This window comes from Enterococcus sp. AZ120 (assembly GCF_050546165.1).
GTDB classification, from domain to species: Bacteria; Bacillota; Bacilli; order Lactobacillales; family Enterococcaceae; genus Enterococcus; species Enterococcus faecalis.
On record NZ_CP172950.1, the window covers coordinates 337,843 to 395,513 of the forward strand.

Here is a 57,671-nt window from a genome sequence, read left to right on the forward strand (position 1 = left end):
AAAAAGTTTTTGAACTATAATTTAAAATAGAACAGTTTGTTATAGTGAATCGTATGATTGTACACAAAACAACTTACTTGAGTAGAGTTGATTTCAAGGGATTGTTCTAGAACTTACAAAGAAAGCCTTTGTGGTAACGGCTGTTCCAGAAAGAAATAAATTGTACCAACATTAGCTGTAACTGTTTATTCAAAAAATAGTTAACTTCTAAAAAAAGAGGTGAATCTTGTTGAAGAGTGTAAAAGAAATCCGGAAATCACAAGTAAATAGTATGATTTCAGATCAATATGAGATCTTTCATGTAAAAGATATGGTTAGTCCAGAAAAAACCATCTATCATTACCACGATTTTTATGAAGTCCATTGTACGTTAAAAGGGGTAGCAACGTTCTTTTTAGATGGACATCAATTTGATGTTGAAGCAGGGACCGTTTTACTCATTCATTATCATGATTTACATCGAATTATTAAGCAGAGTACTGATGATTTTGAACGGATGTATATTTTTTTAACACCTGATTTTTTACAACAACGATCTAGTAAACGGACAAACTTGTCTGCTTGTTTTCAACATTTTGGTCAGCGTCGTAGTAAAGTTATCAAAGTGGATGTAGCAAAATTAGCAAACTACTTGACCCCGTTAGATCATTCTCCTTTGCCAGAAGAATATGGTGCGGATGTTCGTTATGAACAACAACTGTTAGACTTTTTAATTTACTTAAATCAATTAGTTCTGAAAGAAGAGAATGAGAGCCAACCAAAACAAATGATTGAAAATGAACGAATTGAAGCAATGATTACCTACATTTCTCAAAATTTGGATCAACCATTAACCTTAGAACAGATGGAAAAAAATTTTTTTGTGACTAAGTATTATGTAACGCGGGAATTTAAGAAACATACAGGATTTACTTTCCATCAATTTGTGCTGAAAAAGAAACTACTTTACGCTAAACAGTTATTAAAAGAATATCGCAGTGCTAGTGATGTTTACCTGAAATGTGGATTTAAATCATATCCACACTTTTTGAAGTCCTTTAAAAAAGAGTTTAATATGACACCAAAAGAATTTTTGGTGCAACATAAGAATAATCAGATCATTCATTTTGATCATTACGAAGAATCTATCAAGAAAGTGAGGCTTGAATAAAATGTTGACACTTGCAGTACGTGCCCATGATGTTGGCACCAAAATATCTCCTGTGGAATTGGCTAAAAAAATTGCTGAAACGAACATAACTTCAATTCAATTTGCCTTAGGTATTTCTTATCCAGAATATGCAAGTGCTGCTGTTCTATCTCCAGGACTAGGAAGTCAATTGAAGAATATTTTCGAAGATGAAAAGATTACGATTAGTGTCCTAAGTTGTTATATTAATCTGATTCATCCAGATTTAGAAGAGCGAGAAAAACGACTGCATCAATTTGAAACATACATTCGTTACGCTTCAATGTTTGGGGCAAAAATCGTTGCAACTGAAACAGGCAGTATATATGAAACGATTTATTACACTGAAGATAATTATACAGAAGAAGCCTACGAAGAAGTTTTATTTTCTGTTAGAAGATTATGTCGAGAAGCTGAAAAGTATGGGATAATTGTTGGGATTGAACCAGGAATCAATCATCCAATTCATACAATTGAAAAAATGCAACGATTGATTGACGAGGTTGCTTCAACTAATTTAGGCATTATTTTGGATCCTACCAACTTAATTCGAGTGGATATAGATAAAACGTATTTGGAAATAGTAGAAGAAGCGTTTGAGTGTTTTGGTGAAAAAATCGTTGCTTTTCATTTGAAAGATTTCATTATAAGAAATCAGCAGATATTTCCGGTAGCCATTGGCGAAGGGCAGGTACCTCTTAAAGAAACCATTCAATTTTTGAATAAACATAAGCCCGGACTGTTCACTATTTTTGAGGAAACACCATTTGAAAAAATAGCAAGTGCCTATCAAAAAGTTTCGCAATATCATTCCATTTAGATAAAAATGTGCAACAAAAAACATCTCGATTTTTTGAGATGTTTTTCGTTGCTTAATAAGACAAAATATAAAATATACTTGCCTTAAAAACTCACATAAAAGAAAGAAGCAATCGCCACAGCAAATGAAATAATAGCAAACACTAAACTACTCCATAGTCCTAACAGAATAAATGGTGAGGTTCTTTTGCCGCCCTCTTTCTTTAAGTAGGAAAATGTCCGTCCAGTAACAATGAATTGCCAGATACTAATCAATAAAAAAATACCGCCAATTAAGTAACGCATGTCCTCGTCCTCCTTCTATTTAGTATACCACTTGATGAAAACGTTATCAAAACGCTGTATAAAAAAGTTGCCTTTCAAAAAAGAGAAAGGCAACTTTTTTGACGGTTTAACGGACGTCACCCATTAAGTTTTGGATTGGTTTTTTCACAATGAATAAGAGAATCCCAGCAACGACAGCTACAAGTCCGACAATCCCAAAATATGCTGACTCTGTTCCAGGTGTATAGAAACGAGCAATTTGAGCGTTAATGGCTTGTGAAGCGGCATCTGCTAATAACCAAATAGCAACGGTTTGAGCTTCGAAAGCTTTCGGTGCTAATTTTGTAGTAATCGATAAGCCAACGGGAGATAAACACATTTCTCCGACAATCATAATGAAGAAACTAAAGAATAACCAAAGTGGACTAACCCGTCCTTCGGTACCATAAAGTAGACCTGGCAACATTAATAAGACGAAGGAAAGACCAGCAAAGACTAGCCCTAGTGAAAACTTCACAACGGTTGATGGTTGACGTTTACCTAGTTTTGTCCATAATGTAACAAAAATAGGGGTCAAAATAACTACGAATACAGGATTTAATGATTGGAACCAGCTAGCGGCAATCGGGAAGCCAAACAAACTCGTTTGCGTCCGTTCATTTGCAAATAGAGCAAGAATAGACGAACCTTGTTCTTCCAATGACCAGAAAACAATTGCTGCTAAGAATAATGGCAAGTAAGCCAGAACTTTTGGTTTTTCTTCAGCAGTGACATCTTTAGACGTTAACATTTTGCTGAAATAATAAACAGGTAACAGGATTCCTAACACGCTGATGGTATTAATAAAGAAATCAATTGTTAAATGTCCTGTGACATAGGCGCCACCAAAAATAAGTAAAGCAACGACAATTGCCAACATAAATGCTTTAGCAAATTTCTTTTGCTCTTCTTTAGACATTGGATTAGTTGGGGCTTGACCAATCCCAGCAAGAGATTTACGTCCTTGGAAATAATATTGTAGTAGCCCGAAGAACATCCCTACTGCGGCAACGGAAAAGCCTAAATGATAATTATATTCTTGTCCTAAAGTTCCGACAACAAGGGGAGCGATTAAGGCTCCGATATTAATCCCCATGTAAAAAATGGAGAAGCCTGCATCTCTACGTAAGTCAGTTTTTGAATAAAGATGGCCAACCATCCCTGAAACGTTTGGTTTTAACATCCCAGTCCCAAATACAATTAACATAATAGAAACGAATAAGGCGGGGACACCAAATGGGGTAGCTAGAACAATATGTCCAGCAATGATTAACAAACCACCAATAAAAACAGTTTTCCTTGAACCTAAGACACGGTCAGAGACCCAACCGCCAATGATACTGGACATGAAAACCATTGATCCATAAATGGACATGATGGCTAAGGCAGTTGCTTTGGGGAGACCTAAACCGCCATTGGCTACGGTATCGTAAATGTAATACATTAGAATAGCACGCATGCCGTAGTAACTGAAACGTTCCCACATTTCTGTGAAGAACAGTGTTGCTAGTCCTTTCGGTTGTCCCAGAAAGGATTTGTCTAATTTCTCAAGTTGTTCTTTGTCACTCATAGATAAAACTCCAATTCTTATAATATTCAGAATATTTGATAATAAAATGACTTAAATGTAGATTCATATATTTTATTACTCATAGATTGGAAAATAGAAAGAGAAAAAACTGATTATGTTTTTAAATAACAAGCGTTCGAGCGATTGTTTGTTTTTTATTCGTGAATTATGATAAAAATGAATATTTATTCTGCTTTATTTTCAATACTTTGTTTTCATAGTTGCTTTAGCTGTTCCTTTTTTGAATAAGATTAAAATGAATAAATAACAAGCAAAATATAAGATTTTTTTGTTTAACTCTTTTTGTTTCAATAGGAAGTGCTTAGTGTTTTTTCAGAATTGAAAAATGAATACGACAAAAAAATTATCTATATAATAGAAGGAAAAATAAAAATAGTGAATGATAAAAAAATTCAAAGAAAACACCTGTTCTTTTTAGGCGTGAGTTTTTGAAAAAAACATTCTCATGTCTAGTATATTTAACATTTTGTTACTTTTTGACTGAAACGAATGTAAAAAAACCGACATTTAAGGGCTAATCAAGGGTTAGAAAACGGTTTCTCGAAAATAAAATCCTGTTTTTTTAACTTTTTTTCGCAAAATATAAACAGGATAATATCAAGCTTCCAGCAGCTTTTTATTACAAAATGTAACAAAACCGACATTCTAGTAATAAATTGTCACGAGATATTCACCTACGGCCGGCCATTCGATGATAAAGTATGTGAAGTCGTTTCGATAAAGCGAAGCAGACGTGGTTGTTGCCGAGTGCTAAGAGCAACAATCAAATATTTTTAATTACAAAGGAGAAACATACATGAAATCAATCAAAACGATTTTACTTGGAACAACTTTGGCCGCAGGTTTAGGATTATTCTTAGGAACAGACGCAAACGCAGAAAGCTTATATACAGTTAAAGCAGGAGATACTTTATCAACAATTTCTCATCAATTTGCAGGAGACAATAGCTTAATTCAAAAAATTGCTTCTGATAACAAATTGCCAAACCTTGATTTAATTTTTGAAGGAGAACAATTAGTTATTCGTTCAGAAAAAGAAGTTGCTAATACTCCAGCACCAGCTGTAGAAGTTGCACCAGTTCAACAAGTAGTTGAACAACCTGTTGCACAACCAGTACAACAAGAAGTACAACAACCTGTTGCTCAAGAAGTAGCGCAACCAGCAGCACCTGCCGCAAGCAGTGATGCAAAAGAGTGGATCGCACAACGTGAATCTAGTGGTTCTTACGATGCAACAAACGGTCAGTATATCGGTCGTTACCAATTATCTGCCTCTTATTTAAATGGTGACTATTCACCTGCCAACCAAGAACGCGTGGCAGATCAGTACGTAGCAGGTCGCTATGGTTCATGGGATGCAGCTAAATCATTCTGGTTAGCAAATGGTTGGTACTAAAATTAAATAAACGAAGTAATCTAATTACTTATTAAAAACCATAAACAAAAAAACAGTAACCTGTAAAGATTACTGTTTTTTTTGTCGATTTGTTAAGGTACAACGCCCAACGCTCGTCAATTGGTGGTCTGCGTTATAAATTTTTGCTTCCCAAACTTGAAGGGTCTTTCCCGAGTGATCGGGCGTCGCAATCACGGTAAGGCTACCATCATGGACACTACGAAGATGATTTACTTGTAAGTCTATGCCGACAGCAAAAGTGTTTTCAGGAACGTTTTCGTTCGCACCTAAACTACAGGCAGTTTCAATTAAGACGCCGTTTAAGCCCCCGTGGACAAGGCCATAGGGTTGTTTATGCACGTCTTTTACCGTTAAAGTAAGCTGACATTTCTCAGCAGAAACCTGTTGAATCGTGATGCCTAAATACTCTAAAAGATGAATAGTAATCAGTCCTTTCTAATAAAAGAGAGAATAAAAGGTTTTTTATTTATTATACAGGAATGAAGAAAATTTGAAATAGCCATGTTTTTTCTTAAAATTCAAGCGACTTTTTCTCTAAAGTGCCGATTCTTGTGTATAATAGAAAAGATGAGATTAATGAAGGAGGTTTCCTAATGAGAAACTGGACAACAATTAAAGAATATGATGAAATTTTATTTGAGCAAGCAGGCAAAGTAGCAAAAATTACTATCAACCGCCCGCATGTTCACAACGCATTCACACCAAAAACAGTCATGGAAATGATTGATGCATTCAACATTAGTCGTGATAAAGAAGATGTCGGGGTTATTATTTTAACAGGCGCAGGTGACCAAGCATTCTGTTCTGGTGGCGATCAAAAAGTTCGAGGTAATGGTGGGTACGTTGGCGAAGACAACATTCCACGTTTAAATGTGTTAGATTTACAACGGTTAATCCGTGTCATTCCCAAACCAGTCATCGCAATGGTGAAAGGCTGGTCCATTGGCGGCGGCAATGTTTTACAATTAGTTTGTGATTTAACAATTGCGGCTGAAAATGCTAAGTTTGGGCAAACAGGACCAAATGTCGGTAGCTTTGATGGTGGATACGGCTCAGGTTACTTGGCGCGCGTTATCGGCCATAAAAAAGCGAAAGAAGTTTGGTTTATGTGTAAACAGTATTCTGCTCAAGAAGCTTTAGATATGGGCTGGATTAATACAGTTGTTCCATTGGATCAAGTAGAAGATGTGACAATGGAGTGGGCAGAAGAAATGTTAACCAAAAGCCCGATTGCTTTACGGATGATTAAAGCCTCTTTAAATGCCGATACAGATGGCTTGGCTGGTGTGCAACAATTAGCTGGTGATGCGACACTTCTTTACTATACAATGGCTGAAGCACAAGAAGGCCGAGATGCATTTAAAGAAAAACGGACACCAGATTTCGATCAATTCCCTAAATTCCCATAAACCAATGACTTGGTTAAATAAACAAGTACAAAAACGTCCCGATCATCCTGCTTTTTATTTTCAGGATGAATCTTGGACGTTTTTAGAAGTGCAACAAGAAGTCAGCCATTGGGTAGCCACATATCAACAGGTGCTTGCACCAGAAGAAAAACGTGTGGCTTTATTCAGTAAGAACAGCAAAGAGTTGTATTTTTCAATTCTAGCCTTATGGGAATTGGGGAAAGAGTTATTATTTTTAAATACGCATTTGACACTTGCTGAACTGACTTTTCAGTTAAAAGATGCGCAAGTTAAAACGATTATTGGTGCGCCTGAAACGCAGGCTTTGTTAGAAGAAATTTCTTTTGTCGACGTTCAGCCAATGATTAAAAAACAGCATAGTCTTTCACATCAGGAGTTTCAACAGCCAAGTGACTTAGAGTCGGTGGCTTCTATTATGTATACATCTGGAACTACAGGACAGCCTAAAGGGGTCTTGCAACGGTTTAAAAATCATTTGGCCAGTGCTAGAGGCACTCAAGAAAATATGGGGATTACTGCTGAAGATTGTTGGTTGTGTGCAGTCCCATTATTTCACATTAGCGGATTGTCGATTGTTGTTCGACAACTCGTCTTAGGTTGTAGTATTCGCCTTTACGATAAATTTGATGAACAGCAAGTGACACAAGATTTACAAGAAGGCCGTGGAACCGTCATTTCAGTGGTTGCGACAATGTTGCAACAATTATTGTCTGTCTATCCTGAAGCTGGCTACAGCGCCAGCTTTAAAGGAATGCTATTAGGCGGCGGACCGATTGCTCCGGATAAATTAGCGCAGTGTGAGGAAAAAGGGATTCCAGTCATTCAATCTTACGGGATGACGGAAACGTGTTCGCAAGTTGTTGCCTTGAAATTTGAAGATGCGGCACTGAAAATCGGCTCTGCTGGACAACCGTTAAAAGATATGCAAATCAAAATTGTTGATGAACTAGGACAAGAACAGCCAGAAAAGCAAGTCGGGGAAATTTTACTTAAGGGACCAAACGTTGTTTCAGGTTACCTTAACCAGCGTCAACCTGAAAAATGGACAGCAGATGGTTGGTTTAAAACAGGCGACATGGGCTATTTAGATGCACAAGGTTACCTGTATTTGGTTAGTCGTTTAAGTGAACTCATTATCTCTGGTGGTGAAAATATTTACCCCACTGAGGTTGAACAGGTGTTACAGGCGATAACAGGAATTAAAGCAGCGGCAGTTGTAGGAGAACCAGATGCGCAATGGGGAGCCGTCCCAGTTGCATATGTGATTAGTGACCAAGAAATCACCTTAGCGCAAATTCAAGACCAGTGTTCACGAAAACTGGCAAAATATAAACGACCGAAACGCATTTATTTTTGTCATTCTTTCCCGCAAACAGCAAGTGGAAAGATTGCCAAACATCGTTTCATGACAGAAGAAAGAGAGGCGTTTTTAATCAGATGAAATTGCCTGATGAATTACGACAAGCCTATCAGAAGAATGCCCGTCAGTTCAGTTGGGTTTTTCCATTAGAAACAGAACAAACAGCCTTGGCAATTTTTGCCGCTGGTGAAAAGGCATACCAAGGAGAACGTTTTTTTTGGCAAACGCCGAAAAAAGATTTTGCTTTGGTTGGCTTCGGATATGAAACTATCTTAAAAGGCGCAGAAACAGAAACGCATCAATTGAACAACTTTTTAAAAAAAGAGGCGGCAACTCGTTTTCAAAATATGTCTATTTCTGGTACGGGGGCTCTTCTGTTTGGTGGTTTGCCTTTTGATACAGAACAGACGCCTACTGAGGCCTGGGGAGAGTTAGGGGAAGGTTGGTTTTATCTACCAAGTATTCTATTTACTTTTTCAGGTTCACGTATTTATGGAACGCTGAACTTTTCAGGTTCTAGTGAACAAGAAGTCGAGGAACGTTGGTCGACTTTGGTGGCTCAGTTTGATCGCTTGTTAGCTACCTGTGAGGAGTTGCCAGCTGTAGCGGAAACAAAGATTGACAAGGAAGAAGTTGCCGTGACTGAATGGCTACAAGCTGTCAACGAAACAGTAGCAGTCTTAAGAGAAGATGGCCCTTTAAAAAAAGTGGTTTTGGCTCGACAACTTGCTGTGAGCAGTCCTGAAAAAATTCGAAGTAACCAAGTGCTCGTTAATTTAATGGCACAACAACAAAATACGTATTTGTTTGCTTTAGAAGCCAAAGACACAAGTTTCATTGGTGCAACACCAGAACGACTTCTGTTGGGTACTAAAGAAACGTTTGCGACCGCTTGTATTGCAGGAACCATTAAAACGGGTCAAACACCAGAAGAAACGAAAACTTTAGGAGCACAACTTTTACAAGACCGCAAAAATACCGGAGAACACCAAATTGTGGTGGAACGTTTAGCGAAAGAGTTGGCGAAGATGACGACTTCTGAAAACAGTATTCAAGCACCCATTATTTTGGAAAATCGAGATGTACAACATCTTTATGTGCCAATCTCGGGTCAACGTAAGCCGGGAATTTCGTTCTTGGAAAGTGTGATGCAACTACACCCAACGCCAGCTTTAGGTGGTGAGCCCAAAGAGTTGGCAGTCGAATGGATTCGACAATATGAGCCAGGGAGTCGTGGGTTATATGGTGCGCCAATCGGTTGGATTTCAGGGAATGATGATAGTGGCGAGTTTGCTGTGGCCTTGCGTTCAGGTGTCTTTGCTGGTCAGCAAGGCGTTCTTTATGCAGGTTGTGGTATTGTTGCGGATTCCCAAGCAGAGCTAGAAAGAGAAGAAACGAAAATAAAATTTCAACCGATGTTACGAGGAATTGGAGGGCAGGTTTAATGAATCATCAAGAAACAATGACCGATTATTTAACGGCCTTTATTGAAGGCTTAAAAAATAGTGGGGTTGAACAAGCAGTCATTAGTCCAGGGTCCCGTTCCACACCACTGGCTTTATTACTTCATCGGGAAACCGCAATCCAAACTTTTGTCGATGTCGATGAACGTTCCGCTGCTTTTTTTGCTTTAGGATTAAGTAAAGCGAGTCAAAAACCAGTGGTCTTACTTTGTACCTCTGGAACAGCAGCTGCAAACTATTATCCAGCAATTTGTGAAGCCAATATTAGCCATGTGCCTTTAGTCGTTTTAACAACGGATCGGCCGCATGAGTTACGTCAAGTTGGTGCTCCTCAAGCCATGGACCAATTACAAATGTATCAAAATCACGTGAAATTATTTGTTGAAATGGCTTTGCCAGAAGCAACAGAAGAGATGTTGAATTACGCCTATTGGCAAGGCGCTAAAGGAGCAGCTTTCGCGCAACAAACGCCTGCAGCACCTGTTCATTTGAATTTTCCTTTGCGGGAACCATTATTACCTGACTTAGAGAGAAAAACAAAGAGTTCTCAACAAACGGCTTTATTCGCTGGTCAATCAATCCTTTCTACAGAACAAGTGCAACAGTTAGCGGATCAATGGTACCAGAAAAACGGCGTTTTGGTTGTCGGTGGCAGTCATACAGAGGAAGAAGCGGCGTTATTTATTCAATTAGCCGAAGCTTTGCAATGGCCGTTACTAGCGGATCCTTTAGCAAACATTGTGACACATGGGCAAAATAGTGAAGTTGTTATTGCACACAGTGATCTGTTTCTAAATGTGGCGACCTTGCCACAAGAACCAGAAGTGGTAGTGCGTTTTGGTTCGCTGCCAATTTCTAAAAACATCATGTTATGGTTGAAACGCTTAGCAACGACAGAGACTGCTTTTTATTTTGTGGACGAAAATGGGCAATGGCAAGAGCAATTGAAAAAATCACAAACCGTTATTCAGGCAAAGGAAACCACGTTTGTAGAACAACTACTAACGGTTGTCAAACCAACAGAAGCGACTTGGTTAGCACAATGGCTCCTGCTGGAAAAAACGGTCTCTGAAGTTCTTCTAGAAACGCTGAACGCGACAGAATTAAATGAAACAACAGCCAGCTTAGCTGTTCACCAAACGATGAAAGAGAACGGTCAGTTATTTGTATCTAATAGTATGGCTATCCGCTACTTAGATCGATTTATGGATAGTCGCCCTTATCGGATGTTTGGAAATCGCGGCATCAACGGGATTGATGGGATTATTTCAACTGCTTTAGGAATGAGTGCCGTAGCACCGACACAGCAAAACGTTCTACTGATTGGTGATTTAGCGCTATATCATGATATGAATGGTTTATTTTTGGCTAAACGTTATCAGTTGCCGTTAACAATTGTTTTATTAAATAACAATGGTGGCGGGATTTTCTCTTTTCTATCTCAACGAACTTTACGTGAGGACGATTTCGAGCCTTTATTTGGAACACCGCTTGATTTAGATTTTTCGTTAGTTGCTGAACTTTACGGTGCTTCGTATCAAGAAGTCAAAACAATCGCGGAGCTCAAGCAAATTTTACAAGCAGCGGCTGAAGAACCACAATTTCAAGTGATAGAAGTCAAAGGAAATCGCCAAGAGAATGTTCATTTGTACGAATCAATTTTAGCTGAAATTGGTAGACGAGTAGAAAGACAGGGGATTTCATGGAACGGTTAATTCGGGGGATGCAGTACCATTATCAATGGTTAACACCTTTTGATGCAAAGCGAACGACAGTAGTCTGTTTACACGGTTTCACAGGAACGTTAGCCACGTTTGCAGCCGTTTTTCCCAGTCAAACACCTTATAACGTTTTAGGCATTGATTTACCTGGGCATGGCGCGACTGCTAGTTTGGTAGCACCAGAGCGTTATACCATGAAACAGGTTTGCCATGATCTTGCTGAACTAACCGAATCGCTAAATTTGCCTTGCTTTTGTTTATTAGGCTATTCAATGGGCGCTCGAACAGCTTTAGGTTTTGCATTACATTATCCACAAAAGGTACAGCATCTTTTATTGGAAAGTGGGTCACCAGGTTTGGCCACCGTCGCAGAACGTCAGACTCGTATCTGTCAAGATCATCGTTTGGCGGAACGTCTCTTAGAGGAACCGCTGGTGGATTTTATTGATTTTTGGCAAGAATTACCGTTATTTCAAACGCAAAAAGCCTTGTCTGTGGCACAGCAAATGGCCATTCGTCAGGAACGTTTGAGCCAATCGGCCTTTGGATTGGCTAGTAGTTTGTGGTATATGGGCACAGGAGCGCAAGAGAGTTACTGGGAACGTCTAGCAGAATTGCAGCCGATTCCTACCGATTTATTGGTAGGCGGCGAAGATCAAAAATTTATTGGAATTGCGAAAAAAATGCAGGTACGTCAACCGTTGTTGAGGCTGACAATTTTTCCTGAAGCAGGACATTGTATCCATTTAGAACAACCAACGATTTTCTATGAAAAGGTGACAGCGTTATTGGAAGGAGCTATCTGAATGAACATTCAATCAATTGAAACCTATCAGGTTCGTTTGCCTTTAAAAACGCCGTTTGTCACGAGCTATGGTCGCCTGGAAGAAAAAGCGTTTGATCTATTTGTAATAACAGATGAGCAAGGAAATCAAGGGTTTGGCGAATTAGTGGCTTTTGAGCAACCTGATTATGTGCAAGAAACGTTGGTAACCGAACGCTTCATCATCCAACAGCATTTAATTCCGTTACTTTTAACAGAAGCGATTGAACAGCCGCAAGAGGTTTCAACAATTTTTGAAGAAGTTAAAGGACATTGGATGGGAAAAGCTGCGTTAGAAACTGCCATCTGGGATTTATATGCCAAACGGCAACAGAAGAGTTTAACTGAATTTTTTGGACCAACGCGGAGGAAAATTCCTGTAGGGATTAGTTTAGGGATTCAAGAAGACTTACCTCAATTGCTTAAACAAGTTCAGTTAGCTGTAGAAAAAGGGTATCAACGAGTGAAGCTGAAAATTCGTCCCGGTTATGATGTGGAACCTGTTGCTTTGATTCGTCAGCATTTTCCTAACTTGCCTTTAATGGTCGATGCAAATTCAGCGTATACATTGGCAGATTTGCCTCAATTGCAACGTTTAGATCACTATCAATTAGCGATGATTGAACAGCCTTTTGCTGCAGATGATTTTTTAGACCACGCACAATTACAAAGAGAACTGAAGACAAGAATTTGTTTGGATGAAAATATTCGTAGTCTCAAAGACTGCCAAGTGGCGTTAGCATTGGGCAGTTGCCGTAGTATCAATTTGAAGATTCCTCGTGTAGGTGGGATTCACGAGGCGTTGAAGATTGCCACATTTTGCCAAGAAAATGATTTATTGGTTTGGTTAGGTGGCATGTTTGAGTCTGGTGTTGGTCGCGCATTGAATTTGCAATTTGCGTCACAGCCTACCTTTTCCTTTCCAGGTGATATTTCAGCAACGGAACGCTATTTTTATGAAGATATCATCACGGAACCTTTTATTTTAGAGCAAGGGACAATGACCGTGCCTCAGGGACTTGGTATTGGTGTTACACTTTCCCAGACGAATTTGCTAAAATACAGTCAGTATCAAAAAATCATGTAATGATAACAAAATTGCGCCTATGACTATGCAGAGAAGCATAATCTAGGCGCAATTTTTTATTTTTCTAATTGACTCGCTGCGGCTTCATCCAAGAGAACCGTTAAATTTGGATGGAGTTGAAGAATAGAGGCAGGATACGTTTCTGTGACAGGTCCTTGGAGCACTTGTTTGACCATCTGAGCTTTTTGTTCACCATTTACAATTAGGACAAGATGCTTAACTTTCATGATGCTGGCTGGCCCCATCGTAACAAAGGTCATGCCTGGCTGCATCATTTCAGGAACAAACCAAGGCTCTGAACCAGTGACGGTCACTTGATAGGTTTCGTTTTTAAAATGAGTGGTAGTGGGCATGTTCCCACAAAAATGACCATCTGCTCCTAAGCCAATTAACATCAAATCTAAGCCGCCTGCGTCAGCAATCCGTTGTTCTTGTTGTTGAAAGTTTTCAACAGTTAATGGATGGATGTTTTGCTCGGATATTTCCGCAGGTGTCAAATACAGCGTCCGCAAATCTGTCAGAGTAATGCCTTCCTTTTGATGAGGAACAGGGATTTCATCAAAGTTATAATAATGAACATTATCAAAGTCAGATGAATTTTTCACAATCGAGGCTAATTTTTGGTAAACAAGTGCTGGTGTTTTGCCAGCGGTAATTGATAAATTCACTCGTTTATCTTGGCTCATCGTGCTTAGAAGTAACATTTTTGCCCATTCGCTCATCGTGTCGAAATCTTGTTTAATTAAAATTTTCATACTTGCTCACTCCATTCTTTGAATAAGCTAAGTATAATTTGTGGGAACCATCCCATGTCAAGCTCTTCACAAAAAGGATTTAATTAACGGTAGGCAAAAGAAAGAGGAGCAGCCGTCAAAACGATGGCTGCCCCTCTTTTTAAAACTTAAGATAACCTACAACGAGTTAACTTTTTAGCTTTCTGTTCCACTTGCTCCAACGCTGGTCTAAACGTTCTTTTGACCAACACTGTTTAACAAAGAATTTTATTTTATTGTTCTTTTAACCATTTTTCTAGTTGTAAACGTTGCACTTTCATAGTAGCTGTGTGAGGGATTTCATCAAAAGCCATAATGATAGGTTCGTTTAAATGTGGTAAATCGGCTACTTGTGTCCACCAAGCATCCCAATCCATTTCTTCCCCAGGGACAACCGCTAAAATTGGCTGAGGTTCATTTTCTTTGCCACGGACAATAATCACTTCTTCTAAGAAATCTAATGCATCCAATAAATGATCTTCAATAGCTAAATTACTGTCGATGTTTTCAATTAGATCTACTTGGCGATCTTTCAAGAATAAGTGGCCGCGTTCATCTAACATCCCGTAATCGCCGCTGTCCCACCATTCGCCGTAGACATTTTCTGCAAAGCGGGCATCTTCTTTGTAATATGTTAAGGCCCGTCCTTTTGATAAGAATTGGATATGGCCGTCCGTCATCGCAGGTAAAACTTGTCCTTTTTCATCGGTAATTCGAGCTTGTGTTAAATCCTCTAAACCAACGCCCATGTCACGAGCATCTGAATCTTTTAGGGATTCTAAAGTATGCGCTCGTAAGATCATTGGCCCGCATTCACTTTGTCCATAAACTTGTAGGAAAATTGGTTCATTGGCAGCAGATGCTTTTAAGAAAGCCACCATTGTAGCGTTGTTAATTGCATCAAAAGTAGAATGATAATAATGGACACTAGCGAAAGCTTCAGGTTTTTCTTTGGCCAAACGAACCCATTGAACGAAGTTATTGGGGTGTGTTTCTACAGCGATTGGTTGATAGGTGCTGAACATTTCAGCGACTTTTTCGCTCGAAGCATTTGCTAAAGGCATCATAGGGAAGCCCATGGCCATTAAAGAAGACACGCCAATGTTAAAACGAGAATGAACTGGCGAAATATGAAAGCCAACTAATTTCTTTTCAGCAATTTTTGTAAAAATGGTTTTTTGCCATTTTGTACGCCAACCCATAGAGTGATTGGAATGACAGATAAGTTTAGGAATACCTGTTGTTCCAGAGGTGTGGGTCATGTAGGCAATTTCGTCTTTAGTCAGTTCGTCTTGAGGAACTTCCGTGGCATCAGCTTCTAAAAGAGAAGCAACCGAAAGTTTTTTATTGGCAGAGCTGTTACGAACAGCTTGAACTTTTTCAGCAGTCACATCATCAAATAAAATATAAGGATCTTCTAAACGATCAACGAATACTTCAATTGTTTCAAAAGGTAAATGGTATGAAACCATTACAGGAACGGCTGCTAGATATGAGGCTGCAACAGCTAGTAAATACGTGTCGAATTTAGGACTTTTATAAATAATAATTTTGTCGCCTTTTTTTACACCTAAAGCGGCTAATTGATATGCCCGTTTCAAAATTTCTTGATGGCTTTCACCATAAGTTGTTTCTAAGCCAAGTGCAGGAAAAGCAGGCAAAGATTCATCAAAAATAATTGGAACAGTTGGTGTTTTTTCTGCGGCTTCTTGATAGTTTGTGTAGAGGTTTAATGGTTGATAATCAAGTAAGTGTGTCAAGGGAAAGTCTCCTTTGTAAAATAGTTTGTGTACAAATGTACAAGTTCACTTTATCCTATCATAGAATGGGTTCTTTTTCTACGTCAAAAATACAACGTTAAATGTTATTTTTTATTATTCACAAGCACAACGTTTGCTGTATCTGGCAAAGTTTCCTACAATAATTATGTAAGTAACAAGTTCTCAGAAGTGTAAAACTTTACAAAGGAGAGGAATTTACATGAAAAAAATCTATGAAACAACTATCATTAATACGGGCGGACGTGCAGGAGAAGTTCACTCACCGGATAAATCATTTTCTTATGCAGTTGCTTCGCCAGGTGTCAAGAAAGAAAATACAACAAATCCAGAACAATTATTCGCAGCGGCTTACAGTGCTTGCTTTAACGGTGCATTAGAATTAGTGATGGATCAAGAAAAAGTCGAAGGTAAAAGTACAGTAACTGCACGTGTATCCTTATTCCAAGGAGAAGATGGGTTTAGCGTTGGTGCTGAATTAGAAGTTCATATTGATGGGGTAGATCAAGCTAAAGCAGAAGAACTTGTTAAAAAAGCCCACGAAATTTGCCCATATTCTAAAGCAACAAGAAATAATATAGATGTTAAATTAACAGTGATTTAATTAAAAAAGAAGCGCTTTGTCTATACGACAAAGCGCTTCTTTTTTAGATAACAGTCCACAAATTATACATATTTAACAAAATAACTAAAAAAACAACTAAACTATAAATTTGGGCGACCCGTTGTTGGGATAATTTTTTACTGAAAAGACCGCCGACATAACCACCGAATAAAGCGGCAGGAATAATAGCCCAAAGCATTGTCAAATCAAAAACCGCAAACCCTGTGGTCAAGCCGATATTGCCAAGTTTGGCGAGTTGGGAGAAAAAAATAGTAATGATGGAATAGACAGTTGCTGATTTGATATCCATTCCAAAAAAGAGAATAAGGCAAGCTACATTAATGGGACCGCCACCGATGCCTAAAAAGGTTGATAGAATCCCTAAGCCTAATCCGACAATCAGAAAAATGCTCAATCCGTTGAGGTGTAAGTGCCAGTTGGAAAATTGATTGTAGAGAAGAACCAAAACCAAGGTCAGCAACATGATGATATATTGGATTAGTTGTACTTTTTCTTCATTTGGCGCTAGTGCAATCGCCTGATTAAGAAGTAAATCACCTAACATGCCGCCGACTAAGGAACCAAACGAAATACTCGCGGCTTTTTTCCATTCAATTTGGACACCATTTTGATACTGTTTATAAGTCGAAGAAATGGACATGATAAAAACAGCGACACTTGAATAGAACGCAATACTATTTAACGAATGGAACCCAAGAAAATCCAAAACAGGCTTAATAATGACGCCTCCACCCATCCCAGAGAGCGCCCCAACTGTATTGGATAGAAAAATAGTTATGAAATAAATCAGCAAAACCCGCACATAATCACTCCTAAACCGTTTTCTTTTAGTATAGCACAAAAATTATATAAGAAATGTAATTTCATTTAAAAATATTTTTAAAAAGAACTTGAAATGATATTTCTTTAATGGTATTCTACAAATACAAAAAAGAAAACGCATTCAAGGAGGATGAGAAAGCATGACAGTATCGATTGGTATTATTTTGATTTTATGTCTTTACACAGTTGTTGGTGTACTTGACCAAATTTCTATTCAGATTGGTCCATATACACCATTGTTTGCTGCAACGTTTACTGGCCTAGTCTTAGGAGATGTTCAAACAGGTTTGATGATTGGGGCAACGCTTCAATTGATGACATTAGGCGTAGCGACTTATGGAGGAGCAACAGTCCCAGACTTTCTTTCAGGGGCCATTATGGGAACGGCTTATGCAATCATTTCAGGGAAAGGGGCAGAGTATGGTATCGGAGTTGCGGTTCCAATTGGGTTATTATTAACACAACTAGATATTTTAGGCAGAATGGCTAATACGTTTTTCCAACACAAAGCAGATCGCTATGCGGAAGAAGGCAATTATAAAGGGGTCGAGCGCTGCAATGTTTTAGGAATTTTTCCTTGGACGATTTCTCGTGTCATCCCAGTTTTTATTGGCCTAGCTTTTGGTGAACAAGTTGTAAACGCTATCAATAATTGGATTCCTATTTGGGTGATGAATGGGTTAAAAGCAGCAGGCGCTATTTTACCAGCGATGGGGATTGCTATTTTAATGCGTTACTTACCAATTAAAACATACTGGCCCTATTTTATTATTGGGTTCGTGTTACTTGCTTATGGGGCCCAATTCTTCTCAGTTTTAGGTGTCGCACTGGTTGGCTTGGCTTTAGCAGCGATTTATGTGATGAATCATAACAAAGGCGGCGCAGCTACAACAAGTGGCACGGTTATTTACGAAGATGATGAGGAGGTTGAGATTGATGACTAACAAATTAACAAAAAAGGATATTAATAAAGTTTACGTCCGTAATCTTTTTGGCTATCAGTGGGGCTGGAACTATGAAAAAATGCAAGGACTTGGTTACGCTTGGGTGATGATGCCTGCATTAAAGCGACTATACAGTGAAGATCCAGTAGCTATGAAGAAAGCCTTGAAGACACATCTTGGCTTTATGAATACAACGCCAGCCATGTCGCACTTAATTGTCGGAGCTGATATGGCTTTGGAAGAAGAAGTCGGCATTGAAGATGAAACGGCCATTACTGGTTTGAAAACAGGTCTAATGGGTCCGTTTGCTGGTGTTGGTGATACCATTTTTATCGCGATTTATCGTGCGATTGTTTTTTCGATTGCAGCTTACATGGCGCAAGGGGGCCAGGTTGTTGGGTTACTGATCCCGTTAATTGCCGGAGCAGTGGTCCTATGGGTTCGCTATAAATTCACTTGGATTGGTTACCATCAAGGGAAAAAAATTGCGACAGAATTTGCGGATAAAATGAAATTGTTTACGCAAGGTGCAGCTATTTTAGGGTTAACGGTGGTCGGCGGTTTGATTCCTTCGGTAATTACTTACAAATTAGATTTAACTTATAAAATGGGAGATGTAACATTATCTGTTCAAGAAATGTTGGATAAAATTTTACCCGCATTAATTCCTTTAGGGATTGTTCTTTTATCCTATTGGTTACTAGGGAAAAAGAAAATGAATTCAACACGGCTAATCTTTGTTTTAATTTTAATTGGCATGGTTTTAGGTAATTTACAACCAATGTTGGCTTGGGTTGGCGGTTTATTTTAAAAAAATAGTATATAATAGGAGAGATTTATTATGACAATTGTACATGCAAGAGTAGATGAGCGTTTAATTCACGGACAAGTTGCAACCGTTTGGACGAATACGGTTGGCGCACAAAGAATCATGGTAGTAAATGATGCCGCTGTCAAAGATCAATTACAAATTGGTGCCTTAAAAATGGCTAAGCCTGCAGGAGTTAAATTATCCATTTTATCAAAACGTAAAGCGATTGAAAAAATTTTAGCAGGCAATTATGATGAAGAAAAAGTCTTTTTAATTACGAAAGACATTGCAGACATGGCGGCTTTAATTGATGGCGGTGTCCCATTACAGAGCTTCAATGTCGGCAATATTTCTCAAAAAGAAGGCAGTCGAGCAATTAAAAAATCTGTTGCATTAACCGATGAAGATATTCAAACCGTTCGTCGTTTAACAGATAATGGGGTGACTATTACCGCACAGATGATCCCTTCTGAACCAAACGAAGCAATTTTAACTTTCATAAAATAGAAATGGAGATGAGAAGATGGAGCCAATCCGTTCAATCAGACAAAAATATAAGGACTTTTCCAAAGTAAATAAGAGAATCGCAGACTATATACTGAAGGATCCGACCCGTCTTCTCTCATTAACAGCAAACGAAATTGCTAGCAATAGCGAAACTTCTCCAGCGTCAGTTACCCGTTTTTCTAAACAATTAGGGTTTGACAGCTGGGAAGAGTTAAAACTATCCATTGCAGCGGTACAAGCTGCCAGTAACGGTAAAAAAGATATTGATCCAATTGTAGCGGCGGATGATTCGGTGGATACTATTTGTATGAAAGTGGAATCTTTATTAAATGCTACGATTGAGGATTTATTTTATACAGTGGATAAACAAGCCTTGGAACGAGCAATCGCGCATGTTAAAAAAGCGGAAAAAATTCATTTGGTTGGAATTGGTGCCTCTTCTTTAACGACTTATAATCTTTATCACAAGTTTAACCGCGCTGGTCGCCAAGCGATTTTTAATTATGATAGTCACATGATGTTGGAGTTTTTAAATTATGCAACGGCACAAGACATTTTGATCACGGTCTCCTATAGTGGTTTGACAAAAGAAGCCTTAATCGCCTGTGAAATTGCCAAAAATAGAGGTGCAACGGTTATTTTTATTACCAGTAACGATGGAGAAAACGTGCGATCATTGAGCGATGAAGTTCTTTTAGTCCCCAATAATGAGCACCTCATTCGAGTTGGGGCTATTTCATCGATTGCTTCGTCAATGGCAATTGGCGATGTTCTGTATTTAGGTTCAATTCAAGATGATTTAGACACAGAAATTGAACGCAATATGATTGAAACGAGTCAACTTGTCAGCCGTCTAAAAGAGAAGTAGGGGTGTGCAAGCAAATGAACTTAGAAGGATTAACGACAGAAGCCAGAAATGAAGCGACTAAAAAGATTGACCAAGTGTCAACATTAGAAATGGTAACTTTAATAAATCAAGAAGACCAAAAGGTAGCACAAGCAATTGAAAAGGTGCTTCCGCAGATCGCTGCAGCAATTGATGCAGCGGCAGAACGATTTAAAAAAGGGGGCCGTTTAATCTATTGTGGTGCAGGAACGTCTGGACGTTTAGGTGCTTTGGATGCGATTGAATTAACGCCCACATATAGTGTGTCGCCAGAACGCGCATTTGGTATTTTAGCTGGTGGTGAAAAAGCAATGTATCAAGCAATTGAAGGCGCTGAAGACTCGAAAGAATTAGCTATCGAAGATTTAACGCAACATCAATTGACCGCCCGAGATGTCGTAATTGCGATTGCTGCTAGTGGTCGGACACCATATGCTGTTTCCGCAATTGAATACGGAAAAAAAGTGGGCGCTCTAACCATTTCAGTTACCTGTAATAATCAAAGTCCGATGAATCAATTGGCGGAAATTGGGATTGCGCCAATTGTAGGACCGGAAGTCATTACAGGGTCAACTAGAATGAAAGCGGGTTCAGCACAGAAAATGGTGTTAAATATGTTTTCAACAGGAATTATGGTTAAAGTAGGGAATATCTATCAAAATTTGATGGTCAATGTACAACCAACGAACGAAAAATTAATTCAACGTGCCACGAATATCATTAAAGAAGCAGCAGAAATCGAGGAATCGCAAGCCAAAGAATACTTGGAGGCAGCACAGCTAGAAGTGGCACCAGCCATTGTAATGGCGAAAGCCCACGTTGATTTTCAAAAAGCCAAACAACTATTAGCAGAACATGACGGACGGATTTCAGAAGTTTTAGCATAGAAGTGGTGAACAATGAATCAAATCGCAATTCAAGAAACAATTCAGAGACTGATTAATCAGCAAGTCGTTCCGGGTGTCGCTTGGGGGACGATCACAGAAGATAGCTTATCAGAACAGTATACGGGCTTTTTAGGTAATACTGGTCCATTTGCAAGACAAAAGATTTCATCAGCTAGCCTGTATGATTTAGCGTCCTTAACGAAAGTTATTGGGACAACAAATCGAATGTTACAATTAATCGATACAAATCAGCTTACTTTTTCAACCACTGTGGGGGAAATCCTACCTGATTATCAAGGACTATCTTGTTCGATTGGGGAGCTTCTACTGCATCAGAGCGGACTGCCAGCTGATGTTGTCGATAAGAAAAATGTCACAAAAAAAAGCTTGCAAGAAATCATTTTAACGCATTCGTTATCTGAACGAGGGAAAACCACTTATTCTGATTTAGGGTATTACTTATTGGGAGAAATTATTCAAGTATTGGATCGCTGCTCATTAGAAGAGAGCTTTCAAACATACTTATTTCAACCAATGAACCTACAGCATACAAGTTTTACGGTCAGCGATTTTGCCCAGGCAGTGCCCACAGAGATTACAAAACAACGCGGCGTTATTCAGGGGGTGGTCCACGATTCGAAAGCCTATCAACTGAAAGCGCCAATTGGCAGTGCAGGGTTATTTGCAACTTTACCAGATTTACTCACTTTTGTTCAGTGTTTTATGAACGATCGCTACCCGTCTGGCAAACCATTATTTTCTGAAAAAATGTTCACTGCTCTCTGGTCTATGAATCAAGGGGGACGTACATTTGGTTGGGAAGTGAAAAAGACGCAAGCAGGGGCAGACTATTTGTATCATACTGGCTTTACTGGAACGGCGATTGGTATGAAAAAAGAGACCAAAGAAGCCCTGATTTTGCTGACGAATCGGATTCATCCCACTCGTGAAGAACGTGGCTTTCTGAAAGCACGAACAAAAATTTATCAGCAGTATTTTTAGGAGGATATGATGAAACCAAAATTAATTTTAATGAGCCATGGACGGATGGCAGAAGAAACCTTAGCTTCTACTCAAATGATTGTCGGGAAATTAGCAGATGCTGCGATTGTGTCAATGACCGCAGAAGATGGCTTGAGCGGCACGCAAGCAAAACTGGCAGCAATCTTAAAAGAAGCTGGCAATGTCCCGACGCTTGTATTAGCTGATTTAAAAGGAGGAACACCTTGTAATGTGGCTATGATGGCCATGGGCACTTATCCGCAATTGCGAGTAGTCGCTGGACTTAATTTAGCAATGGCAATTGAAGCAGCCGTCTCACCTGTGGAAAATGTGGATGAATTAGCTGCATATTTAACGCAAATTGGCCAATCTGCGGTGACCACGATTGACTTACCTGAATTAACAGATGAAGAAGAATTTGAAGAATAGAAAGAGGTCGGGACGGAACCGTTTAGCTCCGAGAAATAAGAAGGAATTTCCGAAAATTGCTTTTTAATTTTTGGAGAATTTCGGCTTATTTCCGAAGGAGTTGGTTCTGTTCCCGCCGTTTATCAGGTTTTGAGCCTGGAACAAAAATCCAAAGTGATTTTTGTCCCAGGCTCTTTTTTTAAGAACCAGAGATATTCCGTGGTTCGTTTTTGGTTGTGACAAAGAAAAAGAATAGACTCAGTAAAATAACTAGGATGCCATCGTTAAACATCGGATTTACGAAATTTAAAATAGCACTTAAGATGACTGGCACGGTAGCACAATACGTAATAATTTTTAAACAATCAATCAAACGTAAAGAATAAAAACGTAATTTTGAATAGAGAGATGCACCGATAGCGGCAATCAGTAAGTCTAAAACTAAACCGATTAGAACAGGGTAGATAGCCACTAAAAAGACAATAAGTTTTGTCCACCAGGGGATCGCTGCTTCACTTAGCGCAGTCTTGATACTCTGAGCGTTAACGCCATCTAAGGTTCCTTTACTATAGGGGAAGATAAATTGGTCGGTGCCTAGAATTGATTCAGTTGCGCCTGAATTTGGTAAGGCGACTACAAATTCATCTTGTAAAAAAGCTAAACCAAACGCATTACCAATTAAATCCTTTTGGACATCAGCGGCTGTACGTTTTCCATCTGGATCAAACGTAAAAATAATCGAGTCGGTTTGATAAATAAAGCCAGATTCTTTGGCCTTTGTTTGCAACGTGCCATTTTCAATAGAAAAGTCAGGCAACTTTTCTGCAATTTTTTGGCCATCTTGTTGCACCTCTTGTAGCACAGAAAAGACTTGTTTGGTAATAGGTAGTGCTAAAATAGCACTTAAAAAAACAGCATAGAGAATTACTTTCCAAAACGCCATTTTTTTCGCATGCCGTAATTCTGAAACTGAAAAAAAGGCCTGCTTAAATAATTGCAATGTATTCATTTATTTACTCCTCACATCATTCTTCTACAGGTCATTCTAGCGAATTTATGAGGGAAACACAAGGTAATCTCCCTCTTTTGTAAAACTTTTCTTTTGGCAAGCAAACTATTTTGTAGAAAGCGGTTCACTCTGTTATCATAATAGTTGTATGAAAGACGTATGTTACATACTAAAAAATAGGGGGATTTAAAAAATGACTTACACATTACCAGAATTACCATATGCTTATGATGCATTAGAACCTTACATTGACGTGGAAACAATGCACTTACACCATGATAAACACCACAACACTTATGTGACTAACTTAAACGCAGCGATTGAAAAACATCCAGAATTAGGCGAAAAATCTGTAGAAGACTTAATTTCAGATATGAATGCTATTCCTGAAGATATCCGTACAGCCGTTCGTAACAATGGTGGCGGTCACGCAAACCATACATTCTTCTGGGAAATTATGGCACCAAATGCTGGTGGACAACCAACTGGCGCTATTAAAGAAGCAATCGATGAAACATTTGGTAGCTTTGATGAAATGAAAGCTGCTTTCAAAACAGCTGCAACTGGCCGCTTTGGTTCAGGTTGGGCTTGGTTAGTTGTGAATAACGGTAAATTAGAAATCACTTCAACACCAAACCAAGATTCACCATTAATGGATGGCCAAACACCTGTTTTAGGTCTTGACGTTTGGGAACATGCGTATTACTTAAAATATAAAAACGTTCGTCCAGATTACATTGAAGCATTCTGGAACGTTGTTAACTGGGATAAAGTAAACGAACTTTTTGCTGCAGCAAAATAAGTTTGCCAATTGTGAAGGAAAGAGTCAAATGACGGCTGTCATTTGACTCTTTCCTTTTACAAATCCAGGGTCGAAATAGTTGTTCGTTTATGGCATACTAAAGTAAGTAGGGAAAGATAACGGATACATAAAGAAGGAGCTAAAAAAATGAATGTTATGATGCAAAAAGTACACGGGTCAGAAAATGATTTCTTTTTATTGGATGAAACACAGTTTGAGCGTTCTTTAACCGCTGAGGAAATTGAGCAATTGCGCATCCAGTTATGTTCGCGGGAAACAGGATTATTGGCGGGAGCAGATGGGTTACTTTTGGTAGGAGAAGGGACTCACGGCACGTCCAATGCTAGAATGCGAGTGATTAACAGCGATGGTAGTGAAGCAAGCATGTGCGGGAACGGCTTGCGTACGGTTGCCCGTTATTTAGCTGAAAAAAACCAAGAAAAATCATTTACAGTTGAAACAATGTTTGCAGATTTGAAAGTACGTCAAGCCCCCAATTTAGCTGAAGAAGTAGCGACTTACCAAGTGGAAATTTCGCCAGTAAGTTTTGAAGCAGTCACTATCCCAATGCATTTAGGGGTCCAAACATTAATTGATGAAATCGTACCAGTCTTATCTAACACCATTCGCTTTACAGCGGTAGCAGTGCCTAATCCGCACCTTGTAGCATTTGTGGATCATGAAACCTTAAATGGGCCAGAATTTGAACGAATCGCTACCTATGTAAATAATGAAAATCCATATTTTCCAGAAGGGATAAATGTGAGTTTTGTTGAAATTCTTGGCAAAAATCAACTATTTGTTCGAACGTATGAACGTGGTGTAGGTTTTACAAGTGCTTGTGGGACAGCTATGTGCGCAAGTAGTTTACTTTATACGTTATTGAAAGATGGTGTTTTTTATGAAGAAATAACCGTCAAAAATGCTGGGGGTATGGTGAAAACAGTCGTCCACGAAACGTCAGATGGCAGTTATTGGATGGAATTAATTGGGAATGCCACGATTACGCATTTGATTGAAGGATCACTGACTGATTTACTAAATGGTGCATTTGAGAAAATAACTATCACTGAAACGAATGAACAAAAACATTATCAAGAATTTCTGCAAACACTTTCTCAAAAATAACAATTGTTCCTTGATAAAGCGCTCTTTTATTTTACAATTGTGTTAAGTTCTTGTTCCAAAAAATAAAAAATATTGCTTGAATAAGCAAACTATGAGAAAATAAAGGGCATGAATTAAGAATTATTCTTAGATAAACGAGGAAGTGTCTTATGAAACTATGGAAAAAAGTAGTACTGGGCTTCTTGAGCGTCTTGCTAGTGGTAGTAGCTGGGGTATGTGCTTACGGGATTAAGATGTATTCAGATGCCAATTCAACAATTAATGGGATCTATCAATCAGTTAACCGTAAGTCCAATAAAGGAGCCACGGCCAATATTGATGCGCAAGAACCATTCTCTGTTCTTTTAATGGGGATTGACACAGGCGATTTAGGCCGAACAGAACAAGGTCGTTCAGATACTACAATGGTTGTAACCATCAACCCGAAAGAAAACAAGTCCACAATGATCAGTTTGGATAGAGATATTCTAACAGATATTGTTGGAAATGACACACAAGACAAATTGAACCATGCCTATGCATTTGGTGGCGCCGAAATGGCGATTAATACAGTCCAAGAATTACTGGATATTCCCATCCATCACTATGTATCCATCAATATGAAAGGGTTAAAAGACCTGATTGATGCGGTAGGCGGTATTGAAGTAGATAATACGATTGGTGAATTTACGTTGGACGGTATTACTGTTCCAGCAGGTAAAATCAAGTTAGATGGCACGACAGGTTTGGCTTATGCGCGGATGCGTCACGAAGATCCTGAAGGAGATGTGGGTCGTCAACGCCGCCAACGAGAAGTTGTTGAGAAAATTGTGCGCAAAGTCATGAGTTTTGACGGTGTTTCAAAATATCGAAAAATTCTTGATGCTGTTGAAGCCAACGTAAAAACAGACTTAACTTGGGATGACATGATGGACATCCAATCAAAATATTTATCTGCCTTTAAAACAATTGACTCAGAACAATTACAAGGATACAGTGCAACCATTGATGATATTTATTATCAAGTCCTAGATCCAAATAGCTTATACAAAACACAAACAACGCTTAGAAAACAACTTGGTTTAAAAGAACATGCTTCTGAACGTGAAAAAGATTTAGCCTTTTATAATCAGTTTAGCTATGCTGTTACAGATACTGCACTGATTGGTGAATCTGGTGATTCAAGTGCCAATAGCTCTACTAGTTCGAGTAGCACAGCGGACACCACAGCCGGTCAAACAGAATACAACGGCAATACGCAACAAGCAGCAGAAGGAGCCTATGATCCGAATACGTACGTTGACCCAAATACGTACACAGATCCAAACGCTTATGCTGATCCAAATACGTATGTGGATCCCAACGCACCACAATATTAATCTGTTAAACAAGCTCGAAAACTTCTATTTCTGATGGGAAATAGAAGTTTTTTTCTTTTATTCTAGAAATTTTTTTCAGAAGGTGTTATAATTGGACTATACCAAAATAAACCGTAAGGAGCGTGTCAAAATGCAAATTATCCGTGTAGCAAATGCAGAAGAAGGCGGCAAAAAAGCGTTTGAATTAATTAAAGAAGGTATGAACAATGGTGCGAAAGTTTTAGGCTTAGCAACAGGTAGTACACCAGAAACATTATATAAAGAAATGACTGCAAGTGATGTCGACTTTACAGAAATGACTTCTGTAAACTTAGATGAATATGTTGGTTTAGGTGGCGAAGATGAGCAAAGTTACCGTTATTTCATGAACAAACACTTATTCGACAAAAAACCATTTAAAGAAACATTTGTACCAAATGGTAAAGCAGAAGATTTAGATGCTGCTTCCGCAGAATATGAAAAAATTATCGATGCACATCCAGTAGATATCCAAATCTTAGGTATTGGTCAAAATGGACACATTGGTTTCAACGAACCAGGCACACCTCTAGATAGCTTAACACATGTCGTTGAGTTGACTGAATCAACAATCAACGCAAACAAACGTTATTTTGACAAAGTAGAAGATGTCCCAACACGTGCTGTTTCTATGGGGATTGGCTCAATCATGAAAGGTAAAAAAATGATTTTAATGGCTTATGGCGAAGCAAAAGCAGAGGCCATTAAAGGAATGATTGACGGACCAGTAACAACAGACATGCCAGCAAGTGCATTACAAAACCATCAAGATGTTGTTGTAATCATTGATGATGCAGCTGCAAGTAAATTATAATCGTTGATGAAAAAGAACTTGAAACATAAGGATTTCCTTATGTTTCAAGTTCTTTTTTTGTTATACTGGAAGTAATAGAAGAAGAGGTGAAAAGGATGTTACAGCTAACAATTCCAGAAATTATTTTACGGTTAGTCCTAGCGATGGTGATGGGTGGCGCAATTGGTTTTGAAAGACAATATAAGAATCGCCCAGCAGGGATGCGCACTCACATTTTAGTTTGTATGGGCGCGGCTATTATTGCGTTAATTCAGTCGCAAATTGCAATCAATGCATTAAAAGATGCGTTAGCTAATCCGGCTTTGACGGGGGTCATTCGTTCAGATCAAGCAAGATTGATTGCACAAGTTGTAAGTGGAATCGGCTTTTTAGGTGCTGGAACCATCATTGTAACGAAACAAAGTGTCACAGGATTGACGACAGCAGCGTCACTATGGACCGTTGCTGGTTTAGGGATCGCGGTGGGCATGGGCTACTATACGATTGCCTTAACAAGTTTTATCGGTGTATTATTTGCCTTAACCATTGTCAAACGAATTATTCACGTACCAACAATCAAAAAATTAGAAATTCGCTATCAACATAAACAAGAAACCAAAGAATTTATTAATCAGTATTTTGAAGAAAAACATATTGAAATTTATGATGTGAATTTCAATGTTTCTTGGGTGGATGATACAAAAATCTATACGAATATCTATACTATTGATTTACCTAAAGGCCTAACGTATGCCGATGTTATCGAAGATCTATCTGTTTCAAATAATGTAACAAAATTACGATTGATTAATGTGTAGAAATTAAAAAATATCTCATGAAATGGATGCTTTTAGCGTTTGGTTTTATAGGGATAATGAAAATAGAGAGGGATGTAGGATGAAAAATAATCAAGAAAAAGCTAATGAGAAAATGAATATCTCTAATTCTTCTTTTGATAAAATGAATACAAAAGTAGATCCTTCGCAAAATGGTTCACCCCTTCCATTTCAAGTGGGAGATTTTGCTTCTACCAGATTTGAAAAAGGAGAAGAAAAATCTAGCCGAGAAATACTCCAATTTTATTTGGTGGGCATTATTTTATCTCTTATTGGGTATCTAGGGTTAATAAAAATTCCCGTATTTAAGAATGTTTTGGAAAATACTATCGGTTCTTTTGTTATTTTAGCCTGCATCATAATTTTTAGCTTTATTTTCTCCAAAATTATCCAGGTTGCTTTTAAAAGAAAAAAGTAATCCATTTTGCATAAGCTAATTGTTATCCTGTTTATCAGGGGCAATGAGAAAAGAAATTACTTATAAGTTAGAGTAGGGTACATAATAAAATGGTTTCATACTCTAATTTATATATATCTTTTACTTAGGGAGGTGAAAAGTATGTTTGGTTGGATTAGTTCTTGGTTCGGTGGCGGCTCATTCGGCGGTGGCGGTGCCTCAGGAAGTTGGTAAAACAAAAAGCTAGAAACGTTAATCGTTTCTAGCTTTTTGCTATTTATCTAAACCGTAAAGATAGTCATCATCTTTCATGGCTTCAACTGTTCCTAGTAAATAGCCATTTCCTACTTGGGAGAAGAAGTCATGGTTGCTAGTTCCTGTCGAAATACCATTCATTACAATCGGGTTCACATCATTGGCTGTATCCGCAAATAAGGGATCCATACCTAAGTTCATTAAAGCTTTGTTGGCGTTGTAACGTAAAAAGGTTTTTACTTCTTCGGTCCAACCTAAGTCATCATATAATTCTTCTGTATAACGTTCTTCGTTTTCGTACAATTCGTAAAGTAAATTATACATCCAGTCTTTTAGTTTATCTTGCTCATCTTCTGGTAATTCATTAAATCCTAATTGGAATTTATAGCCAATATACGTGCCGTGCACTGATTCATCACGGATAATCAATTTAATAATTTCAGCGACGTTCGCTAGTTTATTGTTTCCTAAATAGTAAAGAGGAGTGTAAAACCCAGAATAGAATAAAAACGTTTCTAAAAATACACTAGCAATTTTTTTCTCTAACGGAGTACCGTTTTTATAAATTTCGTTAATCCGTTCTGCTTTATATTGCAGATGTTTGTTGGTATTTGTCCACTCAAAAATATCATCAATCTCTTTTTTTGTATTTAATGTACTGAAGATAGAAGAATAACTTTTGGCATGGACAGATTCCATGAATTGGATGTTATTTAAGACGGCTTCTTCATGAGGCGTCCGCACATCATTTCTCAGTTGATCCATGCCGCTTTCTGATTGAACAGTATCTAATAAAGTTAAACCGCCGAAAACGTAGCCGACAGTAGTTTTTTCTAAATCGGAAAGAGTCCGCCAATCATCTAAGTCATTGGATAACGGAATCCGTGTATCTAACCAAAATTGTTCGGTTAATTTTTCCCAAGTGGATTTATCAATGACGTCTTCAATGGCGTTCCAGTTAATTGCTTCATAATACGTTGCCATGGTTATTCCTCCTGTATGCTGGGACAGCAGTCTGTTTGACTAGTTGTCTCGTTTCTTCGCTTAAAACGTTCTACAGAGTCCAAATAGGAGCGTGCAGCCGTTCTTCTTTGTCCAGTATATCTGAAAATGTCCTGTTTAAAAAGAGAACATTCCTAAAAAATAAGACGCTCAAGCAGAACGCCTTATTTAAGTGCTTTTCATTAAATCACGCAAGACTCACATTGATTGCTGCCAATTTCTTCAGCATCATCTGTAAATGTACGAATATAGTAAATTGATTTAATCCCTTTGTTGAACGCATAATGACGTAAAATGTTCAAGTCACGGGTTGTTTGTTTTGGTGTTTCTTTCCATTCATACAAGCCTTCAGGGATTTCTGAACGCATAAACAAGGTTAAACTCATTCCTTGATCAACGTGTTGTTGCGCTGTTGCGTAGACATCAATTACTTTGCGCATATCCATGTCGTAAGCAGAAGTATAGTAAGGGATTGTATCATTAGCTAAATAAGGCGCTGGATAGTAAATCTTACCAATTTTCTTCTCTTGACGTTCTTCAATCATGCGAGTAATTGGATGAATGCTGGCACTAGTATCATTAATATATGAAATTGAACCATTTGGCGCTACGGCTAAACGATTTTGATGATAAAGACCATCTTTTTTCACAGCATCGCGTAACGCAGCCCAATCTTCAGCCGTTGGAATCTGAATGTCTTTAAAAATTTCTTTCACTTTATCAAATTTTGGTGTAAAGTTGCCTTCAATATATTTATCGAAGTAAGCACCAGAAGCATAATCTGATTTTTCAAAATTATGGAAGACTTGGTTACGTTCTTTCGCAATTTGGTTACTTTCCATTAAAGTCCAGTAATTTAATAACATGAAATAAATGTCTGTAAAGTCTAATGATTCTTCAGAGCCGTATTCCATATGATTTTTAGCGAAGAAGGTGTGTAAGCCCATTGCGCCTAGTCCGATTGTATGGCTTAAACGATTTCCATTTTGGATAGTTGGCACGACATCAATTTCAGAAGCATCTGTTACAAAAGTTAACGCACGCGTCATAGCGCGGACAGATTTTCCAAAGTCAGGACTTTCCATTAAATTAACAATGTTAGTTGAACCTAAGTTACAACTAATATCTGTTCCTAAAACTTCATATTCTTGTTTCCCATTAATAACAGAAGGCGTTTGAACTTGAAGAATTTCAGAACATAAGTTACTCATGATAATCTTGCCATCAATCGGATTGTTTTTGTTAGCTGTATCAATATTGATGATATAAGGATAGCCAGATTCTTGTTGTAATTTAGAAATTTCATTTTCTAAGTCACGGGCTTTAATTTTACGTTTACGTATGTTTGGATCGGCCACTAGGTTATCATATTCTTTGGTAATATCTACATAGGAATAAGGCACACCATATTCACGTTCCACACTATAAGGACTAAATAAATACATATCTTCGTTGTTACGTGTTAATTCGTAAAATTTATCTGGAACAATAACACCAAGAGACAACGTTTTTACACGGATTTTTTCATCAGCGTTTTCTTTTTTAGCAGATAAGAACATTTCAATATCTGGATGGAAGACATTTAGATAAACCACACCAGCACCTTGACGTTGACCTAGTTGGTTAGAGTAGCTAAAGCTATCTTCAAATAATTTCATAACAGGGACAACACCACTTGCTGCGCCATCATAACCTTTGATTGGTGCGCCCGCTTCACGTAAGTTGGAAAGAGTAATTCCTACGCCGCCGCCGATTCGTGATAATTGAAGGGCAGAATTAATTGAACGCCCAATGCTGTTCATATCATCTGTTACTTGAACTAAGAAACAAGAAACCAATTCACCTCGACGTTTACGCCCAGCGTTTAAGAAAGAAGGTGTGGCTGGTTGATACCGTTGATGGATCATTTCATCCGCCAATGTTAAAGCCAACTCTTCATCGCCATCCGCAAAATACAAGGCATTAAAGGCAACTCGATCTTCATATGTTTCTAAATACTCTGTTCCGGCGTTGTTCTTTAAAGCGTATTGAGAATAAAATTTATAAGCCGCCATGAAAGACTTGAATTGGAAATGTTGTTCATCTAAGAAAGCATATAATTTTTCAATAAAGTCCATTGAATATTTTTCGATGAATTCAGTTTCAATAAAATCTTCTTTCATTAAAAAGTTGATTTTTTCTTCAGCAGAGCTGAATTTACGTGTATTCGGTTCTACATTTTCTTTAAAGAAGGCTGCGAGTGCTTCTTTATCTTTATTTAAAGGGATTTGACCATCAACAGGACGGTTAATCTCGTTATTCAGTTTGAAATAGCTGACATCTTTAATTTCTTTTAGACTCAATTTCTTCCACTACTTTCTTAAAGGTCTCCACGTCTTCGTCTGTTCCGCTAAACTCAAAGGAGTATAGAAGCGGAACGTGGTAATCGCGGGCAATATCTTTGGCGGTATAGACAAATAATTCAGCAAAATTACGGTTGCCCCCACCAGCTACACCAACTAACAGTTCTTGATTACTTTTATAATCAAGAAAGTCATTCACTACCTCTGTAATTTCTGCATCATAGGTAGGAATGACAAGAATAAAAGGCTCATTTATTTCAAAAAAAGGATTCGCTGGCTCAAGTTCATAAGCAGGCAAATCCAATTTTTTAATAAAGCGCCTTGTTTGACCGGTGACTGAAAAATAAACAAGTTTCATCTTAGCTAGCCAATTGTTTTAATTGGTCTGGACGGAAGCCAACAACGGTTGTTGCTTCAGATGTGATTACCGGTACGCTTTGGAACCCTTGTTCTTTTAACCAGTCGATAGCATCTGGTTGTGCGTCGATATTGATTTCTTCAAAAGCGATGTTATTTTCACTTAGGAAACGTTTCGCCATTTTACATTGGATACAGTTATTTTTTGAAAAGATTTTTACGTTCATTGAAAGTTCCTCCTCTTTTTTTCTACATAGACTAGTATAAATCTATGTAGAAAAAAGTCAACACTTTAACACTATATATTGTGGTGCGTTTTTCTCATAATACTAGTTTTTGTGTTTTTGAAAGAAAAATGAAAACACGTGAATCCTCGTTTTTGGGAGAAAAAACACATTGGTCAGTGTTTGACAAACAAAAAAATTAAAATTTTGAAAGAGAACATTTAGTGAAAAAACACTAAATATTGTGTTGACATTTGAGTTAGGCACAAGAAGAAAAAATAAGCGGATTTGTTATTGAATGAGTGGAATTTTATAGTAGCTAGTAACATAAAAAACAAGAGCTGACTTTTTTCAAAAATGGTAACCTGAAAAAAGTGTCTCTATATAGAAGGAAAATAGAAGAAAACAGGAGATACATCCAGAAATTCATTGACTTTCCGTGTAAGCAAGCGTATTCTTTTAATTGAGAACGATTCTCATTTTCGTTTGAAACTTTTTCACATGGAGGAAAGTAAATGATTACGTTAGCGCAGGCAGAAGTTGGGAAAGTCTATACAGTCGAAAGCGTCCAAGCAGATGTTCAGACAAAGAAACATCTGAACAATTTAGGTGTCGTTGCAGGCCAAGCAGTTGTCCTTGTCAATTATCAGAATCAAAATGGTATTGTTTTATTACATAATAGTCGAATTGCGCTGACAGATACGATTTTACAAGCGATTCATGTGGAGGAGCGCTCGGCGAATGAGAAAGTTTGGGTCTCATTAGATACCTTGAAAGTTGGAGAACGCGCTACAACAGTAGGGATCCACGGACAAGGAGCGGTGAAACGTCGGTTGATGGACATGGGCTTAACAAAAGGAACAGTAATTTTTATTCGCAAAGTAGCTCCTTTAGCTGATCCAATTGAAATCAATGTACGTGGCTACGAACTAACATTACGAAAAAGTGAAGCGGAACTAATCTTGGTTGAAAAGGAGGAAAGCGAATGACTCAGCAAATTGCACTAGCCGGCAACCCTAATAGCGGTAAAACGACAACGTTCAATATGTTAACAGGAGCCAACCAATATGTTGGAAACTGGCCAGGGGTGACTGTGGAACGCAAAGAGGGGGTGGCAAAGAAAGATAAGACACTCATTATTCAAGATTTGCCAGGGATTTACTCTCTTTCTCCTTATACGCCTGAAGAAATTGTGGCACGAGATTATCTTTTGGAGGACCAACCTTCAGTGATTTTGAATATTCTCGATGTGACCAATTTGGAACGGAATCTTTATTTAACAACACAATTAATTGAAACCGGATTACCGGTTGTTTGTGCGTTAAATATGATGGATTTGTTGGAAAAAAACGGCCAAACATTGAATAGTGAAAAGTTAAGTTATGGCTTAGGCGTGCCTGTCGTTGAGATTAGTGCTTTGAAGAATCGTGGGTTGGATCATGCTTTAAAACAAAGTAAGCAGCGAGCGAATGCCATAGAGACAGAGGTTATTTATCCTTCTTATGATAATCGCTTAGAAGCAGCACTTGCTGAAATTGTTGATATTTTAGGGAATACTGTTCCTGAAACGCAACAGCGTTGGTATAGTTTAAAACTTTTTGAACGAGATGTTCGAACCAAAGAGCAATTATTATTGAGTTCTTTTCAAGAAAAAGAAATTGAAGAAGTCATACAAATTACCGAAAAAATCTTTCAAGATGAAAGTGAAGCCATTATCATTAATGAACGCTATGCCTTTATTGCTCGATTAATTGCTTTGTGTGCAACGAAAAAAACAGAAATGACACTTACTCACAGTGATAAGATTGACCGAGTGGTAACCAATCGGTGGTTGGCGTTGCCAATCTTTGCGTTTGTAATGTGGTTGGTCTATTACTTGTCTATTCAAACGGTTGGTACAATGGGGACAGACTGGTTAAACGATGTCTTTTTCGGGGAATGGGTTCCTCAATTTGTGGGAAATTGGTTGGCGCAATGGCAAGTAGCGCCATGGATGCAAAGTTTAATTTTAGATGGGATCATTGCAGGGGTTGGGGCTGTGTTAGGCTTTTTACCACAACTGGCCGTCCTGTTTTTATGTTTAGGTTTTTTAGAAGATTGTGGCTATATGGCACGGATTGCCTTTGTCATGGATCGCTTGTTTCGGAAATTCGGCCTATCTGGTAAGTCGTTTATTCCAATGTTAATTGCGACAGGTTGTGGGGTCCCAGGCGTGATGGCTAGTCGAACGATTGAAAACGAACGCGATCGGCGAATGACTATTATGGTCACGACTTTTATGCCATGTTCGGCGAAGTTGCCAATTATCGCTCTGATTGCAGGTGCATTTTTTCCTAACCAAAGTTGGGTCTCGCCCTCTGCTTATTTCTTAGGGGTTGCTTCCATTGTGTTATCAGGAATTGCTTTAAAAAAGACCAAGCATTTTTCGGGAGATCCAGCACCATTCATTATGGAACTTCCCGCCTATCATTTGCCGCAGCTTAGAAGTGTGGTTCGACATGCCTATGAACGATGTCGCTCATTTGTAAAAAAAGCAGGAACGATTATTTTTGTTTCCAGTATTCTCATTTGGTTCATGTCCCATTATTCTGTGACGTTTCAACCCGTTCCAGAAAGTCAAAGTATTCTAGCATTTCTGGGTAAAGGGTTGGCGGTGCTATTTATCCCGTTAGGCTGGGGTAATTGGCAAGGGGCAGTTGCCACAATTACAGGATTGATAGCGAAAGAAAATATTATTGGTACCTTAGGCATTTTATTTGGCAATGTGAAAGATGTTTCTGAAAACGGGGTAGAAGTCTGGGGCGCACTGCAACACACCTTTACGCCAGTCGCGGCCTATTCGTTCTTAACTTTTAACTTATTATGTGCACCTTGTTTTGCTGCAATTGGCGCAATTCGTCGTGAAATGGGAGACCTCAAATGGACATTAGGAGCCATTGGTTATCAATGCGGTTTGGCTTACATGGTCAGTTTTGTGATTTATCAATTAGGCCATGTGTTAGTCGAAAAAGGCACACTAACTCTGGGGACTTTTTTAGCGATGGGTGTTGTTTTAGCTGGATTTTATTTCCTTATAAGAAAACCAAAGCCAGGCAAAGAAAGTGTCCAAGCAATCACTTCTTTAGAAAGAGGGTAATAACGGATGGCAACAATTATTTTATCCATTTTAATTTTTGGAACAGCAGGAATCATCACCTATCGACGAATCAAAAAAGGGGAAAGTTGTGAAGATTGTCAAACAGCTTGTCCTGTAAAAAAAGAACAATCTTCACAAGAATAACAACTGAAAAAAATTCCCTCTTGTATAAATAATAGCGGAGTGCTACAATATTGAGGTAGCTGAAAAGCCATTTTATACAACGGGGGCATAGCTCAGTTGGTTAGAGCATCTGACTCTTAATCAGAGGGTCTAGGGTTCGAATCCCTATGCCCCCATTGGGTGCCAAACCCACGAGAACGGTATTCTGTCGGCGTCTTAGGACGTTTCGAAGACGGAGTACGCGTTCTCTTTTTTTATCTAAAATGTTGAGTGTCGGGAGAGATATACTCATTAAATCGTTTAAAGAATGATTTGCTTAAAAGAAAGAAAAAGCACGTTATATAAAAAAGTCAAAAAATTTTTCAGGCTAAAAAAACGAATTTACCAAAAAGCGCACTTTTTGGTTCCTGTGAAACGAAAAAGTACGTACTATACAGCATGTACGGCACGGTATATGATGATATCAGAAAACGTTAAAGGAGCGAATCAAATGATTACATCACTAGCAGATACAGTAACATTAAACAACGGCACTAAAATTCCAGGAATGGGTCTCGGGGTATTCCAAATACCAGATGAAGAGACAGCAAAAGTGGTCGAAGAAGGGATTATCAATGGTTATCGTTTAATCGATACAGCGCAAATCTATGGCAATGAATCTGGCACAGGAGCGGGAATTAAAGCAGGCTTAGCGGCAACTGGTTTGAACCGTGAGGACTTATTTGTTACTTCGAAAGTTTGGAACGCACATATTTCCTATGATGAAACAATTCAAGCTTTCAATGATAGTTTGGAACGTTTAGGTTTAGATTATTTAGATTTGTATTTAATTCATTGGCCAGGAAATAATTCTTACAAAGAATCATGGCAAGCTTTAGAAACTTTATACGCCGAAGGAAAAGTGAAAGCAATTGGTGTCAGCAACTTCCAAGTTCATCATTTAGAAGATTTACTTTCTTATGCAAAAGTTGTTCCGGTAATTAACCAAGTGGAACTACATCCAAAATTGGATCAAAAAGAAGTGCGTGATTTCTGTGAAAAACATGATATCAAAGTCCAAGCTTGGTCACCATTGATGCAAGGTCAATTATTATCGAACGAAACCATTTTGGCGATTGCTGAGAACCATAATAAATCAGCAGCCCAAGTGATTTTACGTTGGGATATTCAACAAGATATCTTATTAGCGGTGAAATCTGTCCACAAAGAACGGATGATTAGCAATGCAGCGGTCTTTGATTTTGAACTAAGTGCAGAAGAAATGGCACAAATTAACCAATTGAATGAATCGTTACGTGTGGGACCAGATCCAGACACGTTTGATTTCTAAAAATTAACTAGGAGGAGATACAATGAGTGAAGCAGTTAAAGGTTTTTCAGTAGTCAACCACGTGGGGATTACAGTCAGTAATTTGGATGAATCAGTGAAGTTTTATGAAGCATTAACAGGAACAAAAATCGCAAATCGTGATGAAATTGGTGGAAAACGGATGGCCCAAACACAAGGGTTAGATGATACATTAATCAAGTATGCCAATGTGCATCTAGAAAACATCAATATTGATTTATTAGAATATGTTAAACCAAAATCAGAAAAAGCTTCTTATTCCAACGAACAAATTAGTGCAATGCATATGTGTTTCGAAGTGGAAGATATTGATGCAGCTGTTGCACGTTTAAGAGCGATTGGCGTAGAACCTGATGGAGAGCCGATTACATTCCAAGAAGAAGATGGCTTGAAGAGCGGTTTTGGTACAGGGGTTGCTTACTTTACCGATCCAGATGGTACAAATTTAGAATTGATTGCTCCTAAAGGTCCATTTACACGAAATTAAGTTAAAAGACTTTCAAACAAACATCAAAAAGACCCCCTCATTCTAGTTACTGGTACTAGAATGAGGGGGTCTTTTTATTTTTTGAGACAGAAGCAGCTAAAGAAAAGATATTCCAAATCCGTAATTGATGGTATACTAAAACGTAACAAATAAAGGAGGAAGACAATTGATTCTTAGCGTCTTAACAGTTATTTATTTTATTAATGCAATTATTGCGGGAATTACCATTTTGTTAAAACCTCGAGATGTAGCAGCAATTTGGGCATGGCTACTCGTACTGATTGCTCTACCCGTTTTTGGTTTTTTCTTATATTTATTCTTTGGTCGCGGTTTAACCGACAAAAAGAAATTTTATTTGCAACAAAGTGATTTGCGGGAATTAGAGAATTTTCAGAATTTCCAAGAAGAAAGTTTTGAACTTTATAGTCAAAAGATGCCGACGGAGGAGCAACAACAGTTTACAGACTTTTTTTCCTCGTTAAATAGGATGCCTCTGACTAAGAAAAATGATGTTGAAATTTTTACGGATGGTACGGAAAAATTCAATGCGTTGATGGCGGATATAAAAAAAGCTCAGCACTCTATTCATATTGAATATTATGCCTTTGTAACGGATCATATCGGTACCAAAATTTTGAACTTATTAGAAGAAAAGGCGGCTGAAGGGGTTGAAGTGCGGTTGCTTTACGATGCCTTTGGCTCAAAGGGCACCAAGGTTCATCATTTGAATGAATTGAAAAAAAACGGCGGTTTTGTCCAAACATTTATTACTTCTCAAAAAGCACTTTTGAAGTTTCGTTTGAATTATCATGATCACCGGAAAATTGTTGTTATTGATGGGAAAGTAGGCTACATTGGCGGCTTTAATGTTGCCGATCAATATGCCGGAACGACTAAAAAGTTTGGCTATTGGCGGGATACACATTTACGGATTCAAGGGCCAGCAGCCTCATTACTGCAAATGCGTTTTTTAATGGATTGGAACGTCTCTTCCCCCGAGAAAAATCGTGTGGCGTATCAATTGGATTATTTCTTTAAACTTGAAGCATTGGTGCCAGAGGCAAATACATCCATTCAGATGATTGCCAGTGGTCCTAACAGTGACCGTGAACAAATTAAATTGGCCTTTATTAAATTGATTACTTCTGCCAAGAAAAGAGTCTGGATTCAAACGCCGTATTTAGTTCCTGATGATAGTGTCTTGGCTGCTTTAAAGGTTGCTGCGGCTTCAGGAGTAGATGTTAAAATTATGATTCCAGATAAGCCCGACCATCCGTTTATTTATCGAGCAACACAGTATTACGGCCGCTTATTGATGAAAGAAAATATTGAAATTTTAATTTATAACGGTGGTTTCTTACATGCGAAAACAATGATTATGGATGATGAAGTCTGCACAGTTGGTTCAGCCAATCAAGATATCCGAAGTTACAAATTAAACTTTGAAGCAAATGCTGTGTTATATGATAAAAAAATCATTGATCAATTAGAAGCAATTTTCTTAGAAGATCGAAAAAAATGTACAACAATGACTCCAGAAGTTGTTCGCGACATGTCAAAATGGTTGATTTTTAAACAACAAATTTCACGATTATTTTCACCAATTCTTTAAAACTGTTTTTCACAAAATGACGAACTTCTGATCCGAAGTTCGTCATTTTTCTTCGGGAATTTTATAAAAGTATAGAAAATCACAAAAAAAGTCAAAAAAATTTTAAAGAATATTTTTTAAATCTTTTCGTTATTTTTTTTATCTGTAGTTGCTGTTAAAACAAATAAATATTATTGTGAATTTGTTATTTTATTTTTGTAAAAAAGGGACATCTTTTATAAAAGTAAAAAAAATTAAGCAAAGAGTGTTGACAAAAAAAACGAAAAGGAATATGCTACATGTACAAGTTAAATACAAAGCAATGACAGAAAAGCAGTAGAGAAATAACCACTGTTACAGAAAGCTAGTGGCGCTGGAAACTAGTACACGTTATTTATCGAATTACATTCTTGAGCTTCTGCCTACAGGGCACGGGTAACAGCGTTATTTGTTAAGAGGTATATAGTATTTTAAATAAACTAAACTATGTATAAATTTGGGTGGTACCACGAGAAATTCGTCCCTAAGTCGTTTCGACGGCTTAGGGATTTTTTGTATTCTTTTTTTGAATACGTGGCAGACCAAAGAAAATTTCGTGAACCCGTGTATACATAGAAATAAACACGGGATATCGTGTAAAAACAAGTGTGTTAATCGTTTATTTCGTTAAATGAACGATTTCCTATAAAGAGATAATTATAAATATGGAGGGTGATAACATGAATATCATTGACGAGCTAGCATGGCGTGATGCAATCAATCAACAAACAAACGAAGAAGGACTAAGAGAACTTACAGAAAATACGAGCATTTCGCTATATTGCGGTGTCGATCCAACTGGAGATAGCATGCATATTGGACATTTAATTCCTTTTATGATGATGAAACGATTCCAATTAGCAGGTCATCACCCATACATTTTAATTGGTGGCGGAACTGGAACAATTGGTGACCCAAGTGGACGAACAACTGAACGTGTTTTACAAACGATGGAAGCTGTGCAACATAATGTGGACAGTCTTTCAAACCAAATGAAAAAATTATTTGGTAAAGATGCTGAGGTAACAATGGTGAACAACTACGATTGGTTATCAGAACTATCTTTATTAGATTTTTTAAGAGATTACGGGAAAAACTTTAATGTCAACACGATGTTGGCAAAAGACATTGTCGCTAGTCGTTTAGAAAGTGGCATTTCCTTTACAGAATTCACATACCAAATTCTTCAATCAATTGACTTTTACACATTGCATAAAAAACATAATATTCAATTGCAAATTGGTGGCGCTGATCAATGGGGCAATATCACTGCAGGATTAGATTTGATTCGTAAAAAAGAAGGACCAGAAGCCAAAGTTTTCGGGTTAACCATTCCTTTAATGCTAAAAGCAGATGGTACAAAATTTGGGAAAACAGCGGGTGGCGCTATCTGGTTAGATCCTAAGAAAACCTCACCATTTGAATTCTACCAATTCTGGTTAAACCAAGATGATCGTGATGTCATCAAATACTTGAAATTCTTTACTTTCTTAGATAAAGAAGAAATCGATGCGTTAGCTGAAAAAGTTGAAAAAGAACCAGGTAAACGTGAAGCACAAAGACGCTTAGCTGAAGAAGTGACACGATTTGTTCACGATGATGCAGCATTAGAAGAAGCGCAAAAAATTTCAGAAGCTCTTTTCTCAGGCAATATTAAAGACTTAACGATTGAGGAAATCGAGCAAGGGTTAGAACATGTGCCAACTGTTGAAATTACCAAAGATGCTAAAAACATCGTAGATTGGTTAGTTGACACAGAAATCGAACCATCAAAACGTCAAGCTCGCGAAGATGTGAGCGGAGGAGCTATAAGTATTAACGGTGACCGAGTTACCGATTTAGATTTTGCAGTCGATCCAACACAACATTTCGATGGAAAATTCGTTGTTGTACGGAAAGGGAAGAAAAATTACTTTTTAGCAAAAGTAATGGATTAGAAATTGATAATAATTTCACGAAGAGAAGACGTGTGATTATTTGATCAAAGTTAAAATTCTATTTCTCCTTACAGGTAGTGGTGAAACCGTTAATACACCTAATAAGAGTGGGATTGTACACACAATCCCACTCTTATTTTTTTATATAATGGTTCTGACAAGACACCTTGTGAAAAAATTATAAAATTAAAGAGCTATGATAACCATTGTTATTTTTCTTCTTTACACTTTAGCCGTTTGGGTGTAAGTTGTGAATGCAAAATCTAATTCATTAAAATTTGTAAGGAGGAATTTTCGTATGAAAAACGAAAAATTAGCAAAAGGCGAAATGAACCTTAATGCACTATTCATTGGGGACAAAGCCGAAAACGGACAATTATATAAAGACTTGTTGATCGACTTAGTAGATGAACATTTAGGATGGCGTCAAAACTACATGCCACAAGACATGCCAGTTATCTCTTCTCAAGAACGCACATCTGAAAGCTACGAAAAAACTGTCAACCATATGAAAGATGTATTGAATGAAATCTCTTCTCGCATGCGTACACATTCAGTTCCATGGCATACAGCAGGTAGATATTGGGGACATATGAACTCAGAAACATTAATGCCTTCTCTATTAGCTTATAACTTTGCAATGCTATGGAACGGGAACAACGTTGCCTATGAATCTTCTCCAGCAACTTCTCAAATGGAAGAAGAAGTAGGACATGAATTTGCTCACTTGATGAGCTACAAAAATGGTTGGGGACACATCGTTGCTGATGGTTCTTTAGCTAACTTAGAAGGCTTATGGTATGCCCGTAACATTAAATCATTACCATTTGCTATGAAAGAAGTAAAACCAGAATTAGTGGCTGGCAAATCAGATTGGGAACTATTGAACATGCCAACAAAAGAAATTATGGACTTATTAGAATCAGCTGAAGATGAAATTGATGAAATCAAAGCTCATTCAGCTCGTTCAGGTAAACATTTACAAGCAATCGGTAAATGGTTAGTCCCACAAACTAAACACTATTCTTGGTTAAAAGCTGCTGATATTATCGGTATCGGTTTAGATCAAGTTATCCCAGTACCAGTTGACCATAACTACCGTATGGATATCAACGAATTAGAAAAAATCGTTCGTGGCTTAGCAGAAGAACAAATTCCAGTGCTAGGTGTTGTCGGTGTAGTTGGTTCTACTGAAGAAGGTGCCGTTGACTCAATCGATAAAATTATTGCTTTACGCGATGAATTAATGAAAGACGGTATTTACTATTATGTACACGTTGATGCTGCTTATGGTGGTTATGGACGTGCCATCTTCTTAGACGAAGACAACAACTTCATCCCTTACGAAGATTTACAAGATGTTCACGAAGAATACGGTGTCTTCAAAGAGAAAAAAGAACACATTTCAAGAGAAGTGTATGATGCATATAAAGCAATCGAATTAGCAGAATCAGTAACAATTGACCCTCATAAAATGGGTTATATCCCTTATTCAGCTGGTGGTATCGTTATCCAAGATATCCGTATGCGCGACGTTATTTCTTACTTCGCAACTTACGTATTTGAAAAAGGTGCCGATATTCCTGCGTTACTAGGTGCTTATATCCTTGAAGGTTCAAAAGCTGGTGCAACAGCTGCTTCTGTATGGGCTGCACATCACGTTTTACCTTTAAACGTTGCAGGTTATGGTAAATTAATTGGTGCTTCAATTGAAGGATCACATCATTTCTATAACTTCTTGAATGATTTAACATTCAAAGTTGGCGACAAAGAAATCGAAGTCCACACATTAACTCATCCAGACTTCAACATGGTTGACTATGTGTTTAAAGAAAAAGGCAACGATGATTTAGTAGCAATGAACAAATTAAACCATGATGTATATGACTATGCATCATACGTTAAAGGAAATATTTACAACAACGAATTCATTACTTCACATACTGACTTTGCTATTCCAGATTATGGCAACAGCCCATTAAAATTTGTAAACAGCTTAGGATTTAGTGACGAAGAATGGAACCGTGCAGGTAAAGTAACTGTGTTACGTGCTGCTGTAATGACTCCATACATGAACGATAAAGAAGAATTTGATGTTTACGCTCCTAAGATTCAAGCTGCTTTACAAGAAAAATTAGAACAAATTTACGACGTAAAATAATTGAATCTTAAACGGAAAAAAGAAATGGTAACCGAATGAGGGAACGTTCGTCTGATTGATTTATTTAAGAGATAAATCAATCAGATGGCTAACCTCTTAACCAATTCTTTGTCTGGGTAAGAGGCAGTCGAATGACTGTTTTACTCAGCGTATAACAGTCATTCATGCTCCTTATCCAAAATCTTATAAGGAGTGTACAAAATTGGATAAACAACAAGTTAAAAAAATTGAATTAGGTACTTTTATCGGTTTAACAATGGCATTGTGTGCAACTGTACGTAGTATCCCAACACTTGCTGCTGTTGGTTGGACATTAATTTCTTACACAATTTTCGCGGTCTTATTCTTTGCTGGTCCAATCGCATTGATATCTGGTGAATTATCTACGATGCTTCCTCAAGAAGGTGGCCCTCAACTTTGGGTTAAAACTGCCTTAGGTAGCAAATGGGGTTTTGTTGTCGCTTGGTTACTATGGGTGCAAATGTTCCCAGGAATGGTAATGGTTGCTTCTACATTAGGCCCTTTGCTAGGTAATACATTTGGTAATGTTCATTTAGGTGAAAATCATTGGTTCGTATTAGGTTGTATCTTAGTGATTTACTGGATTATTACAATCTTGAACTTGAAATTTGATATGGCGAAAGTTGGCGGAAATATTGGTGTTTGGCTAGGTGTTTACATCCCAGTATTAGTTATGTTTGTTTTAGGTCTTCTTTCAATGATTAAAGTAGGCTTAACACCTGGCGGCTATTTAGGTGCCTTCTCTTGGTCAAAAGTTTTACCAAACTTAGAAAATATGGACACATTTAAATATCTAGCAGGGATTGCGTTTATCTTTGTTGGGATTGAAATGTCTTCTGTTTATATTCCTCGTTTGAAAGATGCAACAAAAAATTATACAAAAGGCGTTTTCATTTCATTAATTGGTTTAGTTTTATTAAACGTTATTAATGCAATGTTTGTTGCTAATATTGTTCCAAATGGCAAAATGGAATTGTCTAACATTACACAACCAATTTTGCTTTATTGTGACGTTTTAGGTTTACCAACAATTATTGGTAATATCTTTAGTTTCATGGTCTTCTTAGGTGTGTTATTACAATTATCTGCTTGGGTTACTGGACCATCAAAAACAATTATTCAAGTTGCTCGTGATGGCTTATTGCCACCAAAATTTGGTTTCCATCGCGAAAATAAATATGGCGTTTCTCGTAACGTTGTGTTAACACAATCTGTGGTTATCTCATTATTCGCTTTACTTTATGGGGTAATGGATGATGTCAACGCTGTATTCTTAACTTTAACAAATGCAACAACAATTATTTATAGTATTGTGTATGTATTGATTGCGATTTCCCTAATTAAATTACGTAAATCTCAACCAGATACACTACGTCCTTACCGAATTGGTAAAAAAGGTAATGGCTTAGCTTATTTAGTGGCAGCAATGTTAATTTTTAGTGTTATCATTGTTATTTTCGCCACATTAGGTACAACAACCGTGACTGATGCAGTCTTAGTTGCATTAATCACTATTGTCATGTTTGTGATTCCGTTAATCATTAATCGCTTTAAAAAAGCAAGTTGGGCAACGGAAGTAAAAGAAGATTTAGGTGAATAAAAAGGCCAGCAATTATTTTGCTGAGTGCCTCTTCATCTGATGACTATAGTAAATTGTCGTTTGGAAACTGAAGCAAGTTCGATTATTGCTTCAGTTTTCGCTTTCCATAAAAGGAGGTTTTCATATGAAATCAACGAAACCCACTGTTTCGTTCGCTGAAAGTTTAGGCATTTTGATTGCCTTGTTAGCGATTCTCGGGTACTTAATTATTGGTCAAAAATTAACCCCTCACATACCGATTCTTTTTGTATTCATGTTGTTGTTGCTTTATGGCAAATGGAAAGGATTTTCTTGGGATGAGATCCACGAAGGCATTGTGGAAGGGATTAAACCAGGGATCATTCCGATTATTATTTTCTTGTTGATAGGTGTCTTAGTTGCTACTTGGATATTGTCTGGGACGATTCCAACAATTATGGTCTATGGTTTTAAAATTATCTCAGTGAAGTTCTTCTTACCAACCGTTTTTGTGGTCTGTGCACTAGTTGGTGTGACGGTAGGGAGCTCCTTTACGACTGTTTCAACTATGGGGATTGCCTTTCTAGGTATTGGACATATTCTTGGATTCGACAATGCGATGACAGCTGGTGCAGTTGTTTCAGGTGCCTTTTTAGGGAACAACATTTCACCGTTATCTGATACAACAAACTTAGCTGCTGGAATTGGTGGCGTGAACCTTTTTGAACATATACTAAACATGATGTACACTGTTATTCCGGCGTTTATTATTTCGATTGTCGGCTATATCTTCTTGGGGCATCAATCTGGTTCAGCGGATTTACAATCGGTTGATGCAATGGTCCAAACGTTACATCAAGGATTCTGGATTTCACCGATTACATTGTTGCCAGTAGCGGTTTTATTCTTATTCGCTTGGAAAAAGGTACCAGCTATTCCAACGTTATTAGTCGGCTCTACAGTGGCGGTCATCTTAGCTTTTATAAATGATCATCACCTAAGTTTAGCGAAAGTTTCTACCATTTTAATGAGTGGTTATGTGGCAGATACAGGGGATCAAAGTATTGATACACTTTTATCTCGTGGTGGGATTGAAAGCATGTTAGGTTCTGCTGCGTTGATTATTTTGGCATTAGGTTTGGGCGGCTTGTTGATTAAGTTTAACATCGTGGCTACTTTAATTGATAAAATTAAAGGCTATGTGAATAATCCAGCCAAATTAATCGCTTTAACTGCTTTAAGTTCTGTGGGAATTAACTTACTAGTTGGCGAACAATATTTGTCAATTATTTTACCAGGGGAAACATTTAAATCCTCATTTACTCGTTTAGGTATTGATAAAAAATATTTAACTCGTACTTTGGCAGATGCTGGGGCGGCAGTCAACTCGTTAATTCCTTGGGGAGTTAGTGGTACCTTCATTATGGGAACGTTAAAAGTTGGTGCACTAGAATACTTACCATATGCCTTTTTCCCATTGCTTTGTCCCATTATCACCGTTATTTTGGGGATATTCTTAAAAAAACAACAAGGGGAAAACAAAAAAGCACCAGGGACTAACGTTGAATTGTGAGTTTTTTCAGATAATTAAACAATTGGTTACGATTGAACCTCAGTGTATCTACTGATTGGTTCAATCGTTTTTTCGTCACAGATTTTTTACAATTCTTCATATAATCTTTGAAGCTCCTTAAAGGCAATTTAATTATTCTAAGTTATGATACAAAGGATCAATCAAATAGGTGGATGAACGTGGTGTTAAACTCATAGAGACTAACAGTAGTTTATTCTTGCTCAATGTTGAGGTGTAGGTTCGAATCCTACCGTCCACTTTCTGTTATTTAAACCAACTTAGAACGAAACACAAACAAGTGACGGATACACATGATTAAGGTACAATAAGGGTAGGGAAAACAAGGAGGAATTCTTATGAAAAAGATAGGGCTTATTTCTAGTGCTTTTCTTTTAACCCTTGCTTTAGCAGCATGCGGCGGCGGAAAAAGTACAGAAAATACGGATAGTCGTTCCAGTGCTGCGGAAAGTACCACAGTCGAGAGTACAAAAGCATCTGCTACAAAAGAATCAAGTAGCAAAGCAACAACAAAATCTAGTGATGCGAAACCGTCAGGAACAACAACAGCTGATTCGAAAGCAACAGCTTCTTCTACGAAGGAAGCGGCAAATAATGGCTCAGCAGAGAAGCAATCACCAGCGAAAAATGCGAATCCAGATGACCAAGCCAACCAAGTGCTTAACCAGCTAGCAAACATGTTTCCTGGTCAAGGCTTACCGCAGGCAATTTTAACGAGTCAAACGAATAACTTTTTAACTGCAGCGACAACATCACAAGCGGATCAAAACAATTTCCGTGTTTTATATTATGCAGAAAAAGAAGCGATTCCAGTGAATGATGCACGTGTCAATCAGTTAACGCCAATTAGTTCTTTTGAGAAAAAAACATATGGCTCTGATGCCGAAGCAAAAAATGCAGTGAACCAAATCATTGACAATGGCGGTCAGCCAGTAGATTTAGGTTACAATATTACTGGGTATAAACAAGGGGCGGCAGGTTCTAGTTACTTATCTTGGCAAGAAGGCAATTGGAGTTTAGTCGTACGGGCCTCAAATATCAATGGTGAATCGCCTGATGATTTAGCGAAAAATGTTGTCAACATTTTGGAACAAGAAACATTACCAGCACCGAATACCGTTGGTCAAATCACACTGAACGTGGCAGGAACCACTGACTATAATCGCAACTCAGTAGTTTGGCAAGCCGGTACAGTCGTTTACTCTGTCCATCATTTTGACCCAATTCAAGCAGTGAAGATGGCAACATCAATGTAATTAATAAAAAGAAAGCGTGCGACAATGCCATTGTCGCACGCTTTCTTTTATTATTTTTGTTCTGTATAACCTTGTGACTCCACCAATTCTTGGCTTTTCTTCATGCTGATTCCCTTAGAAGAATCTCCATCAATCTGGAGACCATCCACTTTTTTGGCTTTATCATAATCAAGTTTTTCATAATTAATCGTCAATTTTTCGATGGCTTGTTTGTCCTCATAGGTCAGTTTGTAATCAAGCCCTTTGATGTCCTCATATTGTTTAGAAACGGGTTCCAACGCTGTTTTTGCCTCTTCTTTTGTAATCCCCAATTTGTCATAAGAAACAATGTTTTTAGCCGTTTGCGTTAAGACTTTATCTCCTTGGTACGTATAGGTTAAGGTGGAATCAATCCCATCTTGTGGCGAACCTACAAAGGTTTTTGTCTCTATTTTTGAACCGCAACTTGCAAGAAAGAATACCCCAATAAAAATTAAAAATACGCGTAAAAACTTTTTCATTTCTAGATAACCTCCTTTAGCTGTTTATTCTTGACTGTAACATAACACGGCAAATAATTACTGTTAAGTAGAAAGCTTGTGAGAAGTCCAGCAAATAAAAAACTTGCCTCTTCTCATAAAAATGAAGAGGCAAGTTTTTTATTTAGTAATATCACTTAAATCTGGTTGTGAGTGGGCCAACCGACTGGCAGCCGCAGCCGCAATTGCGCCCACGATATCATCCAAGAATGTGTGGACATGTTCGCCATCATGCGCATTTAACTCTTTTAAAATGCCTGGTTTTACCTTGTCGATATACCCATAGTTCGTAAAACCGATAGATCCATAAACATTTACAATGGAGAGCGCCATAATTTCATCAATGCCATAAAGCCCTTCATCTTCCGTTAAAATTTCTTGTAACGGTGAGAGTAGCTTGTTTTCTTCTGCCAGAATATCCAGTTGGACACCTGTAATAATCGCGTTGTGTACTTCACGCTTTGTTAACACTGCATCAATACTTTCTAAACAAGTATCTAATGTTAAATTATCAATATAATCTTTTTGTAAAAATAACACAAGTTCAGCTAAATCATTCATTGTTACGCCACGTTCTTGCAATAAACGACGTGCGCTATTTTCTAACGTATCTCCTTGGATTACCATTTTTTGTCCTCCTAATTTCTGCTTTAGTTGAAGTTCTTCTTTCATGGTACCAAAAAGAACGATAAAGGGGAATTAGAATCTATTTTGGTAGAGAATAATTTAGTTGAAGTGTTATTTTTAGTTAAAAATTACTAAGCGTTCGGTTGTAACGATGACATCACTTGTTTTAATTGTGTCACTGATTTTTGGAAGAGTTCTTTTTCAGCAGCATTCAGATTCAATTCAATAATGTCAGTAACACCTTGATTGCCAACGACTGCAGGAATCCCTGTAAATACATCTTGTTGCCCATATTGCCCATCTAAGTAAGCTGAGACAGGTAAAATGGCTTGTTCATTATTTAAAATGGCTTTAACAATGCGTGCAGTACTCATACCAATCCCATAATAGGTCGCTTGTTTGCGATCGATAATTTCATAAGCTGTATTTTTCACTTTATCAGAAATGATTGGTAAATCGTCACTAGTTAAGCGCTCTGTCGTATCCACAATTTCTAAAATAGGTTTGGTACCAATCATGGTATGAGACCAGACAGCCACTTCAGAATCCCCGTGTTCGCCAATAATATAGCCGTGAACATTGCGTGGATCAATCGCTAAACGTTGAGACAGTTCTTTGCGGAAACGAGTTGTGTCCAAAGTTGTACCAGTTCCAATTACTCTTGAAACAGGTAAACCAGAAGCTTGCCAAGCCACATAAGTCAGTACATCGACAGGATTTGAGGCAATCACTAAAATTCCATCAAAACCAGATTTCATGATATTGTTAACAATTGTTTTCATAATTTCTGCATTGATTGAAACCAAATCTAGACGACTTTGCCCAGGTTTTTGATTAGCGCCAGCTGTAATCACGACGATATCGGCATCTTGGCAGTCTTGATAGTCGCCAGCCCAGACGTTTACATTTTCTTGACCCCAAGACACACCATCTAATAAGTCAATTGCTTCGCCTTCAGATTTGGCTTTGTCAATATCAACTAAGATTAATTCATTCGCAATCCCTTGGTTGATCATGGAATAGGCAATACTTGTGCCAACAAAACCAGTACCAATAATTGCGACTTTTTTGTTAAATACTTTCATCGTTCATCTCTTCTTTCTGTAATATTTCTTTCTTAGTGAATTATATCACGAACTTTTTAGGTGTGGTTATAGCAATCTGTAATAGTCTTTATTAACAATTTAAATAAGGGAAGCGTGCTTTTTTTGTTATGATAAGAGTAGGAAAATAGAGAAGATAAGGAGGCAAAATGACAACGACAACAGTGTATTATGCAAGCAATAATGAAAAACAGCCGAACCGTTTTCAACTAGTTATCGGTAGCTGTAGCTATGAACTTCCAAAAATAGAAATCTACGAAATTCTGGAATGTATCGCTTTAGCATATGGCTATCAAAAAGAACCATTCATTGAAGAACAAACAGAATGTTTTGTTAAAGGCAACCGTTGTATACATGTTTCCCAACAAGCGACGACGTTGACTTTTGTTGTGAATGATCTGCGTTTAGTAATGGAAAAACAATGCCGAAATCACGAAGAAGTCTTTCAAGAAGTCAATCATATTTTATTGAATATTTTTGAGGAGACCCCTTGTGTTTTTCTCGAAAAGTAGGAAAGAAGGATTAAGATGAAACAGGTGAAAATAACAACTACCTCAGACTTGATTAATGGCGGCTGCAATGCCTGTCCGAATGTGAAGTGTACGAATTATCTTGTTCATGTAGAAGATGAAACAATTGCGTTAGAAACGCTAACCGTTGCAGATTTAGTAACTTTATTAGCACTCAAAGAAGGGTTTCGTCAAAAATTAGTTATGGAAATGTTCGAAGAATATACGATGTTTGAAAGGGAAACTCATCAAGTTGTATTCAAGGAAGAGGAAACGAGAATTCTTTTTCAATCAAAAAAACAGACCATTCAAAGCACTCTTTTGTCTAAAGAACCACAACAAGTGTTCCAAGAAACCCAGCAAATTTTACACCAACTATTTGAGTTAGAACCTTTTGAATTTGAATTGGTAGAGGAAACTGATGAATAAAAAACAGGAAAACGATTTAGCGAAAGCTAAGTCGTTCTCCTGTTTTTTAGGTTTGTCGTTCACGAATTTTTTCAACGATTCGGTTATAAACTTCAGAGAAGGAAGTATTGGCATGGTGATCGGTCTGGACAATGAAAATTTTTCGAGAAGCAAAGGACTGATCAATTGGTTGCCAAGGGATCTCATCGGAAATAGATAATCGAGAAACAATTGATTGCCCAATGTTATTTTTTAGCAATTGTAACAGGACTTCGTTGTTGTTTAATTCGATAATTGGTAAGTTGATGCTGTGTTCGTTGAGATAAAGCTCATTGAAAAAACGTAAGCCAGAGTTCTTTTCTCTTAAGAGCCAAAATTTTGAAGCGGCATCTCCTGCTAGAACTAGTTGGTCTTCATAAACAATTTCTTTGTGTAGATTTTTGGTTTCAATGGGTTTTTCAATTAGTCCAATGTGGGCATGATTATTTTGAACCATATCCACGACTTCGTTTGAATTCATCAATTGAATCGAAAAGTTGATGAGTGGAAAAGCGGTAACCAAACTCTCCATAATATCTGGCAATAAATAAATAGCAACTGTATTTGAAGAGGCTATAATGCAGTCCTCTTTAAAATTCTCTTTTTCTGCAGCTTGCGCAAAAGAAGTAGTTAAGCTTTCAATAATCGAGAGCATTTTTGGATATAAAAAATCAGCTTCTTTGGTAGGAATAACCGATTGTTTTCCATTACGATAGAACAGCTTGATCGAAAAGTGTTGCTCTAATTTCTTGATTTGCAAAGAAACAGTTGGCTGAGAAATATACAATTGTTTGGCCGCCGTACTAAAATTTTTGGTTTCATACACAGCAATAAATGTTTTGATCCATTCGAACATAAAATCGCCTCTTTCTATTTACTATCTTAATAGTTGGTATTGCAAATATTTATTTTACAAATATAAATATTTCATTTAGTATAATAACATACTTTTGATTAATATCAATAATAATAAATAAAGACGGAGTGTGACTACATAATGGTAGAAAGTGCGAAAAAATTCTTGCGGAAAGTCCCGATTCCCATTTGCGGACTAATTTTAGGGATGGTTTCTTTGGGGAATTTACTTTATTCCTTGGGATATGCAACAATTGGGACCATTTATTGTGTACTTGGCAGTCTCTTAATGATTTTAGTTATTTTAAAAATTATTTTTACAATGAAACATGCATTAAGCACCTTAGATGATCCAATTATTGCTTCGGTATCACCAACATTTACAATGGCTTTAATGGTTATCTGTGTTTTCTTAGATCGGATATTTACCAATGCTGCTTGGATTAACGTGTTGTGGATTGGCGCAGTGATTTTACATTTTATTTTAATGATTTATTTTGTAGCGGTGCATATTTTTCCAACAAAAATCGAACTGGAACATATTTATCCAAGCTGGTTTATTACGTTTGTCGGCATTGGCGTTATTCCTAATACTTCTCAATTGTTTATCAATGAGTTGGGAAAAATTGTTTTTTGGGTAGCGTTGTTCTTTTATTTACTCTTGTTACCAATTTTAATCAAGAGAATTACGAAGTCGAAAGAAATGCCTGAATCGACCATTCCTTTATTGACGATTATGACAGCGCCAGGTTCGTTATGTTTAGCTGGCTATATTTCAATGGGTGGTCATTTGTATATGCCATTAGTTGTTTTCTTGCTAATTTTATCTCAATGTATTTATGGGATTGTAGTAGTGAATCTATATAAAATTATGCAAGTGACATTCTATCCAAGTTATGCTGCCTTTACATTCCCATTAGTAATTTCTGCGACAGCATTAGTCAAAGTTAAACCTTTATTTGCAGAAAAGGTAGGCCTAACGAGTCTGTTAAATATTTTGTCTACTTTTGAACTTTTATTAGCTGTGGCTATTGTAAGTTATGTGTTCATTCGATATTGCATTTTTTTATTCCAAAGAGAAAATAACACGAAAAAAGTGGAATTAAATTAAAAAAAAGAGAGGAAGCAAAGAGGTGAAGAAACTATTAATTACTGGAGGAGCTGGCTTTATTGGTTCTAATTTGGCTAATTTTTATAGTCAACAGTATCAAGTTTTTGTGATTGATGATTTGTCCATGGGGCGAGTGTCAAATTTGCAACAAACTGAGCAGTTGGTTTTTATTAAAGGAAGTGTGACGGATCAGCAATTATTGGACGAAGTACTTTCAAAGCATTCGTTTGAGTATATCTTTCATCTTGCGGCCGTGGCAAGCGTGGCAAGTTCTGTGGCACAGCCTCTAGAGACCCACGAGGTCAATTTTTTAAGTGTATTGAAAATATTGGAATCAATAAAAAAATATCAAAAAGAGCTCAAACGTTTTGTTTTTGCTTCGTCGGCAGCCGTTTACGGTGCAGAGCCAACGTTGCCTAAAAGAGAAACTTCGGTGATTTGCCCTTTGAGTCCCTATGCTATTGATAAGTTTGCTGCTGAACGTTATGTTCTCAATGAATACCATTTACATGGGGTACCTACAAGCGCAGTTCGCTTCTTTAACGTCTATGGTCCCAATCAAAATCCTGCTTCACCCTATTCTGGTGTCCTGTCCATTTTGATGGATTGTTATATCCAATTAGAGCAAGGGCAAGCAAGCCAATTTCAAATATTTGGAGATGGTCAGCAAACACGTGACTTTATCTACATTGATGATGTCCTAACTGCATTAGATTTAGTAGCAACCAAAAGTGAAGCGTTGGGACATGTTTATAATGTGGGTACCGAAGTTGCCATTTCCCTTAATCAATTAATTGAAGAAATGAACCAATTAGTGGGACTTTCTTTGCCAGTTTCTTATCAAAAGGAACGAGATGGCGATATAAAATATTCTCTTTCAGATAGTTCTGCTTTGAAAGGCTTAGGTTTTTCGCCCGTTTATTCAATTCAAGAAGGACTTCAAAAATATCTTAAGTTTACCCATAATACCCAAAATAGATAAAAAAAGACGAGACTTATTTGTTAAGTCTCGCCTTTTTTTGTGCAAATGTTTCGCCCCAATGGCAAAGTGAAGAGAGGGCATCGTAAAGAGCATATCCTTCCGGAGTGAGCGTATATTCCACACGCGGGGGTAGTTCGTTAAAGGATTCTCGATGGACTAGGCCATCTTTTTCCATTTCTCTCAAGCGATCTGTCAGGACGCGCTGAGTGATTCCGTCGAGCGCACGCATCAATTCACCGTTGCGCTTGGTTCCTTGGAATAATTCATCCATTAATGATAATTTCCATTTGCCGTTAATGGTGGAAAGGGCTAAGTTGATACTGGTTTGTTTATCAGTTGTCATAGTTTCTCCTTGTGACACGTAATGGTTACTTTTTTCTTCCTAGGTGAATAAAAAGTGCGTACTTTTTTTCTCCATCATAGTGAGTAATAATAACTATGTCAAGTAAGGCAAGAGGAAGGAAGAAGAAATATGATGTATCAAGATGTTGTTCGCAGCCGCCGCTCAGTTCGGGATTTTATGCCAGATGTTGAGATTCCTAAAGAGGAATTAATGGCCATAATTGAGGAAGCGATGTTCGCGCCAAATAGTACCAATTTAAATTCATGGCGTTTTTTAATTGTCACAGAAAAAGAACAAAAAGAGGCCCTTTACGAAGTTTCGATGCAACAACCAGCAGTTAAAGGGGCAGCGGCGGTGATTATTTTATTAGGTGATTTGACTGCTTATACAGTGGCAAATGCAGATGAAATCAGTGCTAAAGCTGTCGCACAAGGAACGATGACGGAAGAAATTCGTCAAGGAATTAATGAAAATGTTTCTTGGTACTATGATGTTAGCGAAGAACAAAAAAGAGAGTGGCTAATGTTAGACCAAGGCTTAGTTGCAATGCAGCTGATGCTTTCTGCAAAAGATCGAGGCTATGATACTGTGGCGATGTCTGGTTTTGAAACAGAAGCGGTTCGCAAGTTATTTAATATTGAGGATCATTTAGTGAACGGACTGATTATTCCGATTGGCAAAGCTCAAACACCCGGCTTTGAAACAGTCCGACGAGATGTTTCAGAAGTAGTAACTTGGTTAGATTAAAAAGCTAAACAGTTCTGCAATTGCTGTTTATTAGATTTTGAGCGTGGAACAAACATCCAAAGTGATTGTTGTCCCACGTTCTTTTTTTGTTGATCATCCGCTTTTGAGAATGGCCAGAGAAGACGTTTAGTGAACCAATTTTGAAAGAAAGTGATACACTAGAAGAAAAAGAAGTGGGGCGACCTTATGCGTTATGTCATAATGCAGTCACGAGATATTCGTGAAAATTTAGCAACGGAAGATTATCTATTAAACACTCTCTCTTTTGAAGAGCCCTTAGTATTGTTCTATATTCAGGAACCCTGTGTTATTTTAGGCCGAAATCAAAATGCTTATGAAGAAATTGACTTAGCTTATGCTAGAGAGAAGGGAATCGTTATTACTCGCCGTTTATCGGGCGGTGGTGCTGTTTATGATGATCTCGGGAATGTCAGCTTTAGTTTTGTTGTTCAGGAAGGACACCAAGCTTTTGGGGATTTTAAAGCGTTCACTAAACCAATTATTGAAGCATTACATAAAATGGGCGCAACGGGGGCCGAGATTAGCGGTCGCAATGATTTATTAATTGATGGGAAAAAATTTTCTGGCAATGCCATGTATACAAAAAAGGGGAAGATGTATACTCATGGTACCTTGATGTATGATGTTGATTTGGCAGAAGTTCAACGTGTTTTAACTGTTTCTAAGAAAAAAATTGAATCAAAAGGGACAAAATCTGTTCGGGGACGCGTAACCAATTTACGGCCGTACTTAGACGAAAAATATCAAAAATTAACCATTGAGGAATTTCGCAATCGTTTACTGATGGAGCTCTTTGATGTCGAATCTCTAACTGAAATTGCGGAGAAAGAATATGTCCTAACCAAAGCAGATCAGCAGGAAATTAGGAAATTGGTCGCTGAAGTGTATGGCAATGAAGCTTGGATTTTTGGTGAAGCGCCTAAATTTACGATCAAAAAAGAAGAAAAGTTTAAAGGCGGCATTGTGGATGCACGTTTGACTGTTGAAAAAGGTAAAATAATTGAGTTAACGATTTATGGTGATTACTTTGCCAAAAAAGAAACAGCGGAAATCGTTGCGGCTTTATTAGGTGTGGACTATCAGTATTCATCAATTTGGCAAGCATTAGCAGCGTTTAACTTTGAAGACTACTTTGTAAATATCACCAAAGAAGAATTTGTTCATTTATTGGTGGATTAATAAACGTGCTGGGACAAAAGTTAAAGAATCTTTTGTCCCAGCACGTTTATTTAATGATGGTTGGCTCTCGCTAGAAAAATTTTCCATGAACATCCCAATTGCCAGTATCTTTGGCTTTTTTCAATGTTTGCATTCGACGGAAGCCAACAGGATGATCGGATAAGAAGTTACTCAATTTAAGCCAGATGGTATCATCATGTAAATCAATACTGTGAAAGTATTCTTCTAAATCCACACGACTGCCCATGTATTTTCCTGAAAATAAATAAATCATGCTTAAAGCACCTTCTTCTGCGTAGTATAAACCTGCGCGATCAGCGGTATATTCTTGCGTTCTTGTAAAACTTTTATCTAACGCAACTGGTTTCAAAATAATGGATAACATTAGTCGCCATAAATTAGTGTGCCCACATTTATGGTGTCCTAGCTCGTGTGCCAAAATAAAGCGAATCAGCGAAAAATCGCCTGTATTGTACGCGATGTCCAACAAATCACTGTGAATGACAACATAGCGTCTGTGTAAAGAGCATTTTGCCGCAAAAGCGTTTAAGACACCATTCCCGTTGATTAAATAAAGACGTGGCATCCTTAATTTTTTAGTGCCAAAGCCCATTTCTTTTGCCAAATCAATATACAAGGAATAAATTTCTGGTAACTGATTTTCTGTAATTTCCACTCCGTTAGAAGCAGTATCCATGTACATATAACGAATGGTAAAAAAAGCAATGACTGGCGCAATTGGTGCAATTAAGACAATTAATAACCAGTCAGGAATCGGCAAATCACTCAATATCAATAAGGCAACTAACCCCAATGCGAAAAACAATAAAACAAA

At 37.7% G+C, this 57,671-nt stretch carries 58 protein-coding genes, 1 tRNA gene and 1 other annotated feature (2 of these 60 only partly in view); of the genes, 42 read left to right on the forward strand and 17 right to left on the reverse strand.

From position 1 onward, the window contains the following. From rhaM to IGJ46_RS01710, 3 genes are all read left to right on the forward strand, one after another. Positions 1-20: the final stretch of an L-rhamnose mutarotase gene (rhaM, locus tag IGJ46_RS01700; protein ID WP_002361185.1), read on the forward strand. It extends 292 nt beyond the left edge of the window; the window shows 20 of its 312 coding nt (coding positions 293-312); the start codon falls outside the window, past its left edge; its stop codon occupies positions 18-20. Positions 21-271: 251 nt separating this feature from the next. Continuing rightward, on the forward strand, positions 272-1,150 hold the full coding sequence (locus tag IGJ46_RS01705) for an AraC family transcriptional regulator (protein WP_002358417.1): 879 nt from the start codon (positions 272-274) through the stop codon (positions 1,148-1,150). Between the two features lies 1 nt (position 1,151). Beyond that, a complete protein-coding gene (locus tag IGJ46_RS01710) occupies positions 1,152-1,988 on the forward strand; it encodes a sugar phosphate isomerase/epimerase family protein (protein ID WP_002355313.1) in 837 nt (278 codons plus the stop codon). 83 nt (positions 1,989-2,071) lie between these two features. On the opposite strand, the gene IGJ46_RS01715 is transcribed toward IGJ46_RS01710, so the two are convergent. Then, entirely contained in the window at positions 2,072-2,272 is a 201-nt protein-coding gene (locus IGJ46_RS01715; RefSeq protein WP_002355314.1) for a hypothetical protein, read from the reverse strand. A gap of 106 nt (positions 2,273-2,378) precedes the next feature. Beyond that, complete coding sequence (locus tag IGJ46_RS01720) at positions 2,379-3,860, reverse strand: peptide MFS transporter (protein ID WP_002355315.1); 1,482 nt, start codon at positions 3,858-3,860, stop codon at positions 2,379-2,381. 817 nt (positions 3,861-4,677) lie between these two features. Here IGJ46_RS01720 and IGJ46_RS01725 point away from each other — a divergent pair. Then, positions 4,678-5,277 carry a LysM peptidoglycan-binding domain-containing protein gene (locus tag IGJ46_RS01725; protein WP_002355317.1) on the forward strand — a complete coding sequence of 200 codons (600 nt, stop codon included), beginning with the start codon at positions 4,678-4,680 and terminating at the stop codon, positions 5,275-5,277. Positions 5,278-5,346: 69 nt separating this feature from the next. On the opposite strand, the gene IGJ46_RS01730 is transcribed toward IGJ46_RS01725, so the two are convergent. Next, positions 5,347-5,727, reverse strand: coding sequence for a PaaI family thioesterase (locus IGJ46_RS01730; RefSeq protein WP_002355318.1), 381 nt, complete (start codon positions 5,725-5,727; stop codon positions 5,347-5,349). 110 nt (positions 5,728-5,837) lie between these two features. On the opposite strand from IGJ46_RS01730, the gene menB reads away from it, so the two are divergent. From menB to menC, 6 genes are read left to right on the forward strand one after another with little or no spacing between them, the layout of a single operon-like run. Beyond that, complete coding sequence (gene menB / locus IGJ46_RS01735; RefSeq protein ID WP_002391106.1) at positions 5,838-6,707, forward strand: 1,4-dihydroxy-2-naphthoyl-CoA synthase; 870 nt, start codon at positions 5,838-5,840, stop codon at positions 6,705-6,707. A 4-nt stretch (positions 6,708-6,711) separates the two neighbouring features. Beyond that, complete coding sequence (locus IGJ46_RS01740) at positions 6,712-8,169, forward strand: o-succinylbenzoate--CoA ligase (RefSeq protein WP_002410466.1); 1,458 nt, start codon at positions 6,712-6,714, stop codon at positions 8,167-8,169. Continuing rightward, complete coding sequence (locus tag IGJ46_RS01745; protein ID WP_002364946.1) at positions 8,166-9,533, forward strand: isochorismate synthase; 1,368 nt, start codon at positions 8,166-8,168, stop codon at positions 9,531-9,533. The genes IGJ46_RS01740 and IGJ46_RS01745 overlap by 4 nt, the downstream gene beginning before the upstream one ends. Then, on the forward strand, positions 9,533-11,266 hold the full coding sequence (menD, locus tag IGJ46_RS01750) for a 2-succinyl-5-enolpyruvyl-6-hydroxy-3-cyclohexene-1-carboxylic-acid synthase (RefSeq protein WP_218391395.1): 1,734 nt from the start codon (positions 9,533-9,535) through the stop codon (positions 11,264-11,266). Before IGJ46_RS01745 ends, menD begins: the two co-directional genes overlap by 1 nt. Further along, positions 11,254-12,078, forward strand: a complete 825-nt coding sequence (gene menH / locus IGJ46_RS01755) for a 2-succinyl-6-hydroxy-2,4-cyclohexadiene-1-carboxylate synthase (protein ID WP_218391397.1) — start codon at positions 11,254-11,256, stop codon at positions 12,076-12,078. The genes menD and menH overlap by 13 nt, the downstream gene beginning before the upstream one ends. Beyond that, the gene (menC, locus tag IGJ46_RS01760; protein WP_002373222.1) at positions 12,079-13,182 is read left to right on the forward strand and encodes an o-succinylbenzoate synthase; all 1,104 of its coding nucleotides are present in this window, start codon (positions 12,079-12,081) and stop codon (positions 13,180-13,182) included. Between the two features lie 56 nt (positions 13,183-13,238). On the opposite strand, the gene IGJ46_RS01765 is transcribed toward menC, so the two are convergent. Both IGJ46_RS01765 and IGJ46_RS01770 read right to left on the reverse strand, forming a co-directional pair. Beyond that, the gene (locus tag IGJ46_RS01765; RefSeq protein WP_002355326.1) at positions 13,239-13,937 is read right to left on the reverse strand and encodes a glucosamine-6-phosphate deaminase; all 699 of its coding nucleotides are present in this window, start codon (positions 13,935-13,937) and stop codon (positions 13,239-13,241) included. Between the two features lie 251 nt (positions 13,938-14,188). Then, positions 14,189-15,715, reverse strand: a complete 1,527-nt coding sequence (locus IGJ46_RS01770) for an AMP-binding protein (RefSeq protein WP_002361196.1) — start codon at positions 15,713-15,715, stop codon at positions 14,189-14,191. A 220-nt stretch (positions 15,716-15,935) separates the two neighbouring features. Between IGJ46_RS01770 and IGJ46_RS01775 the strand changes: the two genes are divergently transcribed. Further along, a complete protein-coding gene (locus IGJ46_RS01775; protein WP_002355332.1) occupies positions 15,936-16,337 on the forward strand; it encodes an organic hydroperoxide resistance protein in 402 nt (133 codons plus the stop codon). Between the two features lie 43 nt (positions 16,338-16,380). Here IGJ46_RS01775 and IGJ46_RS01780 read toward each other — a convergent pair whose 3' ends face one another. After that, a complete protein-coding gene (locus IGJ46_RS01780) occupies positions 16,381-17,151 on the reverse strand; it encodes a sulfite exporter TauE/SafE family protein (RefSeq protein WP_375343124.1) in 771 nt (256 codons plus the stop codon). A gap of 169 nt (positions 17,152-17,320) precedes the next feature. On the opposite strand from IGJ46_RS01780, the gene IGJ46_RS01785 reads away from it, so the two are divergent. From IGJ46_RS01785 to IGJ46_RS01815, 7 genes are read left to right on the forward strand one after another with little or no spacing between them, the layout of a single operon-like run. After that, on the forward strand, positions 17,321-18,124 hold the full coding sequence (locus IGJ46_RS01785) for a PTS mannose/fructose/sorbose/N-acetylgalactosamine transporter subunit IIC (RefSeq protein ID WP_002358431.1): 804 nt from the start codon (positions 17,321-17,323) through the stop codon (positions 18,122-18,124). Beyond that, positions 18,117-18,935: a PTS system mannose/fructose/sorbose family transporter subunit IID gene (locus IGJ46_RS01790; RefSeq protein WP_002355336.1), complete on the forward strand. Its 819-nt coding sequence runs from the start codon at positions 18,117-18,119 to the stop codon at positions 18,933-18,935. The genes IGJ46_RS01785 and IGJ46_RS01790 overlap by 8 nt, the downstream gene beginning before the upstream one ends. 30 nt (positions 18,936-18,965) lie before the next feature. Beyond that, a complete protein-coding gene (locus IGJ46_RS01795) occupies positions 18,966-19,442 on the forward strand; it encodes a PTS system mannose/fructose/N-acetylgalactosamine-transporter subunit IIB (protein WP_002355337.1) in 477 nt (158 codons plus the stop codon). A gap of 16 nt (positions 19,443-19,458) precedes the next feature. Continuing rightward, positions 19,459-20,310 carry a MurR/RpiR family transcriptional regulator gene (locus IGJ46_RS01800; RefSeq protein WP_002355339.1) on the forward strand — a complete coding sequence of 284 codons (852 nt, stop codon included), beginning with the start codon at positions 19,459-19,461 and terminating at the stop codon, positions 20,308-20,310. Between the two features lie 14 nt (positions 20,311-20,324). Continuing rightward, on the forward strand, positions 20,325-21,215 hold the full coding sequence (gene murQ / locus IGJ46_RS01805) for an N-acetylmuramic acid 6-phosphate etherase (protein WP_002355340.1): 891 nt from the start codon (positions 20,325-20,327) through the stop codon (positions 21,213-21,215). Between the two features lie 12 nt (positions 21,216-21,227). After that, positions 21,228-22,217, forward strand: coding sequence for a serine hydrolase domain-containing protein (locus IGJ46_RS01810; protein ID WP_218391400.1), 990 nt, complete (start codon positions 21,228-21,230; stop codon positions 22,215-22,217). Positions 22,218-22,226: 9 nt separating this feature from the next. Beyond that, complete coding sequence (locus tag IGJ46_RS01815) at positions 22,227-22,646, forward strand: PTS sugar transporter subunit IIA (RefSeq protein ID WP_218391401.1); 420 nt, start codon at positions 22,227-22,229, stop codon at positions 22,644-22,646. Positions 22,647-22,824: 178 nt separating this feature from the next. On the opposite strand, the gene IGJ46_RS01820 is transcribed toward IGJ46_RS01815, so the two are convergent. Further along, the gene (locus IGJ46_RS01820; RefSeq protein ID WP_375343096.1) at positions 22,825-23,634 is read right to left on the reverse strand and encodes a DUF1189 domain-containing protein; all 810 of its coding nucleotides are present in this window, start codon (positions 23,632-23,634) and stop codon (positions 22,825-22,827) included. Between the two features lie 193 nt (positions 23,635-23,827). Between IGJ46_RS01820 and IGJ46_RS01825 the strand changes: the two genes are divergently transcribed. The 6 genes from IGJ46_RS01825 (at position 23,828) to IGJ46_RS01850 (ending at position 28,987) form a co-directional block, all read left to right on the forward strand. Next, on the forward strand, positions 23,828-24,436 hold the full coding sequence (locus tag IGJ46_RS01825; protein ID WP_002361201.1) for a superoxide dismutase: 609 nt from the start codon (positions 23,828-23,830) through the stop codon (positions 24,434-24,436). Between the two features lie 147 nt (positions 24,437-24,583). Continuing rightward, positions 24,584-25,564, forward strand: coding sequence for a diaminopimelate epimerase (gene dapF, locus IGJ46_RS01830; protein ID WP_218391406.1), 981 nt, complete (start codon positions 24,584-24,586; stop codon positions 25,562-25,564). 149 nt (positions 25,565-25,713) lie between these two features. Further along, positions 25,714-26,922: an LCP family protein gene (locus IGJ46_RS01835; protein ID WP_002383706.1), complete on the forward strand. Its 1,209-nt coding sequence runs from the start codon at positions 25,714-25,716 to the stop codon at positions 26,920-26,922. A 130-nt stretch (positions 26,923-27,052) separates the two neighbouring features. Next, the gene (nagB, locus tag IGJ46_RS01840) at positions 27,053-27,754 is read left to right on the forward strand and encodes a glucosamine-6-phosphate deaminase (protein ID WP_002355352.1); all 702 of its coding nucleotides are present in this window, start codon (positions 27,053-27,055) and stop codon (positions 27,752-27,754) included. 95 nt (positions 27,755-27,849) lie between these two features. Further along, entirely contained in the window at positions 27,850-28,551 is a 702-nt protein-coding gene (locus IGJ46_RS01845; RefSeq protein ID WP_002355354.1) for an MgtC/SapB family protein, read from the forward strand. A gap of 79 nt (positions 28,552-28,630) precedes the next feature. Then, positions 28,631-28,987, forward strand: coding sequence for a hypothetical protein (locus tag IGJ46_RS01850; protein ID WP_002375865.1), 357 nt, complete (start codon positions 28,631-28,633; stop codon positions 28,985-28,987). A gap of 252 nt (positions 28,988-29,239) precedes the next feature. On the opposite strand, the gene nrdF is transcribed toward IGJ46_RS01850, so the two are convergent. The 4 genes from nrdF to IGJ46_RS01870 form a co-directional block, all read right to left on the reverse strand. Beyond that, entirely contained in the window at positions 29,240-30,205 is a 966-nt protein-coding gene (gene nrdF, locus IGJ46_RS01855) for a class 1b ribonucleoside-diphosphate reductase subunit beta (protein WP_002355357.1), read from the reverse strand. A 200-nt stretch (positions 30,206-30,405) separates the two neighbouring features. Continuing rightward, positions 30,406-32,565 (reverse strand): class 1b ribonucleoside-diphosphate reductase subunit alpha, encoded by a 2,160-nt coding sequence (gene nrdE / locus IGJ46_RS01860; protein WP_218391408.1) that lies wholly within the window; start codon positions 32,563-32,565, stop codon positions 30,406-30,408. Next, positions 32,546-32,923 carry a class Ib ribonucleoside-diphosphate reductase assembly flavoprotein NrdI gene (nrdI, locus tag IGJ46_RS01865; RefSeq protein ID WP_002355359.1) on the reverse strand — a complete coding sequence of 126 codons (378 nt, stop codon included), beginning with the start codon at positions 32,921-32,923 and terminating at the stop codon, positions 32,546-32,548. The genes nrdE and nrdI overlap by 20 nt, the downstream gene beginning before the upstream one ends. 1 nt (position 32,924) lies before the next feature. After that, positions 32,925-33,149, reverse strand: a complete 225-nt coding sequence (locus IGJ46_RS01870) for a redoxin NrdH (RefSeq protein ID WP_002355360.1) — start codon at positions 33,147-33,149, stop codon at positions 32,925-32,927. A gap of 512 nt (positions 33,150-33,661) precedes the next feature. Between IGJ46_RS01870 and IGJ46_RS01875 the strand changes: the two genes are divergently transcribed. The 12 genes from IGJ46_RS01875 (at position 33,662) to IGJ46_RS01930 (ending at position 48,394) form a co-directional block, all read left to right on the forward strand. Further along, positions 33,662-34,135: a ferrous iron transport protein A gene (locus IGJ46_RS01875; RefSeq protein ID WP_010818263.1), complete on the forward strand. Its 474-nt coding sequence runs from the start codon at positions 33,662-33,664 to the stop codon at positions 34,133-34,135. Beyond that, the gene (feoB, locus tag IGJ46_RS01880; protein ID WP_010820644.1) at positions 34,132-36,282 is read left to right on the forward strand and encodes a ferrous iron transport protein B; all 2,151 of its coding nucleotides are present in this window, start codon (positions 34,132-34,134) and stop codon (positions 36,280-36,282) included. Before IGJ46_RS01875 ends, feoB begins: the two co-directional genes overlap by 4 nt. 6 nt (positions 36,283-36,288) lie before the next feature. Beyond that, positions 36,289-36,426, forward strand: a complete 138-nt coding sequence (locus IGJ46_RS01885) for a hypothetical protein (protein WP_002355364.1) — start codon at positions 36,289-36,291, stop codon at positions 36,424-36,426. Between the two features lie 81 nt (positions 36,427-36,507). After that, positions 36,508-36,581, forward strand: a tRNA-Lys gene (locus IGJ46_RS01890). Positions 36,582-36,859: 278 nt separating this feature from the next. Continuing rightward, entirely contained in the window at positions 36,860-37,735 is an 876-nt protein-coding gene (locus IGJ46_RS01895) for an aldo/keto reductase (protein WP_002384874.1), read from the forward strand. 22 nt (positions 37,736-37,757) lie between these two features. Further along, complete coding sequence (locus tag IGJ46_RS01900; RefSeq protein ID WP_002355441.1) at positions 37,758-38,240, forward strand: VOC family protein; 483 nt, start codon at positions 37,758-37,760, stop codon at positions 38,238-38,240. A gap of 166 nt (positions 38,241-38,406) precedes the next feature. Further along, a complete protein-coding gene (gene cls, locus IGJ46_RS01905; protein WP_002361214.1) occupies positions 38,407-39,852 on the forward strand; it encodes a cardiolipin synthase in 1,446 nt (481 codons plus the stop codon). Between the two features lie 292 nt (positions 39,853-40,144). Then, positions 40,145-40,359, forward strand: a binding site (T-box leader). 191 nt (positions 40,360-40,550) lie between these two features. After that, entirely contained in the window at positions 40,551-41,807 is a 1,257-nt protein-coding gene (tyrS, locus tag IGJ46_RS01910) for a tyrosine--tRNA ligase (protein WP_002355444.1), read from the forward strand. A gap of 298 nt (positions 41,808-42,105) precedes the next feature. After that, complete coding sequence (gene tdc, locus IGJ46_RS01915; RefSeq protein WP_002355450.1) at positions 42,106-43,968, forward strand: tyrosine decarboxylase; 1,863 nt, start codon at positions 42,106-42,108, stop codon at positions 43,966-43,968. A gap of 202 nt (positions 43,969-44,170) precedes the next feature. Next, positions 44,171-45,589: a tyrosine-tyramine antiporter gene (gene tyrP / locus IGJ46_RS01920; protein WP_002355453.1), complete on the forward strand. Its 1,419-nt coding sequence runs from the start codon at positions 44,171-44,173 to the stop codon at positions 45,587-45,589. Between the two features lie 124 nt (positions 45,590-45,713). Beyond that, positions 45,714-47,120, forward strand: coding sequence for a Na+/H+ antiporter NhaC (nhaC, locus tag IGJ46_RS01925; protein ID WP_002363118.1), 1,407 nt, complete (start codon positions 45,714-45,716; stop codon positions 47,118-47,120). A gap of 356 nt (positions 47,121-47,476) precedes the next feature. Further along, the gene (locus IGJ46_RS01930) at positions 47,477-48,394 is read left to right on the forward strand and encodes a hypothetical protein (RefSeq protein ID WP_002371451.1); all 918 of its coding nucleotides are present in this window, start codon (positions 47,477-47,479) and stop codon (positions 48,392-48,394) included. Between the two features lie 50 nt (positions 48,395-48,444). On the opposite strand, the gene IGJ46_RS01935 is transcribed toward IGJ46_RS01930, so the two are convergent. From IGJ46_RS01935 to IGJ46_RS01945, 3 genes are all read right to left on the reverse strand, one after another. Then, positions 48,445-48,894, reverse strand: coding sequence for a YehR family lipoprotein (locus tag IGJ46_RS01935; protein WP_010824390.1), 450 nt, complete (start codon positions 48,892-48,894; stop codon positions 48,445-48,447). A 138-nt stretch (positions 48,895-49,032) separates the two neighbouring features. Beyond that, on the reverse strand, positions 49,033-49,539 hold the full coding sequence (locus IGJ46_RS01940) for a phosphatidylglycerophosphatase A family protein (protein ID WP_010710809.1): 507 nt from the start codon (positions 49,537-49,539) through the stop codon (positions 49,033-49,035). Positions 49,540-49,670: 131 nt separating this feature from the next. Continuing rightward, entirely contained in the window at positions 49,671-50,624 is a 954-nt protein-coding gene (locus tag IGJ46_RS01945) for an L-lactate dehydrogenase (protein ID WP_002370889.1), read from the reverse strand. A 167-nt stretch (positions 50,625-50,791) separates the two neighbouring features. Here IGJ46_RS01945 and IGJ46_RS01950 point away from each other — a divergent pair, with 167 nt between their 5' ends. Next, complete coding sequence (locus IGJ46_RS01950) at positions 50,792-51,154, forward strand: DUF4809 family protein (RefSeq protein WP_002364850.1); 363 nt, start codon at positions 50,792-50,794, stop codon at positions 51,152-51,154. A 15-nt stretch (positions 51,155-51,169) separates the two neighbouring features. Next, positions 51,170-51,580: a DUF4809 family protein gene (locus tag IGJ46_RS01955; protein WP_002370887.1), complete on the forward strand. Its 411-nt coding sequence runs from the start codon at positions 51,170-51,172 to the stop codon at positions 51,578-51,580. 46 nt (positions 51,581-51,626) lie between these two features. Here IGJ46_RS01955 and IGJ46_RS01960 read toward each other — a convergent pair whose 3' ends face one another. Next, a complete protein-coding gene (locus IGJ46_RS01960) occupies positions 51,627-52,454 on the reverse strand; it encodes a LysR family transcriptional regulator (protein WP_002371452.1) in 828 nt (275 codons plus the stop codon). A 141-nt stretch (positions 52,455-52,595) separates the two neighbouring features. Here IGJ46_RS01960 and IGJ46_RS01965 point away from each other — a divergent pair, with 141 nt between their 5' ends. Together IGJ46_RS01965 and IGJ46_RS01970 are read left to right on the forward strand one after the other, a co-directional pair. Continuing rightward, positions 52,596-53,564 carry a TDT family transporter gene (locus IGJ46_RS01965; protein WP_002355462.1) on the forward strand — a complete coding sequence of 323 codons (969 nt, stop codon included), beginning with the start codon at positions 52,596-52,598 and terminating at the stop codon, positions 53,562-53,564. Positions 53,565-53,586: 22 nt separating this feature from the next. Beyond that, positions 53,587-54,546: a GDP-mannose 4,6-dehydratase gene (locus tag IGJ46_RS01970; protein ID WP_218391409.1), complete on the forward strand. Its 960-nt coding sequence runs from the start codon at positions 53,587-53,589 to the stop codon at positions 54,544-54,546. Between the two features lie 13 nt (positions 54,547-54,559). On the opposite strand, the gene IGJ46_RS01975 is transcribed toward IGJ46_RS01970, so the two are convergent. Beyond that, a complete protein-coding gene (locus IGJ46_RS01975) occupies positions 54,560-54,907 on the reverse strand; it encodes a winged helix-turn-helix transcriptional regulator (RefSeq protein WP_002355464.1) in 348 nt (115 codons plus the stop codon). A gap of 111 nt (positions 54,908-55,018) precedes the next feature. On the opposite strand from IGJ46_RS01975, the gene IGJ46_RS01980 reads away from it, so the two are divergent. Together IGJ46_RS01980 and IGJ46_RS01985 are read left to right on the forward strand one after the other, a co-directional pair. Beyond that, a complete protein-coding gene (locus IGJ46_RS01980) occupies positions 55,019-55,636 on the forward strand; it encodes a nitroreductase family protein (RefSeq protein WP_002355466.1) in 618 nt (205 codons plus the stop codon). Between the two features lie 186 nt (positions 55,637-55,822). Continuing rightward, positions 55,823-56,836 carry a lipoate--protein ligase gene (locus IGJ46_RS01985; protein WP_002375893.1) on the forward strand — a complete coding sequence of 338 codons (1,014 nt, stop codon included), beginning with the start codon at positions 55,823-55,825 and terminating at the stop codon, positions 56,834-56,836. A gap of 70 nt (positions 56,837-56,906) precedes the next feature. On the opposite strand, the gene IGJ46_RS01990 is transcribed toward IGJ46_RS01985, so the two are convergent. After that, a protein-coding gene (locus IGJ46_RS01990) for a M48 family metallopeptidase (protein ID WP_002382951.1) crosses the window boundary here: on the reverse strand, positions 56,907-57,671 show its 3' portion. Its footprint extends 90 nt past the window's final position; the window shows 765 of its 855 coding nt (coding positions 91-855); its start codon lies beyond the right edge, outside the window; its stop codon occupies positions 56,907-56,909.

Bases quoted from the DNA above. Each gene is read 5' to 3' on its own strand.
- IGJ46_RS01775 (WP_002355332.1), top strand. From the start codon at position 15,936: ATGAAAAAAATCTATGAAACAACTATCATTAATACGGGCGGACGTGCA.
- tyrS (WP_002355444.1), top strand. From the start codon at position 40,551: ATGAATATCATTGACGAGCTAGCATGGCGTGATGCAATCAATCAACAA.
- menH (WP_218391397.1), top strand. From the start codon at position 11,254: ATGGAACGGTTAATTCGGGGGATGCAGTACCATTATCAATGGTTAACA.
- IGJ46_RS01825 (WP_002361201.1), top strand. From the start codon at position 23,828: ATGACTTACACATTACCAGAATTACCATATGCTTATGATGCATTAGAA.
- IGJ46_RS01795 (WP_002355337.1), top strand. From the start codon at position 18,966: ATGACAATTGTACATGCAAGAGTAGATGAGCGTTTAATTCACGGACAA.
- IGJ46_RS01850 (WP_002375865.1), top strand. From the start codon at position 28,631: ATGAAAAATAATCAAGAAAAAGCTAATGAGAAAATGAATATCTCTAAT.
- nhaC (WP_002363118.1), top strand. From the start codon at position 45,714: ATGAAATCAACGAAACCCACTGTTTCGTTCGCTGAAAGTTTAGGCATT.
- IGJ46_RS01885 (WP_002355364.1), top strand. From the start codon at position 36,289: ATGGCAACAATTATTTTATCCATTTTAATTTTTGGAACAGCAGGAATC.
- tdc (WP_002355450.1), top strand. From the start codon at position 42,106: ATGAAAAACGAAAAATTAGCAAAAGGCGAAATGAACCTTAATGCACTA.
- IGJ46_RS01705 (WP_002358417.1), top strand. From the start codon at position 272: ATGATTTCAGATCAATATGAGATCTTTCATGTAAAAGATATGGTTAGT.
- dapF (WP_218391406.1), top strand. From the start codon at position 24,584: ATGAATGTTATGATGCAAAAAGTACACGGGTCAGAAAATGATTTCTTT.
- IGJ46_RS01790 (WP_002355336.1), top strand. From the start codon at position 18,117: ATGACTAACAAATTAACAAAAAAGGATATTAATAAAGTTTACGTCCGT.
- IGJ46_RS01765 (WP_002355326.1), bottom strand. From the start codon at position 13,937: ATGAAAATTTTAATTAAACAAGATTTCGACACGATGAGCGAATGGGCA.
- IGJ46_RS01945 (WP_002370889.1), bottom strand. From the start codon at position 50,624: ATGAAAGTATTTAACAAAAAAGTCGCAATTATTGGTACTGGTTTTGTT.
- menD (WP_218391395.1), top strand. From the start codon at position 9,533: ATGAATCATCAAGAAACAATGACCGATTATTTAACGGCCTTTATTGAA.
- IGJ46_RS01800 (WP_002355339.1), top strand. From the start codon at position 19,459: ATGGAGCCAATCCGTTCAATCAGACAAAAATATAAGGACTTTTCCAAA.
- feoB (WP_010820644.1), top strand. From the start codon at position 34,132: ATGACTCAGCAAATTGCACTAGCCGGCAACCCTAATAGCGGTAAAACG.
- IGJ46_RS01820 (WP_375343096.1), bottom strand. From the start codon at position 23,634: ATGAATACATTGCAATTATTTAAGCAGGCCTTTTTTTCAGTTTCAGAA.
- IGJ46_RS01980 (WP_002355466.1), top strand. From the start codon at position 55,019: ATGATGTATCAAGATGTTGTTCGCAGCCGCCGCTCAGTTCGGGATTTT.
- IGJ46_RS01870 (WP_002355360.1), bottom strand. From the start codon at position 33,149: ATGAACGTAAAAATCTTTTCAAAAAATAACTGTATCCAATGTAAAATG.
- IGJ46_RS01875 (WP_010818263.1), top strand. From the start codon at position 33,662: ATGATTACGTTAGCGCAGGCAGAAGTTGGGAAAGTCTATACAGTCGAA.
- menC (WP_002373222.1), top strand. From the start codon at position 12,079: ATGAACATTCAATCAATTGAAACCTATCAGGTTCGTTTGCCTTTAAAA.
- IGJ46_RS01715 (WP_002355314.1), bottom strand. From the start codon at position 2,272: ATGCGTTACTTAATTGGCGGTATTTTTTTATTGATTAGTATCTGGCAA.
- IGJ46_RS01940 (WP_010710809.1), bottom strand. From the start codon at position 49,539: ATGGTAATCCAAGGAGATACGTTAGAAAATAGCGCACGTCGTTTATTG.
- IGJ46_RS01740 (WP_002410466.1), top strand. From the start codon at position 6,712: ATGACTTGGTTAAATAAACAAGTACAAAAACGTCCCGATCATCCTGCT.
- murQ (WP_002355340.1), top strand. From the start codon at position 20,325: ATGAACTTAGAAGGATTAACGACAGAAGCCAGAAATGAAGCGACTAAA.
- IGJ46_RS01835 (WP_002383706.1), top strand. From the start codon at position 25,714: ATGAAACTATGGAAAAAAGTAGTACTGGGCTTCTTGAGCGTCTTGCTA.
- IGJ46_RS01845 (WP_002355354.1), top strand. From the start codon at position 27,850: ATGTTACAGCTAACAATTCCAGAAATTATTTTACGGTTAGTCCTAGCG.
- IGJ46_RS01900 (WP_002355441.1), top strand. From the start codon at position 37,758: ATGAGTGAAGCAGTTAAAGGTTTTTCAGTAGTCAACCACGTGGGGATT.
- IGJ46_RS01810 (WP_218391400.1), top strand. From the start codon at position 21,228: ATGAATCAAATCGCAATTCAAGAAACAATTCAGAGACTGATTAATCAG.
- nrdI (WP_002355359.1), bottom strand. From the start codon at position 32,923: ATGAAACTTGTTTATTTTTCAGTCACCGGTCAAACAAGGCGCTTTATT.
- IGJ46_RS01985 (WP_002375893.1), top strand. From the start codon at position 55,823: ATGCGTTATGTCATAATGCAGTCACGAGATATTCGTGAAAATTTAGCA.
- IGJ46_RS01950 (WP_002364850.1), top strand. From the start codon at position 50,792: ATGACAACGACAACAGTGTATTATGCAAGCAATAATGAAAAACAGCCG.
- nagB (WP_002355352.1), top strand. From the start codon at position 27,053: ATGCAAATTATCCGTGTAGCAAATGCAGAAGAAGGCGGCAAAAAAGCG.
- IGJ46_RS01720 (WP_002355315.1), bottom strand. From the start codon at position 3,860: ATGAGTGACAAAGAACAACTTGAGAAATTAGACAAATCCTTTCTGGGA.
- IGJ46_RS01935 (WP_010824390.1), bottom strand. From the start codon at position 48,894: ATGAAAAAGTTTTTACGCGTATTTTTAATTTTTATTGGGGTATTCTTT.
- IGJ46_RS01815 (WP_218391401.1), top strand. From the start codon at position 22,227: ATGAAACCAAAATTAATTTTAATGAGCCATGGACGGATGGCAGAAGAA.
- IGJ46_RS01745 (WP_002364946.1), top strand. From the start codon at position 8,166: ATGAAATTGCCTGATGAATTACGACAAGCCTATCAGAAGAATGCCCGT.
- IGJ46_RS01710 (WP_002355313.1), top strand. From the start codon at position 1,152: ATGTTGACACTTGCAGTACGTGCCCATGATGTTGGCACCAAAATATCT.
- IGJ46_RS01955 (WP_002370887.1), top strand. From the start codon at position 51,170: ATGAAACAGGTGAAAATAACAACTACCTCAGACTTGATTAATGGCGGC.
- IGJ46_RS01960 (WP_002371452.1), bottom strand. From the start codon at position 52,454: ATGTTCGAATGGATCAAAACATTTATTGCTGTGTATGAAACCAAAAAT.
- IGJ46_RS01785 (WP_002358431.1), top strand. From the start codon at position 17,321: ATGACAGTATCGATTGGTATTATTTTGATTTTATGTCTTTACACAGTT.
- nrdF (WP_002355357.1), bottom strand. From the start codon at position 30,205: ATGGCAACGTATTATGAAGCAATTAACTGGAACGCCATTGAAGACGTC.
- IGJ46_RS01965 (WP_002355462.1), top strand. From the start codon at position 52,596: ATGGTAGAAAGTGCGAAAAAATTCTTGCGGAAAGTCCCGATTCCCATT.
- IGJ46_RS01895 (WP_002384874.1), top strand. From the start codon at position 36,860: ATGATGATATCAGAAAACGTTAAAGGAGCGAATCAAATGATTACATCA.
- IGJ46_RS01725 (WP_002355317.1), top strand. From the start codon at position 4,678: ATGAAATCAATCAAAACGATTTTACTTGGAACAACTTTGGCCGCAGGT.
- IGJ46_RS01930 (WP_002371451.1), top strand. From the start codon at position 47,477: ATGAAAAAGATAGGGCTTATTTCTAGTGCTTTTCTTTTAACCCTTGCT.